Genomic DNA, 57,671 nt, shown 5'->3' with positions numbered 1-57,671 from the left:
AGCAGGAGCGGCTCGAACTTCTGGTCCTGCTCCATCAGCTTCAGCAGAATCATTGCTGCGGCACGGGCGTCGTCCAGTGCATCGTGGTGCTTCAGGCTGATGCCGAAATGCTGGGAGATGACATTAAGTTTATGGGACGGCAGCTCATCGAGCATTTTTTTGCCGAGTAAGTATGTGCATAAATATTGAAAATCAGGGTAGCGGTTCCCCGAAGCATCCAGACAGTAGCGCAAAACGCTCATATCAAATGCCGCATTATGGGCCACGACGATCTCGTCCTGCAATAGCGGCTCCACCGTGCTCCAAAGCTCCTCAAAGGTAGGCTGTCCCTGAACCATGGAGGGGGTGATGCCGTGGATCGCTATGTTCATGCCGTCAAACCGCTGGCGCGGATCAATCAGCCATACATGCTCGGCCGTTATTATACCGTCTCTAACCTGGACAAGTCCCAGGGAGCAGGCACTGGAGCGGTTTGCGTTCGCGGTCTCAAAGTCAATCGCAGTAAAATTCATTGGTAAAGCCCCTTATCTATCATATGTATTCTTAATTCTAAAGTAGTGAGAGAGTAAATACAATCTGCTGAATTTACAAAATCTGGATAGTATGCTATTCCTGAACTATGAATATTTGGAAAATAACAATAGGCTAAGGAGATGAGCGAATGCAGCTGCTAAAAGGCCAAAAAACGGATGTGACCAAGGGCAGGAACCTGAACGAGCTTATATTATCTTTTGGATGGACGGTCCGGAATGCTGAGATGGGGATTGATGCGGCGGCATTTTTGTTATCTGAGCAGGGGAAGTGTGAGCGGGATGAGGATTTTATTTTTTATGGAAACCCGGTATCTCAGGATGGTGCAGTCATCCACGCGGCTACTGGAAATGGCGATAAAGAGAGCATTACCGTCTCGCTGCCCCGTCTCTCACAAAAAGTTGACCGGATCGCGCTGACACTGACCATCTATGAAGGTGAGCAGCTGAACCACCGGATGAAGGATGTGTCCCGCCTATATGTTAGACTGCTGGACCGGCAGAGCGGCGAGGGGCTGCACCGTTTTGATTACGGCTCCGATTTAGCAGGAAACAGCGATAGTGGTAGGCGAGTTATACCGGCATAATGGTGAGTGGAAATTCAGCGCTGTGGGCAGCGGATTTAACGGCGGGCTTGCTGCGCTGTGTGTGAATTATGGGCTGGAAGTGGAATCGACCGGGTCGGCAGAGGTTGCAGCTGCAGCGGAAACGGCTGTTAAAGGGACTAATAATAATACAGCTGCGCCGGACAAGCTGTCTGCACCAGTCTCCGCATCCGCCAGCCTGTCCGCACAAACGCCAGCAGCAGCTTCAAACGATCCATCCTCCCTCCCAGCCATTTACATCAGCTCCATCTAACCCGTCTCTACCATCAATTCTAGCAGTATCAGCATCATCTGCAGCAGCATCGGCACAGGCTTTAACTCCACCTGTTCTGTCTAAGATCGACCTGCGCAAAAAATCGTCCAATTCACCCTCGAAAAGAAGCAGCTGACCGGCGTAACGGCCAGAGTAGGTATTGTCCTGGATATCAGCGGTTCCATGAGGAATCTGTATGCGAGAGGCGTGGTGCAGGAAGTGGTTGAGCGGATTCTCGCTGTGGCCAGCAAATTGATGACAACGGTGTCCTGGATGTGTGGGTGTACGATAATGAGTTCAGCCGGATGGAGTCTGTTACAGAGCGGGATTTCGGCGATTACGTCAAACGGCATATTCTGAATAACCGGTCTATTCATAAGTTTGGATTTAATAATGAGCCTCCCGTCATGGAGGACGTGATCCGCAAATATACGAAGGAAGAGAAGAAGGATATTACTCCGGTCTTTATTATTTTTATCAATGACGGAGGTGTCGTAAGAGCTACGAAAAAAGTCATTAAGAATGCAGCCGTCCAGCCGATTTTCTGGTAGTTTGTAGGGATCGGGAACTCCGATTTCGAAGTGCTGGAGGGGCTGGATAACATGAGCGGCAGGGTCGTGGATAATGCGGATTTTGTGCATCTGGACCGGATTGAGGAGGTTACAGATGAGGAGCTGTACGACCGGCTGCTGAATGAATTCCCGCACTGGCTTAAGGCGGCGAAGGAGAAACGGATTGTACAACCTTAAGACGCTGCAAAAGCAATATATGAAACAGGCCGGCCTCGGGGCCGGCCTGTTTGCATTTCAAACGCATATTGCGTGGAAAGTCGGCCTGGTAAAAGCCGGGAGTTGGCGCGTGGTGTGTGGCAGCTTTAAGCCACACTATGCCTGTTGGGTGGAAAATCGGCCGAGTAAGAGCCCGTGTGAGTTGGCGCGTGGTAGTGTGCGGCCGGTCTAAGCCGCACTATGCCTACTACTTGGCAAGGCTGCTGGAAACAGAAGCCGGATGCAGGCCAGTGGTTCCCGGCCGTAACAAAGCCGGTCAACCCGCAGCGTACACACCACGCAGCAATGCAAACTGCTCAGAACCCGGTCGCAGGTAGCGGCAGCTTAGCGTCATATACAGGGGAGGGCAGCAGATCCAGGCGGTAGCCTTTTACCAGTGTCTCCCCGTTCATAATGTCGGTCTCATAGGCCCGTGTGAAGCCCAGATGCTCATAGAGCTTGATGGCGGAGGCCATCATGTCGGAGGTGTGCAGATGCAGGGATGCCGCGCCCCATTCGCGGGATCTGCGCACGGCTTCACTAATGAGCAGGGTGGCGATTCCACGGCCGCGGGCGGAAGGGGAGACGGCAAGCAGGCGCAGCACGGGAGCATGGATGCCAAGCTCGGGCCTGCCGTAGGCGGCTTCCGACGAGGTGAACAGCAGCATGCTGCCGGCAATCTGCTGATCAGTCTCAGCGACGATCCGTGCAGCAGGTGCATCCCCGTGAACAGAATAAAGAATGGAATTACGGTATTCCAGCCAAAAGGCTTCGGGCAGATAAGCAGAGTATTGGCTGTAGGCATCCAGCAACACCGCCGCAATGGCATCACGGTCGCTATCCAATGCGTCGCGGATAATAATTTCTTTTGACATATTCAATAAACTCTTTCATCCTGCGGATTCGGTCATTTGATTGCTGTCATTATACCTGATAATTCACAGTGATATAAGGGGAATTTAAACTTTCCGATAAATGGATAGAAAAGTTCTATCTGTATTTGTGATTAATTTAATGGAAAACGGGCAGATGCACAGCGCAAATATGTTGACAAAAAAATGAGCCGTATCTAATATATATACAAAATCTATAGGTAAGCATGGTTTTAAATCATTGTTAATTCATCGGAATAGTTAAAAATATGAAGCTTTTCAGGGAGGGCTTGGAGTGAATATTGATAATATTGAGGCCTTTGTCTACATCAACCACTATGGAAGCTTCAATAAAGCGGCCGAGGTGCTGTATATTTCGCAGCCGACGGTAACGGCCCGTATTCAATCGCTGGAGCGGGAGCTGGATTGCCGGGTGTTCGACCGTCTGGGCAAGCAGGTTCATCTTACGGATAAAGGCAAGCAGTTTCTGCCGTATGCCCAGCAGATTCTCCAGGTGTATCAGAGCGGCAAGCATCAGCTTCAGGCCAAAGGCAATATTCCGAATGAACTGCGGATCGGCAGCACCGTATCGGTGTCCAACTATCTGATGCCGCAGCTGCTGCACCGGCTGAAACGGAAATATCCGCATATTACGATCAAGCTGACAACGGCTTCGACCGATCTGCTGATTGATAAGCTGAAGGCCAAGGAAATCGATCTCGCTTTTATCCGCAAAGTGGTTAACCCGGCGATTCAGACGTACCCGTTCTGCGAGGACCCCATTTCGCTGTATGTGGATGCCGGGCACAGGCTGGCCAAAAGCGGACGCGCAACGCTGCAGGATATCCGTTCTGAGACACTGGTATTTTTTGAATGCGGATCACTGGACTGGATGCGGCTGCACCGCGTATTCGAGAGCATGGAGCAGCCGCCGAATATTGAATACCACGTGGATAATCTGGAGACGGCGAAAAAGCTTGTGCTGAAGCAGGCGGGCATCTGCTTTTTGCCGGCGCTGAGCGTGCAGGAGGAAGTGGCGGCGGGAACGCTGATCCGGGTGGATATTGCGGAGACGGAGGGGATCTCCCTGCGGACCAGCCTGATCTCCCTGAACGGGGAAAACGCGGAGTTTATTGAAACGCTGCTGGAGGCAGCCCCGGGTAAGGTGGATAATCGACTAATTGTATAGATGTATTAAAAAACTCTATTAGCGCATGGTCACATGCAGTGATAAAGTTAATTGCATATAATCACAACTAAATCGATAGGGATTATAAAATTAATAAAGCGGAAGAATGGAGGGCTTGCGATGAGTGAGGTTTACCGGCTGGCAGAGCTAAAGGATGCAGAGCAGCTGCTGGAAGTTACATACCGCGCCTATCAGCTAATCCGCGAGCTCGGGCTGCATTGGCCGGCTGCAAACGCCGATCTGGCGCTGATTGAAGACAACATAACCGCCAATGAGTGTTATGTGCTTGAAGTGGATGGAGCGATTGTCGCTACCATTACCCTCTCCAATGAAGAGGAGATCCGCAAGTTCAGCCCGCTGCCTTTTGTAAAATGGTTTGCCACCCACCCGGATTACAGTAACAAGGGCTATGGCGGTAAACTGCTGGACTGGGTAGAGGAGCGGATTATCCTGGGCAAGCTCGGCTCACCTGAGGTTACGCTGGCCACAGCGAAAAAGCATCCCTGGCTGGTTGAAATGTATGAACGGCGGGGATACGAACGCTTCGTCGAGCTTGATCCGCAGAACGGTGACGGCATTATGTATCTGCTGAAAAAGACACTAGCAAATAAACCAAATAAACCAAATAAACCACAATACACTCAAAGGGGATAGAAACATGAAAAAGTCCATTTCGCTCGTATTTGCATCCGTATTAACGCTGGCGATCGCCGGCTGCGGAAATAACAGCAACAATGCAGGCGGCAACAGCGCAGGCAGCACAGGCAACAAGGTAGCTGAAGCAGCTGCACCGGCGGATACAACGGCTAAGGTAACAAAGATCATCGTGGGTACAGGAACCGGCTTCCCGCAGGTATGCTTCCTTGATGAGAACGGCAACCTGACCGGCTTTGATGTGGAGCTGCTCAAGGAAATTGATAACAAGCTACCGGAATACGAATTTGATTTTCAGACAATGGATTTCAGCAACCTGCTGCTGAGCCTGGAAACCAAAAAGATCGACCTGGTTGCCCATGTTATGGAGAAGAACCCGGAGCGGGAGCAGAAGTACTCGTTTAACAAGGAAGCTTATGCCCACTGGAGAAACCGCATTGTCGTGGCTAAGGACAACGATTCGATCCAGACACTGGACGATCTGAAAGGTAAAAAGGTACTGGTCGGCGCGACAAGCGCTCAGGCGCAGATCCTCGAAAATTACAATAAAGAGAACGCGGATGCGATCAATATCGTCTATCAAAGCGGAACGGCAAACGATACAGCCGCACAGATTACTACCGGCCGTGTGGATGCTACACTGGCAGCCGATTTTGTCCTCCCGATCGTTGACCCGCAGAGCCAGCTGAAGGCTACCGGTCCTGAATTGTCCTCCGCAGACATTCTCTATGTGTTCCGCAAGGATGATGCCGATTCCCAGAAGCTGTCGGATGCCATCGACGGTGCCATTAAGGAGCTGAAGACAGACGGCACACTGGGTAAACTGAGCACAGAGTGGCTGGGTGCTGACGTTACAGCGGATTCGGCGCAGTGATGATACCGGTGAACCGGGGAAGGGAGGGAGCGTATGGGCGCGCCGTTTGATATCAGTTATGTGTTTTCTTTTTTACCCAAGCTGTTTGGTACGCTCGGCACCACGCTGCTGATTGTCGGCGGCTCACTGCTGGCAGGGATTATTGTCGGCTTTCTGGTAGCTTTGCCGAGACTTTATAAAATTCCGGTGCTGAAAACCTGTTCCGAAGTCTATATCTCCTTTTTCCGGGGCACGCCAATTCTGATCCAGCTCTTCCTGTTCTATTACGGCCTGCCGGAAATTCTCAAGCTGGTCAATGTGGATATGACGCGGACGCCGGTGCTGGTCTTCGTTATCCTGACCTACGGTCTGCATACCGGGGCTTACATGTCCGAAATGATCAGAGCGGCCGTGCAGGCGGTGGATAAGGGACAGGTGGAAGCGGCTTATGCGGCCGGGATGACGGCATTTCAGGCATTCAGACGGATCGTGCTGCCGCAGGCGCTGGGGATTGCCGTTCCGGTTTTCTCCAACCTGGTGATCGCCCTCCTGAAGGACACGTCGCTGGCCTTTACGCTCGGAGTGATGGAGATGACGGGGAAAGCGCAGACGCTGGGTACCTTGACGCAGCATTTTATTGAAACGTATATTGCACTCGCCCTGATCTATCTGGTGATCAGCTTTACGATTGAGAAGCTGCTGCTTGTGGCGGAACGCCGGCTGCTGCGGCATGAGAAACGGAATACTCCGGAGAGAAAAGCGTTCAAAATCCACAAGAACTGGTCCTACCGCCGCATCATTGCAGAGCTGGGACCGGGTAAAGGAGGCGCCGGATTATGAAGCTGGACCCGTCATTTATCTGGACTGCCTTTCTGCAGATCATGAGTGCTATTCCTACGACCCTCTACATTACTGTCGTATCTGTACTGGTGGGGTTCCTCATTGGGGTAGCGGTGGCTTTGATAAGAATCTACCGGGTTCCGGTGCTCTATCCGCTGGCAGTCGGGTACGTCACCTTTATCCGCGGAACGCCGATGCTGACGCATCTGCTGCTGATATACTTCGGACTTCCTGTGTTGATCGACGGGCTGGCGGCGCATTTCGGCTGGGGCTTCCGGTCGGTGTCGATTCCGATGATCGGCTTTGCCTACATTTCATTCTCGATTACAGCGGGAGCCTACATGTCTGAGGTGGTCCGTTCCGGCCTGCTCGCAGTGGACCGCGGCCAGCTGGAGGCGGCTCATTCCATTGGAATGACTACTCCGCAGGCGCTGCGGCGGATTGTATTCCCCCAGGCGCTGGCGGCGAGCCTGCCCAACCTGTCGAATTCCGTGATTGGGATGCTGCACGGATCAACGCTCGCTTTTACCGTGTCGGTGGTGGATATCAATGCCAAGGCGCAGATTGTGGCTTCGACGAACTGGAAGTTTTTTGAGGCCTATCTGGCGGCGGCGCTGATCTTCTGGGGGCTTACGTTCCTCATTGAGCGCGCGACATCGGTAATTGAAAGACGGATTAATCTGTATAACCGGGGGGGAGTGGCATGATCAGGCTGTCGCAAATTTCAAAATCATTCGGCCGCCATCAGGTGCTGAACAATATAGATTTGACGGTAACCAAAGGGGAGGTAGTGGTCATTCTCGGGCCAAGCGGCTCCGGCAAAACAACGCTTCTGCGCTGTGTGAATTATCTGGAGAAGCCGGGCAGCGGCGAGATTGCTATCGGTGATTTCAAGGTAGACTGCAAGCATGCCCGCAAGCAGGAGATTTATCAGCTCCGGCAAAAGACGGCAATGGTGTTCCAGCAGTACAATCTGTTCCGCCACAAAACCGCGCTGGAGAACGTGATGGAAGGCCTGCTCATAGTCAAAAGGCTGTCGAAGGACGAAGCGCGCAAGCGGAGCATTGCCCTGCTTGAAAAGGTCGGCCTCGGCGGCAAGCTGGACGCTTATCCGAGCCAGCTGTCCGGAGGCCAGCAGCAGCGGGTGGGCATTGCCCGGGCGTTGGCGCTGGAGCCGGAGGTCATTCTGTTCGACGAACCGACGTCTGCGCTGGACCCGGAGCTGGTCGGTGAAGTGCTGGCCGTTATCCGCAAAATTGCCAAGGAAGGCATTACGATGATCGTGGTAACACATGAGATGGGTTTTGCCCGTGATGTGGCGAACCATGTGGTCTTCATGGACGGCGGGGTCATTGTTGAAGAGGGAACCCCAACTGAACTGTTTAACCATCCGCGTGAGGAAAGAACGAAGCAGTTCCTGAAACGGATCACACCTGAACTGAATTATTCCATATAGGAGGCAAAATCATGGCTATTACCATCAGCGTACTGGATCAAAGCCCGATCTATCCGGGAGAAACGGCGGAGGAAGCATTCCGCCATACGGTCAAGCTGGCGCAGCTGTCCGAAAAGCTGGGCTTCCGCCGCTTCTGGGTCTCCGAGCATCATGATTCCGAGCAGGTAGCCGGCTCCTCCCCGGAGGTGCTGATCTCGCATCTGCTCGCCAAGACAGAATCGATCCGGATCGGCTCCGGCGGCATTATGCTGCAGCATTACAGCCCGTACAAGGTGGCTGAGAATTTCAATGTGCTGGCCTCGCTGGCTCCGGGCCGGGTGGATCTTGGGGTAGGACGCGCTCCGGGCGGTCTGCCGCGCAGCACACAGGCGCTGCAGCAGGGAAAGACAGATTCAGCAACCCTGACGGACAAAATCGTTGAGCTGGAGCAGTATGTACATAACCGGCTCGGGGAAGACCATCCGCTGGCCGGGCTGAAAGCAGGCCCGCTGCCTGTTACGGCACCTGAGCTGTATGTGCTCGGTGCAAGTGTAAGCAGTGCAGAGATAGCTGCTGAACTGGGACTGCCTTACGTGTTCTCGCTGTTCATTAACGGCGATCAGGCTGTGGCGCTGGAAGCGATCCGCGCTTACCGCAGCGGGTTCACAGCTGCGGAGGGCAGAGCGCCGCAGGCGATTATTGCCCTCTCGCTGATTGCTGCAGACACCGAGGAGGAGGCGAAGGAGCTGGCGGGTGCGCACAAGTTGATCCGGATTACGCTGGAGAGCGGCAAAACGCTGACGGTGGCTACCCGGGAGCAGGCGGAGGAATTCACCCGCCAGGCTAAGGAAGCTTATACCATCGAGGAGCGGGAGCCTGAGATTACCAAGGGGACGAAGGAATCCGTCCGTGAGCAGCTGCTGGCGCTGTCAGAGGCATCCGGTGTCGATGAGTTTATCGTGACGACGAATGTGCACCCTTTTGACAAGCGGCTCCGTTCGTTCGAGCTGTTGAGCGAGGCATTGGCTGAGGTGGCGGCGAAGGCTTAGGACCAAAGCGGAAGGACGTAAGACTATAATGCGTAAAGCGTGTAAGGCGTTGGGTATAAAGCGGAAAGATTTAAAAGGACAAGGAAATGGCATGAGGAGGGGGCCTGCATATGACAAGCAAAGCTGCAGAGCTGAGCGCGGAAGCGCTTGGAGAACAATTAACCGGAATCCGCCGTCATCTGCACCGGCACCCGGAGCTGTCCAATGAAGAATATGAGACCACCAAATATATTACTTCTCAGCTTACACAGGCCGGGATTAAGATTCTGGATTACGGGCTGGCAACCGGCGTAATCGCAGAGATCGGAAGCGGCAAGCCCGGTCCGGTTATCGCCCTGCGGGCCGATATCGATGCCCTGCCGATTCAAGAGGAGACGGATGCGGAGTATGCATCCCTGTTTCCCGGCAAAATGCACGCCTGCGGGCATGATTTTCATACGGCAGCACTGCTCGGCGCCGCCTATTTGCTGAAGCAGCAGGAGGATCAGCTGCCGGGAACGGTACGTTTGCTGTTCCAGCCTGCAGAGGAGAAGGCCCAAGGCGCGCAGCGGGTGATTGCCAGCGGAGCGCTTCGGGAAGTGCGCGCCGTAATCGGGCTGCATAACAAGCCCGACCTGCCGGTCGGCACGATCGGCATTGCCGGCGGCCCGCTGATGGCCGCCGCGGACGGGTTCGCCGTTGAGGTGAAGGGTAGCGGCTCGCACGCTGCCGTACCTGAAGCGGCTATTGATCCGATTGTAGCAGCGGCACATATTGTGACTGCCCTGCAGTCGGTTGTCAGCCGCAATGTCAGCCCGCTGCACAGCGCGGTTGTCAGCGTAACGCAGATCCACAGCGGCAACTCATGGAATGTAATCCCGGAGAAAGCCGTGCTGGAAGGCACAGTCCGCAACTTTGATGAAGCGGTGCGTGCCAATGTGCTGAAACGCTTTGAGCAAGTGGCGGCCGGAGTAGCTGCTGCCCTTGGTGCGACGGCCAAGGTCCGCTGGATTGAAGGGCCGCCTCCGGTAATCAACGACGAGGCGCTGGCTGCGCTTGGGGTTGAAGCCGCTGAAGCGCTTGGTTATCAGGCTGTGAAGGCGGTGCCTTCTCCGGCGGGTGAGGATTTTGCCTTCTACCAGCGTGAGCTGCCCGGTCTGTTCGTATTCGTCGGCACAAACGGCAGCCGGGAATGGCATCATCCGGCGTTCAATTTGGATGAGCAGGCGCTGCCTGTGGCTGCAAGGTTCCTTGCAGATATTGCTGTGCGTTCCATAGCGTACCACGCTTCCGGCGGAGGTGCATGAATATAGCGGAACATAAGACGTACGATGTCATTGTTGTCGGCGCCGGCTCGATGGGCATGAGCGCCGGCTATGAGCTGGCCCGGCGCGGAGTGAAGGTGCTATTGGTCGATGCATTTAATCCGCCGCACACGGAGGGCAGCCATCACGGGGATACCCGGCTGATCCGCCACGCTTACAGCGGAGATCCTGCTTATATCGGCCTGGCTCTGCGGGCGGATACGCTGTGGCAGGAAGCAGAGCAGCTCAGCGGTTCAGAGCTGCTGGTCCGCTCGGGCGTGCTTAACCTTGCAGACCGCAAGGTGTATTCCTTCGGCGGACGAGTGGCGGAAGCGCAGCAGCGCGGGGTACAGGCGGAGCTGCTGGAGGCCGCAGAAATCCGGCGGCGCTGGCCGGGGCTTACGCTGCCGGAATCCATTACGGCGATGTATGAGCCGGAAGCTGGCTATCTGTACAGCGAGCGCTGTATTTCCGCCTACCGCAAGCTCGCTCTGGCGCACGGGGCGGAGCTGCTGACAGACACGCCGGTGCTGAATGTGACGGCCCGCGGAGGCAGCGTCAAGGTCCATACAGCCGGCGGCGATATTCACGCGGCGGGAGCTATTCTTAGCGCCGGAGCCTGGTTCAGCGGACTGGCGCCGTTTGTGCAGCTGCCGATCAAGGCCGTGCGCAAGGTGGTCGGCTGGTTTGAGAGCAGCACTGATTATGCTGCTGGGCGTTTTCCCGGCTTTACGCTTGGCGCTGAAGTAGGCGGATACTATGGCTTTCCAAGCATAGGCGGAGCAGGCCTCAAGGTCGGCCGGCATGATACCGGGCAGGAATGGAAGCCGGGCGAGCCGCTCAGGCCGTTCGGCAGTGAAGAGAGCGATGAAGGCGACCTCCGCCGTGTTCTTGAGGCCTATATGCCCGGCGCGGCCGGCCGGCTCCTGAAAGGCTCTGTCTGCAAGTATGAGCATACACCGGATGAGAATTTCATCATCGACCGCCATCCGCTGCATGCGAATGTGCTGATCGCCGGCGGCTTTTCGGGACACGGGTTTAAATTTTCCAGTGTAGTTGGAGAGATTCTTGCGGACCTGGCTATCGTTGGTACCACCGGTCATAATATCAGTCCTTTTGCCTTATCACGCTTCGCTACCGCCTGAGTATCCGCAAGGCAGGACTTATCTTGGAGGGGATTACATGAGCAGCACACAACTGAAAGATTACTTGAACACACACCAGCAGCTGGTGCAGGCTACAGACGGATTAACGGAGGAGCAGCTGAAATGGAAGGCGGGTCCGGGGATCTGGAGTGTCACCGAGGTGCTCGCTCATCTGGCGGATCACAGCATTGTGGTGTCGTTCCGCATTCGTGACATTCTTGCAGGCACAACGGAGCAGCTGCCGGCCTTCAATCAGGATGCCTGGGTCAGCGGCCAGTATGCGAATGACGGCAGCGCGGCCGATAATCTCGAACTGTTCCGCAGTCTGCTGCACTATAACAGTTTGTTGCTTAGCCGGCTGGCAGCCGAGGACTGGGAGCTGAGCGGAATTAATTTCAAGGGCAATACGGTCAAAATCAGCGACATCGTCCGCAGCTTCATTGCCCATGTGCAGACCCATCTGGCCCAGATTGAGCGGATTAAGCAGGGAGCGGCGGCTGCGGCGTTGGTGCAGTGAGGGCAGGCTGATGCTTGGAGCACTAAACAAGGTGAGAAGGTAATCTATTGTATTTTCTACAACAGATAACCTTTGGATCTGTCTGGATATTAAATCTGTTGTATTTTGTACAGCAGAATCTCAGTACTAAAGAGTTTTCTGCTTGTTTTCCTGCGATCAATTGTACAGAATACAACAGAACGTAATTTTCGCAGCTTTTATGTGAATTCTGTTGCACGAAATACAATCAACTCACCAGTTCCTCTGATTTACCAAAAGAAGAGGATGCTTCCGAAGAAAGTTTTGCGAAGAAATTCAATGAAGATAATGCTATCAAAACTAAGCGGATGCTTCCGAAGCGAGTTTTGCGAAGAAATTCAATGAAGATAATGCTAACAAAACTAAGCGGATGCTTCCGAAGCGAGTTTTGCGAAGAAATTTCAATGAAGATAATGCTAACAAAACTTTAAGGAGGAACGAACATGACCAAACCAAGACAACTGAAGCTGGGCGCACTGCTGCACGGGGTGGGCGGCAGCACATCGATGTGGCGTCATCCGGACGCCAAGCCGGACGCAAGCGTGAACTTTGAGTTATACAAAGAGTGGGTGAAAAAAGCGGAGGAAGGCAAGCTGGATCTGATCTTCATCGCAGACGGCCTGTATATTAACGAGAAGTCCATTCCGCATTTCCTGAACCGGTTCGAGCCGCTGACTCTTCTGAGTGCATTGGCTGGTGTCAGCACAAACATTGGTCTGGTTGGTACGTTGTCGACCTCCTACAGTGAGCCGTTCACGGTGGCGCGCCAGTTCGGTTCGCTGGATGTCATCAGCGGCGGCAGGGCCGGCTGGAACGTGGTTACTTCCCCGCTGGAGGGCTCTGCTGCCAATTACAGCAAAAAGGAGCATCCGGATCATGCCAAACGCTACCGCATCGCCGAGGAGTATCTGCAGGTGACGCGCGGATTGTGGGATTCCTGGGAGGATGATGCTTTTGTCCGCGATAAGGAAGCCGGTATCTTCTTTGATCCGCAAAAAATGCACACGCTGAACCATCAGGGAGAGTTCTTCTCGGTGAAGGGACCGCTGAACATTGCCCGTTCGAAGCAGGGGCAGCCGGTAGTGTTCCAGGCAGGCTCATCCGAGGTCGGCAAAAACTATGCGTCCAAGGAAGCGGATGCGATCTTCACGGGGCATGACACTCTGGAAGAAGCACAGGCATTCTACAGCGATGTTAAGGTGCGGATTGCTTCGTTTGGCCGCAACCCGGATGAGGTGCTGATCTTCCCGGGCATTGCACCGATTATCGGAGATACTCCGGAGGAAGCAGAGCGTAAATACCAGGAGGTTGCCGGACTCGTAACCATTGAGAATGCGCTGAATTATCTGGGCCGGTTCTTTGAGCATCATGACTTCTCGCAATATCCGCTGGATGAGCCGTTCCCGGATGTCGGCGACCTGGGACGCAACAGCTTCCAGAGCGGCACGGACAAAATTAAGAAGGATGCGAAGGAGCGCGGCCTGACGCTGCGGCAGGTAGCTTTGCAGTCGGCAACTCCGCGCAGCAGCTTCATCGGCACACCGGAGCAGGTGGCCGATCAGGTGCAGCACTGGTTTGAATCCGGCGGCGCTGACGGATTTATGATTGCAGCGGCTGTGCCGAACGGTCTGGAGGAATTCGTGGACCGGGTTGTGCCGATTCTGCAGGAACGCGGACTGTTCCGTACGGAATACGAGAGCGATACTCTGCGCGGCAATCTGGGGATTCCGGTGCCGGAGAACCGTTACACCAAGGCTTCGCAGCCGGCGGGACAGTTCTGATCCGTGACGAAGGGGCTGCGGTGAACAGGAAAACCGATGAACGGGAAATTCCGGATGCTGCTGTAATTCTTGAAGCACCTGATTGGACCCGCATGATGAGTTATGCTGGTAAATTAAAGGAGAAGGTCACGGCGATCCGCCGTGACCTTCATGCTCATCCGGAGCTGCTGTACGATGTTACCCGCACCTCCGGAATGGTCGCCGGACTTCTGGAGGAATGGGGGATTACCGTGCAGCGGTATGTCGGCAGGCATTTCGGGATGGGTGTCGTTGGTACGCTGCAGGGACAGGCGGGCAGCGGACCGGTCATCCTGCTGCGGGCAGATATGGATGCACTCCCGATACAGGAGCAGAATGAGCTGCCCTACAAATCAGTGAATCCCGGCATCATGCATGCCTGCGGTCATGACGCCCATACAGCCATGCTGCTGGGGGCGGCCCGAACGCTGGCTGCCTTCCGGGATCAGCTGACCGGGACAGTGGTGTTCGTCTTTCAGCCTGCCGAGGAGGGCGCGGTGAAGAGCCCGCTTGACGGTAGGCTGCTCTCCGGCGGACGCGATATGATCGAGGCCGGCATTCTGGAGGGAGTTGATTACGCCTATGCGCTGCATGTGATGCCGGAGCTTCCGGCAGGCATGCTGGGCATTCATCCGCATTATGCAATGGCAGCCTCCAGCCATTTCAAGGTGGAGTTCCGCGGCACAGCCGGACACCACAGTGCGCCGCATAAGGCAGCGGATGCGATCCAGATGGCGGCGCAGTTCATAGCCGGCGTTAATGGGCTTATGGCCAATCAGATTGACCCGCAGGAAGCTGCGGTACTGGCCTTCGGCACAGTGAGAGCCGGCACGGCGGTTAATGTGATCGCTGATCACAGCGAGCTGACCGGAACGTTCCGGGCCTTCTCGAAGACGGCGGTGGCTGCAATCACTGAAGGGCTGCGCCGCCATGCCTCAGCGGCTGCAGCAGCTTACGGCGGTGACTACCGCCTGGAGCTTCGCGAGGGCATCGCCGTCGTTAACGACGCTGCGGCAGTAGAGCGGCTGCTTCGGGCAGCGCGTGGAGTGCTGGGTGAAGAGCAGGCTATACTGCTGAGCCAGCCCAGCCTCGCCGGGGAGGATTTCGGCTGGTATCTTGACCGGGTGCCGGGCGCGTTTGCCTTCATCGGCTGCGGCAATGCAATAGAGGGCATTACGCATGCGATCCATCAGCCACAGTTTAATATTGACGAAGACATGCTGATCTCCGGTGTGCAGCTATGGGTACGGCTTATAATGGAACATAAATGAATGGTTTCAGGTATAAATAAAGGAGATTCCGGGAGCCGGGCAGCGGCTGCCAGGGTCTCCTTTATTTGATTGAACAAAGCAGGGAGCGTGATAAAGGGAGACAGCAGAGTAGGAAAGTGATGACAGAACGAGCGCCTACGGTAATAGACTAGACATAGTAGAAAGAGAGAGTGTGTGTCTAACGGACTGAGCAGGCGTTATTTGCGAAATTGCGTGCGCCTTGGAAACGTAACGGACTCCAGTGACCTTAACAAGTACAAAATGCTGCAAATTGTAGGCGAAATGGCCAGATAGCGTCATCTGAGTCCGTTAGCCAGCTGAAAGCCGGGAGTTTCGCAAAATAAAGTCTTTTGAGTCCGTTACAGTCGGGTGTTGATGTTCTTATTAGTTTCGTAACGCTCTTCAATATAGCTGTTGCTTATCTGCCTGCAACGCAAAGCAGCGGTCCTCCGGATACATGGAGGATCGCTGCTGATTGCTTGCGTTATTTGGTTAACCAAGCTTATTTCCCGCTGTCCGACTGCTTGCTGCGCAGGCGGGCCAATTCGGCTTCCACTGCGCCTTGCAGGGCAGGGTCGATGGCGGGAGCGGCAGTCTGTGCATGCTGCCCGGCCTGTGCTTCCCATTCATTGATCTTGTCTTCCATCCGCTCGAAGCCGCGGGAGGCGGCGCCGGCGTTGATTACGTGACCGTACACGGGTGCTACTGTGTGGGAAGCCGCACTGTTTTGCGCGGCCCGTTTACTTGCCTCAGCTTTGCGGGCGCGTTCGGCCAGCTCAGCCCGTTTGGCCTTCAGCCGGGCATGCTCTGCTTTGGCATTCTCCAGATTAACCTCAAGCGCGGCCAGTGCCTGCAGGGTTTCTTCCAGAATAGCTTCGGTCTCCTGTACGCTTTCCAGATAGCTCAGCTTAGCTTCAACTGCTACCCGGGCTGCCGGTTCATTGCCTTCGCTCATTGCCTGAATTGCTGCAGCTTCACTGCTGTCTGCCTGCACCAGATACTCGGCCTTGCGGCGTTCCAGTACGCTTGCGGTAACCTTCAGCTCACGCTGTTTGCTTTCGGCGCTGCTAATTTTGTCATCGAGGTCACGCAGATATTGGCCGGTCAGCAGCACCGGGTCCTCCAACTTGTTCAGTCCTTCGTGAATGGCCGCCTTAGTCAAAGTTGTAATACGGTTAAATATGCTGTTCATGTTCATTTCTCCTTTAAATTTAAATTTGAATGGGATTGTCTGATTTAAACGTTAACCAGTAGCGCTTTTCTGATTAATAGTGGTCAAAGCTGTCTGTAAAGCTGTTGCCGAAAGTCTCTTTTGGAATAATGATGCTGGCGATAATGTAGATGAGAAGGACAGTGCCGAAGCTGAAGAATGCAGCAGCTGCAACCAGCAGTCTCACGAGGGTGGTATCCAGATTAAAGTGGCGGGCCAGCCCTCCGCACAAGCCTGTAAGCATTTTGTCTGTGGTGGAACGGTATAATTTTTTCATTCATAATCTTCCTCTCTTGTTATGGATACACCCGAAGGCTTTTTCTCAATATCCGTTATCTATGTGTTAATTGTACGGTGATTTGAAGCTGCGCAAAACGGACCGGGGACTGTTTTTGAATCCAGACCTAAGACGGGGATGGGGTCCGCAAAAAGACGGGGCTGGAGCTGGCCAGGCTAGCCTTGCCAGCTTTTTTATACGTTTTCGGGGTCCCTGCAAAGTACCTGAGTCAGCATCCATGAGAGGCCTCACTTTGTGGGGGGATTTAACATAAGAAGTCATCCGGTTAAATTCCCGCTTAACATTTCCGGCCTATACTGTGAGTAGCTCTACCTCCCGATCTCAATGAGATGAACTGACTTTCCTGCAAAGACTATGAAGAATAAGGAGGACTGGCCTGTGGGGATTCATAAGTATTTTCGTTCACTGAATGAGCTTGAGCGGATTATCCGCTGCCCGGGTAAATTCAAATTCGAGGAGCATAGCGTAGCCGCCCATTCCTGGAAGGTCGTACAGTACGCCAAAACGCTGGCCGATATCGAAGAAAAAAACGGTGCGGTGATCGACTGGAAAAAGCTTTACGAGATTACTAGCAGCCATGATTATGGCGAGATTTTTATCGGGGATATTAAAACGCCTGTGAAGCATTCTTCGCTGCAGCTGCGGTCGCTAATCCAGCAGGTTGAGGAAGGGATGATCCATAACTTTATTGAGGAGCATATCCCGGAGGAGTTCAAAAGCATCTTCGTCCAGCAGCTGCGTGAAGGAAAGGATGAGTCGCTGGAGGGGCTGATTCTCGAGGTTGCGGATAAAATGGATCAGGTGTATGAGGCGTTTGCGGAGATGCAGCGGGGCAATACGGAGAAGGAATTTGTGGTCATGTACCGCAATGCGCTGATCAAGATCAAGAATATTGACCTTAAATGTGTGGAGTATTTCCTGGCAGAGATCCTGCCCGATATGGTGAACGAGGAGACGCTGTCTCCGGTGGATATCAGAAGAATTACAGAAGAGGCACTGGCTCTGTAGGTGATGAGCGGTACTCTTTTTTTTTTAAATATAAGAATTTATATGTTTTACGCTACTAATAATCCTTATATTTCTCGCAGAAACGGTTACCGCCTTCTCTGAAGGACGGCATGGCCGTTTCTACTTGTTTAGCCAGCTTTTTCTTGTTATAAGAATATAGTGCCGCGGAAGCGTTAAAGGATATATGCATTAAAATGGTTAACAGTATGGACTCTGTCTCCTGTGCGACAAGCCCGAAGAACAGTCCGCCGCTCAGCGCAAACGCCATGAACCGGATGCTTTCGGCATTGAGCTTATAGTACTGCAGGTGGGAGAGCGCGAACAGAACGGCCGTAATAATCACCGCCAGGCTGAGCTGCGGAATCAGGCCGTATCCAAGCTCCAGTCCGGACAAGGCACCAAAGGTTTCATTATGGGCAAGCACAGGCAGCGCCAGCCCCCGGAAGGCAATCTCCTCAAGTATAGGATAGGTGATAATGAAATTAATAGTATTAAAGCGGCCTTGGGGCGAATAGCCGGAGCGTCTGGCTATCAGTCCGCTAATGAGCTGAATGAGAAGACACAGCGGCAGTACGGCAAGAAAATCATGCGGCAGGTTGTAGACATAATTGTCCTTGATGAACAGACTCACGGCAACAAGCAGAGCTCCCCAGTAATAAACGGCGAACTGTATATGATGCTTGCTGAATAGTCCGATGAGCTGTTCAACGATTTTAAATGAAAATGCAATAAGTACAGCGGTGATCAGTGCAGTCAGCATCAGAAGGCCCACGTCCTTTTTACAGAATATTCCTCAGACTACTATAATTTATCTTCCAGATGCAGTCCAGCAATAGGATACAAATATTAAAAGTTGTGTTTATACGTTATGATGAAGGAAGGATAGATTGATTTATACAATAAATATGTAAGCTGTAGTGCGGAGGGTTGTCAGGGCTATCATTGGGTTTCGGTGAATAAACATAGCAGGGAAGCGGCGCTTCCTGACGAATTTTACGGGCAAATGACATTTTCGGAAATGAGGGATGCCAGGTGAGTTTTTTTGATAAGTTCAAGGCAGGTGTGACCGAGGCTGGTAACAAGGCTAAGACAGTCGTTGAGGTAAACCGTCTCAAATTACAAAACAGCGGCAAGCAGAGTGAAATCGACAAGCAGTATCAGATCATGGGCAAACTGCTGTTTGAAGCTACTCTCCAGGGTTCGCCGTTGCAGGCAGATGCATATGCGGTTAACATGAGCCGTATCCTTGCGCTGAAAGCCGAAATTGAAGCCAACCAGGAGCAGATCTCCGCACTCGGCGATGTGAAAATATGCAAGGGCTGCAGCAGCACTGTGCCGGCGGACGCGCGGTTTTGTCCGAACTGCGGGCATACGTTTGAGGCCCCGCGGGAGCCGTAACACTGTAATATATAGCATATGGTTTAAAAAATATGAACAGCTCAAGCTTATGGCTTGGGCTGTTTCTTTTGAAGCTGCCGGATCTATGCTTGAGTGTGATCAATTAGGCATCGGTGTTAACAGGTTCTATATTATATTGTTCCTGTGGGTGAAATTTGCAATTCAGAGCAGAGTTGCTAATAACGATAGCAGAGGATGAAGCGAGTGAACACAACAGCCGCCTTTTCAGCATCAATCGAAGCCTATCTGCAATACACCCGGATGCCCTGGGGGAGATTGTTCTACCTGACAGCGTGGGACCAGATTGACTCGTTCTTGACCGGTGAAGCCCAGTCTATACTGGACATCGGCAGCGGCTTTGGCATTTCAAGCAATGAATATAGCAGGAGAGGCCATCTGGTTACCGGGGTGGAGCCGACGCAGGAGATGGTTGCCATCGCAGCAAAGGATGGGCCGGATGTCCGCTACATTAATGATTCATTTGAGCAGGTAGCCGGCGGACTGGGAACGTTCGGGTGGAGCTTTTGCCATAATATTCTTGAATATACGAAAGATCCGCAGCGGTTTCTCGGGCTGATTGCCGGTTGCCAGCGGACTGGCGGATACCTGTCGCTGATTGCCCATAATCCGGCAGCCAAGGTAATGAAAAAGGCCATTCTGAACAAGGAACCGGACAGTGCACTGGCCGCCATCGGCAATAGTCAGGAGTACAGCGGACTGATTCAGACTGATTATACTGTGTATTCTTACGAACAGCTGACGAATTGGCTAAGCAGTGCAGGCTATGAGATTGCAGGGCATTTTGGGATACATAATCTGTACGGATATATTACTGATAATGAAGTGAAGCAGGATAAGGACTGGCATAACCGGATGGTGCAGCTGGAGCTGACAGTCGGCAGGCAGAGCCCGTACCGGGAGATCGCTATTTTTACACATATTATTGCCAGGAAGATTTAGGAGGGGCAGGCTTGAAAATAGGGAACATCATTCTATTAAACGGAGTCTCAAGTTCCGGCAAAACAACACTTGCCCAAGAAATCGTTAAAAAGCTGCCGGATTTTTTCCGTTACAGCCTGGATGATTTCGATCTTGTGATTGAGCATATGGAAGACCGGCAGAATAGCCGGCTGATACCGGTGGCTACCGAGTATTTCTATCACCGGACGGTTGCGATGTTTGCAGATAAAGGGGTTAATCTCGTGCTGGATCATGTGATTCATGATGAATTCACCAGAGCGGATTTTGCGGAAAGCCTGGCCGGGTATCCGGTGCTGCGGGTCGGTGTCCATTGTCCGCCGGAAGAGCTTGCGCGCAGAGAACGGGAACGGGGAGACCGGCGGATCGGGCAGGCGCTGGAGCAGCTGGCGTTCGTCCATAAGGATGAAGTGTATGATGTTGAGGTGGATACTTTTGCTGAGAGCACGGATTCTTGTGTGGCGCAAGAATTATTCAGGCAATGCAAGCAACCGGCTATTGACTGTGCCCTTGGGGAACGCATTAAGCTTTAGTCAGAGGTGAGAACAATGGGTTACACAATCGGGCAGTTTGCTGGAATGCTTCAGGTATCCAAAAAAACGCTAAGGTACTACAGGGACATCGGACTTCTGGAGCCGGCGGGCATTGATCCTGAAAATGGTTATGCCTTCTATGAAGACGGGCAGCGTGAGCGGATGAAGCAAATCCAGTACCTTCGGAGGCTCCGCTTTTCCCTTGAAGACATTCGTATGCTTTTGGATGCTGAGCCCCGGTTGTGGACCCGGTCTGTTCAGGCGCGCCTGACAGCAGTACGATCGGAGGGACGCCTCCTATCCGTCATCGAGCAGGAACTTCTCGCTCTCCAAACAAGAATAAGCAACGGAAGGGAGCTGTTTAAGCCGATGGACATTTCAACAGCATACAAAGTGGATGTATTTGAACAGAAGGACCCGCTCTATATTATTGGCTGTGCTGCAAAGGTGCCCTACAACAATTATGAGGAAAAGCAGCGGATTATTGATCAGCTGATCAGCAATTTCTATGGTAACGACGTGACCGAAAGGATACCGCATCAGGCGGTGCCTTCCACATGCTTTGGACTGGTATGTGAATGCGAACAGGATATGAGCTCAGGAACCTACATGATGGGCATGCAGGTTACAGGCTTGAATGAAATCCCAGGAGACATGCGGAGCTTTACCCTTCCTGCCGGATTGTACGCGCGGGTGGCCTTTCAGGCCGTTGACAAGGAAACCCTCACCAATTCTGCATTGGAAGGTGCATATGACCATCTTTACAGCAAATGGCTGCCGGAATCGGAATATACTATGGCGGATATACTGGCTGCTGAGCTCTATGCGGATGAACATATGGAAGTGCCGGTTTCACCCGGAATGGAGCTTTGGCAATTGGTAAAGCGTAAGTAAAGAAGGATTAGACAACGAAAAAGATACCTGCGGGGATATGCCCTGAGGTATCTTTTTTGTACTGTTGATGAATGCACCGGCAAAAGTCTACTTCCGCCCCAATTTCCGGGCCAAAAAGATAATCAGCAGCAGTGACACAGCAATGATCACAATGTTGAACCCGGTCCGGCCCTGGAACCAGCTGGTCTGCGGGGTATCCGCTGCAGGTGCCTGACGGAGCTCTGCCGCCCCTAGTCCGGCCAGCATTTTGCCTTCACCGGCAATGTAATCCTTGAAGTTTACAATATCATATTGCGGCGCAGCGGCTTCCGCATTGCCGTAGAGCAGGCGCAGCGGCTGATCGCCTTCAGCGGCAAAAACAAGCCGGTCCAGCAGATATTCCAGCTTAAGCCCCTCAACCGGCAGCGGAGCATCGTCCTGGTTATAAATGACGATCCGCAGCTGGGGGGCAGACGAAGCGTTGGCCGGGATAATGGTTGTCGAGGCAATTTCAGTATCTTTAAAGTCCAGCCGGTATAATTCCCCGCCGCCTGTTGCAGCCAGCAGGCGGCCTTCACCGTCATAAAGCTCGAACCGGCGGGTAAAGCTGCCGCTGCCGCCGACCTCCAGCTGCAGCCCGGAAATGTTCAGCCTGCCCGGATTCCGGATGGTCATTTCCGTCTGCCGGTCCTTTTGCTGAATGTCGTAAACCGCATCCTGCTGCTGCTTGAAATGATCTGTATGCGCCACCCTGGTGCTTCGCAGCAGGGTGAGGGTTGGGAAATGCAGATTCTCTGCGTTGTTCTCGGCAATCAGCCGGTAATAGCCGTATTTATAGCTCGCGCCCAGCTCAATGCTGCTCTGCACACGTCCGTTCACATTATACAGATCCCCGTCCGCTACAGTCTCCCAGGCCACTCCGTCATAGCTGCCGAGCAGCTGTGTGTGGAGCAGGAAGTTTACGGCCGGCAACCCGAACTCCAGCCGGTTGCCCAGAATGTCAACATTCTCTGCCAGGGGGGTTATCTTGTAATCGAACAGGGTGTTGGCACCTTTTTTGGCGCTGTGAACCAGTGTTGAGGTGTAGGTGGTGACCTGTTCCTCCGTGAATTCTTCGCTGCTCTCCTTATAAAAAGGAATAAAGGTACCGGTATTGTCCACGATCCGCAGGTCGCGCAGATCATCCGCTGCGCCTGCATATACCTCTGGATCAAGATACAGCTCCGCGTAGGGAGTCTGTCCCGGAAGCACAATGACCTTGGAGTACTTCCATTCAGGATGCGCATCAGCCCCGCCGGTAACCCCGCCAGCCGAGGCAGACGGATGCTGCCCGGGGAAAAGCGCAAACGGGCTGAGCACGCCCAGCAGCAGGAGCGCGGCGCTACTCCTCCGCAGCAGCCTGTTCTGTCTGCGCATAAGCTTCCTCCATTCTGGCCGATACCCGCTGATACAGATAAGAGATGCCCAGCAGACATAGGCCGAAGCTGAAATAGGCGATGATTTTGCTGCCGGTGCCGAGCAGTGTCAGATCATAGAGCAGCAGCTTGCCGGTAGCCAGCAGCGTCAGGCCCAGCCCGAAGCGCCGGATATACACATACCGGCGGCGGAAGCCGAACATGATGAACAGCACCGCCAGCAGCAGATAAGAGATGCTGTACACGAGTCCGCCGTCCGTCTGCCGCAGCTGTACGCCGAGAAAGGCGGTAACAACAGCCAGCAGATAGACACCCATAATGACCGGATACAGCTCGTCGTTGTTGTATTCCCGTCTGAGCAGCACCTTCAGGAGCCGTCCCCCATTCAGCCAGACGAACACATTGAACAGCAGGAGCAGCCCGAAAGCAATGTAATCGGCAGATGTATTGTCCTTGAAATCAGCCTGAAGGGTATGCTGGCCGAAGGTGAGTCCCACTGCGATAACATAACCAACCGCATAGAGGAAATAAACCATATAACCGATCACGTTATCGTACAGTACTTTGATCCGCGGCAGCACATAGGCGAGTCCCAGCGTCAGCAGTGCCGCCAGCAGCAGCCTGTAGAACGAAGCCCGGGGGAAATCCTCCGGCACATACAGATCGTAGAGATGCATGGCTTCGTATATGAGATAGGCATACAGATTCGTCACAGCAGCATATTTGAACCAGATTCCGATTTGCATATCGACAGGAGTGCTGGACAGGACAACCTCACGGTCGGTATGCCGGATCGCATAGAGAAGGGAAACGATCAGCAGTCCAGCCGTGATAAAGGTGTATTTTAGCGCAAAATATGAATTGTCGTAGAGAATCAGCGGAGCGGCGGACGACGCCTGCACCAGCACATCGACGAAGAAGAATATGCCCAGCGACAGCAGCAGAATGCCCCAGCCGGTCCGTTCAACAGCCCTGACGCGCTGCAAATGGCCGTATACCGTCAGCACAACCGCTTCAATCAGCCAGCCGATCGACCACCACACGGTACCGAACTGGAACGGAATCATCAGGACGGCGAAGGTGAGCGCAGTGGAATAGAAGAGCACCATGCTCTCTTTTTCCTGGGCCATCCGCTTCTCCAGCAGTTGCCCGAGACCGAGATACATCAGGCAGAAGGCCAGGGCAAGAGCCCCTTTGTATGCACCTAGACCGGCATTAATGAACAGCACGTACAGAACGAGACAGCTGGTCAACGTGTTGCAGGCAAGCAGCGCGAAGTCCCACCAGGACAGCTTGGTCCGGAACTTGAACGGATACCACAGCGTCATGCCCAGATACATGGCGAAGGTCAGGACGGAATAGAACATGCTGATGCCGTGACTGTCGGACAAGATAATCAGCAGCAGCATCGAAGGCGTGTTGAACAAAAAGCTGATGTAATTGACCACAACCCACCGCTTGCGCAGCGAGATCATCAGGATCAGGAGGTTCAGCAGGAACAGATAACCCATGGCTACGTAAACGGCAGTGCCCTCCAGACCAAACGCGCCTATATAGGAAAAGAGCGGAAGATAGCCCCCGACGAGCCCCAGCGAGCAGATCGTTCTGGACTCATAGCGGAGCGACAGCAGCACAGCCGTAAGCGTAATAAGCACGGACAGGCCCAGCCCGGTATAAATGCCGATAATCTCCAGCAGAAAATAGCTGTAAAACACAGAGCCGTACAGCACGGAAATCCCGCCGCCGAGCAATCCGAGCGCAAAGGTACCCCGGCCTCTGCGGAACAGCCATTCCCCGCCGCCAAGCATCAGCGCGCCCAGCAGGAAAAAAGCGCTGCCCTTCATATAGCCGCTGAACCAGTTGGAGTAGGTGTATTTGAAGCCTGCACCGACCGCCAGAATCAACAGCAGGATACCCAGCCAGTTAATCCAGTTCAGCCCGATCTTCATCTCAATCCGGTTCTGCCGGCGCCGCCGCTGAATGGTTTCTTCGCTGATTCCCTCTGCAGCGAAGTCGTCCAGGCGGCTGTCCATTTCTGCCGCCAGCGGCTGCTCTGCCGCCCGCAGGGCTTCCCGCTGGCGGTGAATGCCCTCGCTCAGCCTGACGGACAGCTCATCCAGCATTCTGCGGATCTCCTCGCTGTCGCCGCTGAGCAGACGGTCTGCCTTCCGGTACATTTCGGTGATCCGCTGCCGGGTCCGAGCCTCGAATGCGGTCAGCCGGTTATGCTGGCCGGCGCTCTGCGCAGCGAAATAAGTGTGCAGCTTCTGCCGGGACAGCTTGAGGATGCCCAGCTTCTCATCCAGAATCTGCTCAGCGAGCGCCGTGCGCAGCTCGGCATTCTCCTGCTTCAGCCTGGCCTGCTGTGCCTCAGCCTCGGCCAGCGCCTGCTCTACAGCCGCCGCTTTTCGTTTGAGCAGCTCATTTTCGTTAACCAGATCGCTGCCCTCATAGGCTTTGACCAGGCCCTGGTATTCGGCGGCAAGTGCATCCTGCTGTTCTTTTATGGACCTCAGACGCTCTTTAAAGTGCTCCATAAGCTCCCCCAATGTCTTTAGTAAATGATCCCAATAATGTGCCACTTGTTAATGTTTCCATTTTACTATAGGTCATGCGGCAAAATCTTCCTTTTTTACGGGTGCCGGAGATTTGGTTACTGTTCAATTACCGTTCATTACCCTTTATCTGCATAGTTGACATGAAACGCTGGGGCAGATCTATATCGTTGATTCTGAACGGAGATGAGTGGACATTACAGCCCGCGGTACCCATAAGGGGGAGACGGTCAGAAGGCTGCAGGAGATGCTCGGGGTTACGAAGGAAGAGACCATGTCCTTTGGCGACGGGGAAAATGATATCGAGCTGATGGCTGCGGCCAAATACAGCTTCGCCATGAGTAACGCCTGCGAGAATACGAAGCAATCCGCCAGCTTCATTACGAAGTCGAATGAGGAGAACGGCGTACTGCTGACCATCCGCAAAATGATGGAGCTGCAGAACGGGATGGCGGTGTAGTGCGCTTTTAGCGAGAGATAAATGGTGCTGTTCTGCAGTCAAAAGCCAGAAAAAACCGCAAGTCTCCGAGGATGGAGAGCTTGCGGTTTATTTTAATACATAGGAGATTTAACGTTGCAGGCTCTGTCCGTCAGTAGCAATAACATCCTTGTACCAGTAGAAGGATTTCTTGCGGTAACGCTCCAGGGTACCTGTGTTGTCGTCGTGGCGGTCCACATAAATGAAGCCGTAACGCTTGCTGAGCTCTGCCGTCGATGCGCTGACCAGGTCGATACAGCCCCATGCAGTGTAACCCATAATCTCAACGCCGTCCTCCAGCGCCTCGCCTACCTGAACCAGGTGGTCGTTCAAATATTTGATCCGGTAGTCGTCGTTAACGGTCGGTACGCCGTCTTCGCCTGTAACCAGCACATCCTTCGCGCCAAGTCCGTTTTCCACGATGAACAGCGGCTTCTGGTAGCGGTCGTAGAACATATTCAGCACATAGCGCAGGCCCTGCGGGTCAATCTGCCAGCCCCATTCGCTTGCTTCGAGGTATGGATTGGCAACGCCGCTGAACAGGTTGCCCTCAGTCTGGTTGCGGCTGTTGTCGTCACCTGTTTCACAGATACTTACATAGTAGCTGAAGGAGATAAAGTCTACCGTATGCTTCAGGATTTCTGCGTCTTCAGGCTCCATATGAATCTCGATGCCATTTTCACGGAAGTAGCGTTTCATATAGCCCGGGTATACGCCGCGCGCATGCACATCGCCGAAGAAGTAGTTCATATGCTCGGACTTCATTGCTGCGATCACATCGTCCGGGTTCGGAGTCAGCGGGTAAGTTGGCATACTGAGAATCATGCAGCCGATTTGAGCTTCAGGGTCGATTTCATGTCCGACTTTGACAGCCGTTGCGCTGGCTACCAGCTCATGATGGATGGCCTGATACAGATCCTGCTTGCTTAATTGGTCCTTAGGAGTATAAATCCCGCCGCTCATGAACGGCTCATGCAGAATGGAGTTGATCTCGTTAAAAGTCAGCCAGTACTTCACTTTGCCCTTGTAGCGTGTGAACAGTGTTCTGGCATAACGCTCGTAGAATCCGACCAGATCACGGTTAACCCAGCCGTTATATTGCTTGGACAGGTGCAGCGGTGTCTCGTAGTGGGAGATAGTCACCAGCGGCTCAATTCCGTATTTATGGCATTCGTCGAACAGGTCGTCGTAGAATTGCAGGCCTTTTTCGTTAGGTTCCAGCTCGTCCCCGTTCGGGAAGATGCGCGTCCAGGCAATGGAGGTACGGAACACCTTGAAGCCCATTTCGGCAAACAGCTTGATGTCTTCCTTGTAACGGTGGTAGAAGTCGATGCCGACCAGCTTCATATTATCTTCGGTAGGTACTTCGGTGATCGGGCCTTTGATGCCTTGTGGAGCCACGTCCTGGGTGGACAGGCCTTTGCCGTCTTCATTATATGCGCCTTCCAGCTGATTGGCTGCTACTGCGCCGCCCCAGAGGAAGTTTTCAGGAAATTTTACAGTCATTGAAATCCCGCCTTTTATAGTTGTAGTAAGAGTTATGGTAAGCTATTAATATGTCCTATAACTGCATGCTAAATGTTGAAACGCGTTACATGTCAAGAACTTTTTTGTGAATATAAGGAGAGAGCTATGTCGAATCTTGAGCAAATCGCCAAGCTGTCGGGATTTTCCAAAGCCACCATATCGAGAGTGCTGAACCAGTCCCGCCATGTAAGCCAGCCGACCCGTGACAAGATTCTCGCGATTATGGAGGAGCTGGACTATGTGCCCAACGGCAATGCCATCTCCCTGTCCAAGGGGCAGACGATGCAGATCGGGCTGGTGACGGAAGGCATCAATGAGGTGATGCTGCCGTTCCTGAACAGCTTTGTGGAGACGGCCAGCCAGTACGGCTATCAGACCATTATCTATACCTCAAGCGGTGATCCGAAAAAAGAGCTGCAGGCGTTCGAGGATATGCGCAGAAAAAGAGTGGATGCACTCGTCATCAGCACCTGCGTCAACGATCTTGCGCTGCTGGGCAGCTACTGCAAATACGGGCCGATTGTCTCCTGGCAGCGGATGGAGCTTCCGCAGATTGCATCGGTGGCGATGAACCAGTATGACGGGTATATGCTGGGTCTTGAGCATGTGATCGGGCGGGGGTGTACGCGCATCGCCAATGCTTACGGCAGGCCGAGCAGCATTAATACGCTGGGACGGATTAAGGCTTATGAGGATGCCGCCCGTAAGCACGGATTAACGGAGCTGCCGCAGTGGTCCCGCACCGGCATTCATTCCATCCGGCAAGGGGAAGAGCTGGTCCGGGAGATGCTGGCGGTGGAAGATCCGCTGCAGCGGCCGGATGCCATTCTCTGCGCCAACGATTTGGTAGCCGCAGGCATCGTAAGCGAGGCGCGCCGGCAGCAGCTGCGGGTGCCGGAGGATCTGGCTGTCGTTGGCTTCGACAATACAGAGCTTGCCCATACGCTGGGCATTACATCCATTTATAATCCGATCGCCGACCAGGCGAAAAATGCCTTCCACCTGCTGCTTGCGAAGCTCGGCGGTGCGGGCGAGCCGCAGCAGAAGCTGCAGTATTGCCTGGTGCAGCGGGCGACTACGTAAGGGAAACTGAGAAGGCTGCAGCGCTTTCTGGCGCTGCGGGTGATTAAAGGAGAGGGGGCTGTCGTCTGAAGAGGCGGGCGACCTGAGTGAGGGAGATAGGAGAGAGAGCTATCCGGCTGGTCATGGAGATGACTGGCTGAGGAGCTCTTTTTTTGTATAGGAATATGAAGGTGTGTAACTGGAGGAGTAACTGGTGGAAATCTGCAGGAGGCGGGTAATGGAGGGCTCGGCTGCTTGGCTGCTTAATTAAGTGGAAATTCGTCACCTAATTCCGGGCAAACTGCCGGGCAGAGGAGATTAGTGGGAAAAACGTCACTTAATTCTGCTGTTTTGGCGCTGAAGGAGGGATTTGGGCTAAATGAAGTGTCGATTATCCAACTAATGGATGGAAAAGTTGGCGATTGGCGGAATTAGGTGACGAAAATCCAACTAAATGCTTGGCAGGGGCGGTTTCGGCGGCATGTTGAGCAGGAGTGTTCCGGGTCTGGAAGGTTCGTTCCATTTCTGAGAGATTCGTTCCAGTTCTGACAGATGCGTTCCAGGTCTGGCAGAGGTCGGAGTGGTGTTGCAGTTCTGGTTGAGCGCTATGTGCTGCGATGTGATGTGATGTGATGCGTCTCGTCGTGTATTCCAGACCCTACTAAAACGCGCCGCGGGGTTCCTCACCGGTAGCTTGACGGCGTATTGTTCCTGAATTGTTTGAATACCCTGTTGAAGGTGCGGACATTTGTAAACCCGCAATCCAGGGCGATGTCGATAATGGGCTTGTCGCTGCTGAGCAGCATTTCTTCGGCTTTGTTGACCCGGATGTGATTCAGGTAGGAGATGTAGCTCATGCCGGTGGTGCTTTTGAAGAACCTTGAGAAATAGAACAGGCTCATCTCAGCCTGCCGGGCCGCATCCTCCAGCGTAATGACCTCCGCATAATTATCTTCCAGATAATCGAGCACGTTCTGCATCACCTTCCTGCTGCTCATCCGCCGCATGTCCTTTTTCTGATCGGCGGGCTCACAGGGGAGATGGCGCAGCAGCAGTCCGCAGAGCTCATTCAGCTGGCCGGTAATGACCTGCTCGTAATGAGGCAGCTTATGATTAAGTTCATGTTCTAGCTTAAGCATAAGTCTGGGGATATCTGCCCTCCCTGAGGCTTCAATGTCTGCCTGATCCTGGCCGCCAGTGCAAATAAAAGGGTCAGTCAGCCGCACATCCTTCGGCCAGCCGCCGGGGCTAGCGATCAGCTGCGGGTTAAAGATAATCAGCTGAATGACCGATTCCCGGCCAGTGCTGTCGTAATAATGAATGTCTCCGCTGCTGCAAAAAGCCATATCCCCCTTATAAAGCACACGGCTCTCCAGATTAATGCCCATCCGGATGGACCCCTCACGTACATATACAAACTCCAGATCCGTATGCCAATGAGCCAGGAAATTGATGTTGCTCACCTGCCAGGAGCTTAACGGCAAATGGGAAGAATACATGCGGTTTTCGTGAAAAGCCTTCATACATTGCTCCTTTCGAAGCAGGCACGCGGATAGGTGCTGCGGGTAGGTTTTATTAGATAATAGCAAAAAATGACCATACAGACAATGAAAATGACGAGCCGTCCGAGAGCGCTTGCATTACAATGGAATGGAGCAAGAGAACAGTAGAAATTGAATTATTTATACAACCATAACTCGGACTGTAAAGGAGCATATAGAGATGGCAAAAAAAGCACTGATTGTAAGAGGCGGCTGGGACGGGCATGAGCCGGTGCAGGTATCGGAGATTTTCGGCGGATTGCTGGAAGCTGAGGGATTCGAGGTGGAAATTTCCGACACGCTGGACAGCTTCAAGGATGAGGAAAAGCTGCTCGGCCTCAGTCTGATCGTCCCGATCTGGACCATGGGCGAGATCAGTAACGAGCAGCTGCAGCCTGTGCTGAAGGCAGTAGCCGCAGGCGTAGGACTGGCGGGCTGTCACGGCGGGATGTGTGACTCGTTCCGTAACAGTGTAGAATGGCAATTTATGACCGGATCGCAATGGGTAGCCCATCCGTTTAATGACGGGGTGGACTATGTGGTGAATATGGTGCAATCGAGCTCCAGCCCGCTTATCGAGGGAATCAAGGATTTCCAAGTGAAGTCCGAGCAGTATTACCTGCATGTTGATCCGTGCATTAACGTGCTGGCAACCACAACGTTTCCAGTCAGCGAAGGCCCGCATTCCGCCAATGGCGTAATTACCGTGCCAGTTGTGTACACGAAGAAATGGGGCGAAGGCCGCGTATTCTATAACTCCCTGGGCCATCACGCGGATATCTTCGACATTCCGGAAGCGAAGGAGCTCATGCGCAGAGGGTTTGTGTGGGCAGCGAGATAGCTGCGGAAAACCAACTATATAAATTGAACTAGAAAACTATATTAAGGAGAAAGTGGCGGAGGGGAATTTTGGAACTGTAGGAGCGGTAGCGACCGCCTGAAAGCTTTTCGCAGAAAAGCTCACTTCGGAAGCATAAGCAGTCTGCGGATTTCCACCGCGAACAGCGGGTCAAATCAAGAAATCTGCAGACAACAGCGGCCGGAAGTCCAAACATTCTCTGGAGTCACGACTAATCTGAAATAGAAAACAACAAGTTTAATTTATATTAAACTTAACAATGAACAGGTGGGATTGCTTTGGATAAAGTAAAAGTCGGGATTGTAGGCTGTGGGAATATCAGCGGGATTTATTTTGAGAATCTGACCAAACTGTTCGTCAATACAGAGGTTTATGCCTGCGCTGATGTATTTAAGGAACGGGCAGAGGAAGCTGCCGAGAAATACGGTGTGCCGCATGTATGGTCCACGGAGGAGCTGCTCGCTTCACCGGACATTCAGATTGTGGTCAATCTGACTACGCCGAAAGGACATTTTGACGTATGCAAGCAGGCGCTGCTGTCCGGCAAGCATGTCTATGTCGAGAAGCCGCTGTCGCTGGAGCTTGCGCACGGTCAGGAGCTGGTGGAGCTGGCTGCGGAAAAAGGGCTGATGCTCGGCTGCGCCCCGGACACCTTCCTGGGCGCGGGTATCCAGACCTGCCGCAAGCTGATTGACGACGGATTTATCGGTGAACCTGTGGCCGCTTCCGCATTCATGGTCTGCCACGGGCATGAAAGCTGGCATCCGGACCCGGAATTTTATTACCAGGCAGGCGGCGGGCCGATGTTCGATATGGGGCCTTATTATCTCACGGCACTCGTATCGCTCATGGGCCCGGCTGCAACGGTGGCGGGCATGACGAAGACTTCCTTTGCGCAGCGGACCATTACCAGCGAGAAGAAATTCGGCAAGCAGATTGATGTCGAGGTGCCGACACATGTTGCCGGTACAGTGCAGTTTGCCAGCGGCGCCGTAGCCACTATGATCACAAGCTTCGACGTCTGGGACAGCACGCTGCCCCGCATCGAAATCTATGGCACCCGGGGAACGCTGATTGTTCCCGATCCGAATACCTTCGGCGGACCGGTTCTGCTTAAGCCGGCAGGCGGCACCGGCTTCATGGAAATTCCGCTGGTGCATAATTACGCGGTCAACAGCCGGGGAATCGGCGTAGCCGACATGGCGGACTGCATTACGAGCGGCAACCGTCCGCGGGCGGGCGGTGAGCTGGCCAACCACGTGCTGGAGATCATGCACGCCTTCCACACCAGCTCGGATACGAAGCGCTACGTAGAACTCGCCACCAGCTGCGAGCAGCCAAGACCGCTGCCGCTCGGTCTGATCAAGGGTTACATCAGCTAGATGCTATAAGCTATTGAAGATCTACTCTGCAGCTCCTTTGGGGGCTGCAGGCAGATCTTTTTTGACGGAGGCGGGGGTTGGAGCAGGCGCCCTCTGCCGGTTAATGTGCTGTACCGCATGGGATAGACGGGACGCGTCACTTGATTCCCCCGCCGGCGTGGCGGGAAATTGGGCGGGAACGAGGCGCTAGTTACCTAAGGCTGCGGTTAATGGAGTGGTGAGCGGCCGGTTTGCAGAGCAATAGAGGGAAAAATCCCACTAATGTAGCAGTGAGTGGCCGGTTTGCAGAGCAATAGAGGGAAAAATCCCACTAATGGAGCTGTGAGCGGCCGGTATGCGAGGCAATAGAGGGAAAAATCCCACTAATGGAGCTGTGTGTGGCTGTTTTGCAGAGCAAGAGAGGGAAAAATCCCGCTAATGTAGCAGTGAGTGGCCGGTTTGCAGAGCAATAGAGGGATAAATCCCACTAATGTAGCAGTGAGCGGCCGGTTTGCAGAGCAATAGAGGGAAAAATCCCACTAATGGAGCTGTGAGCGGCCGGTATGCGAGGCAATAGAGGGAAAAATCCCACTAATGGAGCTGTGTGTGGCTGTTTTGCGGAGCAATAGAGGGAAAAATCCCACTAATGGAGCTATGAGAGGCCGGTTTGCAGAGCAATAGAGGGATAAATCCCACTAATGTAGCAGTGAGAGGCCGGTATGCGAGGCAATAAAGGGAAAAATCCACTAAAGGAGCTGTAAGCGACGGGTTTGCAAACTTTTTTAGCGCATCAGTCCATTATCCATAATTTTTGGTGGTAAGTTCTTTAGTTTCTGTATAGGACAGGGAAACCGATGAGAGTAAAATGAAGGGGGCTTGAAGTAATTTCGCTGCAAGTGCTGGCAACAATGTGATGTGATATTCCGCCGGTTCACGCAAATAGCAATAATTAGCTCCAGAATAATCCCGACCGGGAGCAATGAAACCGGGGTTACCTTAAGTTGGCAGTACGGACAATCCCTAATAAAAGTATCTCCTGGCATAAAGTCAAACTATAATCCTAAAGGAGTCAATAATCATGAGCAGCGTCAAACCTAACCAACCGCTAGTAACTCATATTTTTACCGCTGATCCGTCCGCCCATGTGTTTGAAAATAAAATCTACATCTATCCGTCACACGACCTCGATCACGACGGCCCGGATAATGATAACGGCGACCAGTATAAAATGGAGGATTACCATGTACTGTCGCTGGACAACTTCGATTCTCCTGCTGTGGACCATGGCGAAGCGCTTCACCTGAAGGATGTGCCATGGGCCTCGGCCCAGATGTGGGCACCGGATGCGGCGTATAAGAACAACCAGTATTACCTGTACTTTCCGGCGCGCGATAAGGACGGAATCTTCAGAATTGGCGTAGCCACCTCGCCGAATCCGGCGGGACCGTTCAAGGCTGAGCCGGACTATATTAAGGGCAGCTACAGTATTGACCCTGCTGTGCTGGTGGACGAGGATGATCAGGCCTATATTTACTTCGGCGGACTCTGGGGAGGCCAGCTCGAGAAGTGGCAGACCGGCACCTTCCAGCCGGAGCAGACCGAAGGGCCGCCAGCAGACCAGCCGGCAATCGGGCCGCGCGTAGCCAAGCTAAGCGAGGATATGCTCTCTTTTGCAGGGGAGCCGCAGGAGATTTCGATCATCGACGAGGACGGCAATCCGATTACTGCCGGTGACGAGGAACGGAGATATTTTGAAGGACCATGGGTTCACAAATATAACGGCTATTACTACCTGTCCTACTCAACAGGCTCGACGCATAAGCTGGTGTACGGAATCAGCCGCAGCCCGCTTGGACCGTTTACGTTTAAAGGCACCATTCTTACCCCGGTCATCGGCTGGACTACGCACCATTCCATCGTACAATTTGAGGATAAATGGTACCTGTTCTATCACGACAGCTCCTTGTCGGAAGGTGTGAACCACAAGCGCTGCGTGAAATATACGGAGCTGAAATATAACGAGGAAGGAACTATTCAGACGATCGATCCTTACCCGGCCGGAGAATAACAGTTAACCCTTATAGCGCCAAAATAAAGCACAAGAACCAGTGTCTTAGAGGGTCTTGTGCTTTTTGCCCGGAAAAGGGGGGAGCCGGTGGATAAGAGGAAGCTGTTTACTGCGGCTTCATTCCAGGACGGGATGAGTCTGTGAGCCGGATGTCCGGATCCTCCTAATTGATGACTTGAAACTTAAGGTTTCAAGCCGCCGCCGACCGTTACAATAAATACACTATAACAAGTAATTGGACAGGAGTGCAGCCGATGCAATACAGCAACCCCGTAATCCCCGGGTTCCATCCCGATCCCAGCATATGCCGGGTTAATGACGACTATTATTTGGTTACCAGTACCTTTGAATATTTTCCGGGGGTACCGATTTTTCATAGTAAGGACCTGGTTCATTGGCGGCAGATCGGCCATTGCCTGACCACTCCTGAGCAGCTGCCGCTGGGAAATGCGTGGAGCTCGGGCGGTATTTATGCCCCGACAATCCGTTACCATGACGGCTGGTTTTATATGGTTACTACCAACGTCAGCGGGACCGGCAATTTCTACGTCAAAACAAGGAATCCGGAAGGGCCGTGGTCAGCCCCTATTCCGGTCAAGCAGGGCGGCATCGACCCTTCCCTCCTGTTCGATAATGACGGCCGCGTATACTTCCAGTCTTCGTGTAACGGGACTGAAGGACATGCCATCTACCAGTGTGAGATCGATATCGAAACCGGAGCCATGCTGACAGAGAGCCGGTTTATCTGGAGAGGCACCGGGGGCGCACACCCGGAAGCCCCGCATCTGTACAAGATCGACGGCTGGTATTATCTCATGATCGCCGAAGGCGGCACAGAATACGGGCATATGGAGACGATTGCGAGAAGCCGGCAGCCCTACGGGCCGTTTGAGCCCTGTCCGCACAACCCGGTGCTGACTAACCGGAGTATGGACAGCAGCATCCAGGCTGCCGGACACGCCGATCTGATCGAGGCGCAAGACGGCAGCTGGTGGGCGGTATGCCTTGGCATCAGGCCGGTTGCCTACCCGAAGGCTCATCATCTGGGCCGCGAAGTTTATCTGGCCCCTGTCACCTGGACAGAAGAGGGCTGGCCGGTATTCGGCCGCGATACACATATCGATCCGCAGATGGAAGCGCCGGAGCTGCCTCAGACACCTTGGCCGGAATCGCCTGTCAGAGATGATTTCAACGAGAAACAGCTGGGCTTCGACTGGACCTTTTTGCGCAATCCCCTGGAAGGCAGCTGGTCTCTGGAGGAGCGGCCAGGTAGTCTTGTGCTGCACGGGCATAAGACCGGCCTGAGTAATGCCGGGACCCCGGCTTTTGTCGGCCGCAGACTAAGCCACTTCTCCTGCAGCATTGCAGCGGCGATGGAGTATGAGCCGCAGCATGAGGGGGAGGAAGCCGGATTAACGGTCTTCATGAACGAAAAGCATCATTATGATCTCGCCGTAACACTAGTAGAGGGCCGCAAAAAGGCAGTTTTCCGTAAGACAATCGGCTCCCTGCAGACAGAACAAACCTGGGATTGTCCGGAAGGTTCCGTTGAACTGAAGGTCCAGGCTTTTCCTAAGAAAATAGTTGCCTCCCTGCAGACAGCACAAGGCAGCACTATAGACCTTGGCTGGGGTGAGACGCATCTGCTCAGTACAGAGGTTGCCGGAGGCTTTACCGGCGTATTTATTGCAATGTATGCTGCTGGTTCTGCAGAGGGGAAATCCGCCCCGGCAGCTTTTGACTGGTTTGATTATGAGCCGCTAGCAGAATTATTTTAAACTATTCAAATTGTAACTGGAGCGAATCACAAACGGGTGTATACCCAATCTTTTGATAGATGCTATTAGACGTAGGATTTGCCAAGTCTGTATATAAGACGCACTTGGTAAATCCTTTTTCCAATGCTAGCTGGCTTATTTGCGCCACAATTGAAGTAGCGTAACCCTTGCTGCGCTCATATGGAGGAGTATATACAAAGGCCACACCAATAGCTGTCTGCATTACCCTTGTGTATCCCGCCATAGAAACGGGGATGCCGTTGTCCTCTAAAATATAGAGTTTTTTCGATTCTATCCGGTAAAGGTATGGGGCTGCCTCTTGCGGGATGGACATTTCTGTCTTACCATAAATCGCCGCTGCATTAAATGCTTCCGCCCAGTATGGGAAAAAATGAATATCCTTATTATCGAGCAATCGAACGATACCAGGCTTTTGAATGCCCGGGTTTACTGCCGTGAGTTCGTATATACGCTGGTTCATTACTGTTTTAAACGTTATTCCATTGCTCAGGGTATATTCCTTGGCAAAATATTCTGCCAGCGTTTTTTCGGTGGTCACACCTGGAATATCACGGTCTTTCAGCCCATCGATCAGACAGCTTACAGCTTCCGGATTAATGTTGTTGTCTGTTGCATAAAGCGTAATATTGTGCGGCGGCGTCATTATGGCGGTAAGCTGTATGCCCTTGTCATCCGAAATCGTTGCCATAAGCCAGTTTACAGGGTCACGCCAGTCTGTTTTATCTTCTCCTGCATGCCCCATGATGATATTGCCAAGAGGAATCAGATTTTGCGCTTCATGACGCATCAGCACATCATAGGTATCCTTGTAAAACTCATGCACATCCGTATACAACTTGAATTGCATTCCAATACACCCTTTCTTCGGCTCAGCGCTTATCCGGAGTTGCTCTGCGTTACAGAAGTCCAAATATTCTCTGGAGTCACGGCGAAGCCCAACTAGATAAACATCAGTTCGACTTAATTCCCCCTATAAGCCTTCGGCGACATGCCGTAGGCTTTTTTGAACTGGCGGGTCAGATAATTGCTGTCATTGAAGCCGCACATATAGGAAATCTCCGTGATGGAATGCCTGCTCCCGCGGAGCAGGGTACAGGCCAGCTCCAGCCGCAGGCGCTGGATGTAGGCGATGGGGGTCGTCTGATAGTACGCACGGAAGATACGGTTCAGATGCCTGACCGAAATCCGCGACTGCGCGGCGATATCCTCCAGTGAAATCTGCTCACAATAATGATCCTCGATGTAGGAGATGGCGCTGGCCAGATGCATCAGGCTGTTATCCGTTCCGGCCTCCTGATTCTCATAGTGCCTGGACAGATAAACTACCAGCTCCATGAACCGTGAGGCTAGCATCGTCTGGTAGCCCTGCTGCTTCTCCTCGTATTCTTTAATCATCGCTGCGATGAAGGCGGAGACATGCTCGAGGCTGGCGATCGGCAGATTCAGCTTGCTTTTGAACCCGTTGATACTGCGGTAAAACGGCTCCAGCACAAACAGCGCCTGATAGCCGTTCAGGGTTCTGAGGTCCGGCCCTGCGGATTTAAGCATCTCGGCTTTATACATAATGTTGCAGATTTTAAAATCGTACGGGGCCATATAAGCATGCGGAGTACCGCCGCTGATGACAAAGACATTGCCTTTTTTAATGAAAGATTCCTCATCATTGACGACATGGGTGGCATGGCCGTTCAGCACAATGACCAGCTCGGAGAAGTCCGCATGCTTATGGAGCGACATGTCCTCCGCATGACCGCCGTACTGGATAAAAAACGGAAATTGCTCATCTGTAGTGAACCAGTTCAGATAGACATTACTCACAGGCGGTACCTCCCGGAAAATGGGCGTTCGTGTCTATATAATGCTATTTTATGACCTGAAAATCAAGGTATCCGGCCAAAGGCGCAGAGTAAAATGAGAGCATCACCAAGAGCAGCACTGATAGGCGATGAGGTTTGCAACCGCATTCAAGAAGCTTGTGCATCAGATTAGAGCTAAAGGGGGATTTATCAGAATGAATCATAAGGTATCGAAAAAGCTCGGAGCAGCACTGCTGGCAGGCTTGATGCTGGTATCGGCCGGCTGCAGCAAATCCGGGAACAACGCCGCAGACAATACGAACGGGAACAGTGGAAATGATACGGAGCCGGTGACCTTTACGTTTTTTGGAGCGGATGCCAGCCCGAACTGGAATAACATGCAGGACGATGTGGGCAAAGAAATTATAGCGAAGACCGGTGTTACCTTGCAGGCAGAATTCGATGTGGGCGGCGGAGGCGGACAGGACCGGATTGCCATGATGGCCGCAAGCGGCGAGTACCCGGATATTATTTTCGCTAAGGGGGAAATAGGCAAGCTGGTAGATGCGGAAGCTCTTATTGATCTGACTGATCTGATAGATAAGTACGCGCCCAATATTAAAAAGGTCATGGAAGGCAACATGAACCGCATGAAATACAGCAAGGACAACGAAGCGATTTACTCGATTCCGACGAATGTCGGCGTAGGTGAACAGAAATTTGATGCGACCAACGGCTTCCAGATTCAGCACCGGGTACTCAAGGAACTGGGGTATCCGGAAGTGAGAACGGTCAAGGATTTTGAGAATGTGCTCAAGGAATATTATGCCAAGCATCCGACGACTGACGGCCAGCCGACAATCCCGATGACACTGAATGCCGACGGCTGGAAGATCATGATTACCGTAACCAACCAGGGGGATATCACGACTGGCGGGGCCAATGACGGAGAGTATTATGTGAACCCGGAGACATATGAGACGATGCTGCACTATAAAAAACCGGAGGAAAAGGAGTATTTCCGCTGGCTGAACCACATGTACAATGAGGGGCTGCTCGACAAGGACTCTTTTGTGCAAAAGGATGACCAGTACAAAGCGAAAATCTCCAGCGGCCGCGTGCTCGGTCTCAGCTCGGTGGAGTGGGAGTACCAGGATGCGGAGAATGCCCTGAAGTCTGCCGGCAAAGACGAGTATACGTACGCGCATTTCCCGGTTACGCTGAGTGAGGAATATAAGGATCATGCGATGCAGGCTGTGGGCGTAGACGGCTACGGCATCAGTATCACAACTGCATGTAAAGATCCGGTCCGCGCGATCAAGTTCATCGACTGGATGTCCTCGGAGGAAGGCCAGGTGCTGAGAAACTGGGGCATCGAAGGCAAAACCTATAATGTGGAGAACGGAAAACGGGTGATGCCTGCTGAAATTCTCGATCAGAAGGTTAATGATGCGGGGAATTTCGCCAAAAATACAGGCGTTGGCTTGTACTCTATTTTTGGAGTCCGTTATGGAGACGGTGTGAAGGATTCTACGGATAATTACTATACCACCAACTTCCCGGAACAGATTCTGGCCGAATATTCGGATGCGGAGAAGGAGTCCTTGGCCGCGTATAATGCAACCACCTGGAAGGACCTGTTCCCTGCCGAAGACGAATTCCCGGTAAAAGAGTGGGGTGCACTCTACAATATGCCTGTACCGACGGACGGAGACTATCAGGTAATCTACCAGAAGACACAGGACATTGTCCAAAAACGGATTCCGGAGGCTATTCTCTCCAGTCCGGATAAATTCGATAAAATCTATGATGATTTCATTGCCGAGCTGAACAAGGCTGGTGCCGAGAAGATGGAGCAGGAATATACAGAGCTGGTTAAGGCGAGAGTATCGCTGTTTACCGGCAAGGATGTTAAATAGGGTAAGGTAAAAAAGGGCTCTGCCGGTTTATCGGCAGGGCCCTTGTCTGTTGTCGGGTATCTGTGCTACTAAAGGGGAACCGTCTAGCAGTAAATGCTCAGCCCTTCGGGATGCTGCGGTAGCGGGAGGGCGAGAAGCCGGACATTTTTTTGAACAGTCTGGAAAAATAGTAGGGGTCGCTGATCCCGACAGCCGAGCTGACCTCCTTGATGCTAAGCTCCGTAAGGTCGAGCAGCTGCCCGGCCCGCTGGATCTTGAGCCGCAGAAAGTACTCAATCGGGGGAACCCCTGTCTCCAGATTGAACAGGTGAATCAGGTGCTGCTGGGACAGGCCGACATGCCGGGCCAGCTCCGTAAGCCGGATGGATTCTTCCATGTGCTGGTTCATGTATTTTATCGCCTGCTCCAGATAATGCTCCCGTTTCTTCTCCTGCGCCGACTTGCTGGTGTTAAGCCCGATGCCGGACAGCAGCTGCCGGGTAGTCTGGGCGACATGAACATGCGAGGTCAGCGAATACGTCCGTTCGGCCAGCAGCTCATAGGCAGGCTGGAACCATTCGGTGAATCTTGCAATTCCGCTGGGGGAAAGGGCAAGCGGCCCGGCAGACAGGCCGAACAGGCTGACCAGCCGGGCGGCATGGTTTCCTTTGAAGTGGAACCAGTAGATGCTCCAGGGATTCCCGGCTCCGGCCCCGTAGCGGTGGGGGGTATCCGGCGGAATAATAACCAGTTCACCCTCCCGTACAGTCATCTGTTCCCCGGACCTGAGTTCAACCCATCCCTCACCCGATTCACAAAATATAAAGATATGCGCCGGCGCCCCCTCAGGGCGTTCCCGGAAATGGTATTCCGCATTTGGAAAATAGCCGATATCCGTTACATAGAGCTCGGAAGTCAGCGCTTCCAGCTCCAGCTCCTTCATCCAATAATCAGGGAGAACGTAGAGCTTCTCCTCTGTGAAGCCTTCACGCTTGTGCATCATGCGATCGGCCATTGGTGAACCTCCTTACTTTTCCTTAAATATAATTATTTGTATGTTTCACGTTATAAATGATCCTTATATTTCTCGCAGAAACGGATACCGTCCTGTTTAGGACGGCGTAGCCGTTTCTACTTGCCGAATATGAATATAATCCATCACTTCCCGCATTTCGTCAATTGGAACCTTCGCTGCCGGGGGCTAAAGTAGAACTATAAAAGCAAGGGAGGCTAATGCAGACATGAATCAAACAATAAATGCTCACACGTCCGGAGAAAGTCCGGCAGCGGCTGAACAGGTGCAGGTATGGGAATCAGAGGTGATAATTCCTACGTATGAGGCGGGAAAGGCAGACCCCAATCCGATGTTCCTGGAGAAACGGGTGTATCAGGGAAGCACCGGCCGCGTGTATCCTCATCCCGTAATTGAGTCCATCTCGGATGTGAAGGCCGATAAAAACTACAAGCTGGTTATTCTCGAAAATGAATATGTGCGGATCGAGATTATGCCGGAAATCGGCGGCCGGATCTACCGTGCGTTAGATAAAACCAACAACTATGATTTCGTCTATTACAACCGGGTGATCAAGCCTGCGCTGGTGGGTCTGGCCGGCCCATGGATTTCCGGAGGCATTGAATTCAACTGGCCGCAGCATCACCGTCCGAACACCTTCGGTCCGGTAGAATACCGGTTCGGGCAGTCGGAGGATGGAAGCGCCTCCGTCTGGGTAAGTGAAATTGACCGGATGTACGGCACCAAGGTGACGGCGGAGTTCAAGCTGTATCCCGGCAAAGCCTACCTGGAGATTAACGCCCAGCTGTATAACCGGACTCCTGAGCCGCAGACGTTCCTGTGGTGGGCTAACCCGGCGGTGGCGGTCAACGACCATACACAGTCTGTATTCCCTCCGGACGTTACCGCCGTGTTCGACCATGGTAAACGGGACGTATCCCGCTTCCCGATCGCTACCGGAACTTATTATAAACAGGACTATTCCGAAGGCGTCGATATTTCCCGCTATAAGAACATTCCGGTTCCGACCTCTTATATGGCCTACAAATCAGACTATAATTTCGTGGGCGGCTATGACCATGGTGTCCAGGCCGGCCTGCTGCATGTAGCGAATCATCATATCTCGCCCGGCAAAAAGCAGTGGACCTGGGGCAACGGCGAGTTCGGCCAGGCCTGGGACCGCCAGCTGACCGATGAGGACGGCCCGTATATTGAGCTTATGACCGGTGTGTATACAGACAACCAGCCTGACTTCACCTGGCTGCAGCCTTATGAGGAGAAGACGTTCACGCAATATTTTATGCCGTACAAAAATATCGGCGTTGTTAAAAATGCTTCGATCGAAGCAGCAGTTAATCTGGAGGTGGACGCTGCATCCGGCCGGGCTGAGGTTCAGGCGTATGCAACCTCGCTGCTGGAACAGGCCACTATTGTGCTGAAGGGAGCAAACCGGACGTATATCGATCGTACGGTGCAGCTGTCCCCGAAGGATGAGGATGCTTATAAAGAAAGTGTAACGCTGGAAGCAGGTGAGCAGGAGCATGATCTGAAGCTGTCTGTCAGAGCTGCTGACGGCAGGCTGCTGATTGCTTATCAGCCGAAGCGCCCTGACATTGAGCAGATCCCGGATGCCGCCAAGCCGCTCGCTGAGCCCCATGAGCTGCGCTCCACCGAGGAGCTATACCTGGCGGGCCTGCATCTGGAGCAGTACCGGCATGCCACCTTTGAGCCGGAGGATTATTACCTGGAAGGCTTAAAGCGCGATAAAGGCGATATCCGCCTGAATGTGGCTTACGGAACGCTGTTGCTGCGCCGTGGCCTGTACAGTGAGAGCGAAGCGTATTTCCGTACAGCGATTGAACGGCTGACCTGGAGAAATCCGAACCCTTACGACAGTGAAGCTTATTACCAGCTGGGAGTGGCCCTGCGCGGCCAGAACCGGTTAGATGAAGCCTTTAACGCATTCCACAAAGCGGTCTGGTCTGCTGCCTGGCAGGATGCCGGCTACTTCTCGCTTGCCCAGATCGCAAGCTGCAAGGGTGAATATGCCGAAGCGCTTGATCTGGCTGAGCGCTCGCTGGTCCGCAATTCACGCAACTACAAGGCCCGTGATCTGAAAGCGGCTATGCTGCGCAAGCTTGGCCGGTATGAGCAGGCACTTGCTTTTGCACAGGAAACTGCTGCGCTGGATGTTGCTGACTTCGGCGCCTATAATGAGCAGGCCCTGGCACTTGCTGCACTTGGTGATGCAGGCGCTGCTGAAGACGCTTTGGCAGGACTGAAGCTGCTGATGCGCGATGACGCACATAACTATCTGAATCTGATTGCCGATTACATGGGCTGCGGTCTGCTGGAGGAAGCTATAGCAGTCGGCTTGCGAATGGTTCCGGCTGAAGGAACGGTGTATCCGATGGTGCATTATGCTCTGGGTGAGCTGTATGCACTTGCCGGCCGCTCTGATCTGGCTGAGGCGCAGCGCCGTGCCGGACAGTCTGCCGACCCGACCTACTGCTTCCCGAACACCCTGTTCGAGCTGGGTCTCCTGGAAAGCGCCATCCGGGCCAACCCGGAGGATGACAAGGCTCACTATTATCTCGGCAACTTCTATTATGATAAAAAACGTCCGGAAGAAGCGATTGCCGGCTGGGAGCGTTCGCGTGAGCTGCGCGGGGACTTTGCAACCGTACACCGCAATCTCGGTCTTGCTTATTACAACAAACAGGGGAATCCGCAGGCAGCCATGGAATCGCTGGAGCGGGCCTACACCTGTGCTCCGGAAGATGTGCGGATTCTGTTCGAGCTGGATCAGCTGCGCAAGAAGCTGGCTGTACCTGCGCAGGAGCGGCTGGATATTCTTGAATCTAAGCGCAGCCAGGTAGAGCAGCGGGATGATCTTTTTGTAGAATATGTTACGCTCCTTAACAATCTGGAGCGTTACGATGAGGCTCTGGCAGCACTGGGCTCCCGTAATTTCCACCCTTGGGAAGGCGGAGAAGGCAAGGTAACGGGGCAATACAAATTCGCCCATACTGAGCTTGGTAAGCAATTGCTTAAGGAAGGCTGCCAGGAGGAAGCGCTGGCCCACCTTCAGCAGGCACTGGTTTATCCGCTGAATCTAGGCGAAGGGAAGCTTGAAGGGGCGCAGGAAAATAATATCTACTATTATATAGGGCTGGCTTATGAAGGTCTGCAAAAGCAGCAGGAAGCTAAGGAGAGCTACATGACCGCTTCACAGGGGCTGGAGGAGCCGACAAGCGCGATGTTCTATAACGACCAGCCGCCGGAAATGATTTTCTATCAGGGACTGGCCTGGAGTAAGCTTGGCAATGAGAAGGAAGCGAAGCGGCGGTTCAACAAGCTGATCGATTACGCGGAGAAGCATATTTTTGACGAGATCAAAATCGACTACTTTGCGGTATCCCTGCCGGACTTCCTGGTGTTTGAGGATGATCTGAACCGCCGGAATGTGATTCACTGCCGGTATATGCGCGGACTGGGACTGCTTGGACTCGGCCGGGCGCAAGAAGCGGCGGCAGAGCTTGATACGGCACTGGAAATGGAGCCTAACCATCAGGGGGCTATTATCCACCGCCGGTTGTGCGGTGAAGCAGCGGAGTAATCCGGGCGGTTTGAAGCACCAGATCTCATATGAAGGGTTGCGGTACCTTTGATTAACAGCGGGCGATATAGAGCAAAACTGGATTCGGGCTGGAAGTTCCAGCACGATCCTCAGAACCAGGGTGAACGGGAGGGCTGGCAGGCTAAAGGCCTGCCGTTCCCTTCGGCAGTTACAGTTCCCCATACCTGGAATGTGCAGGAAGGCCTCGAAGAATACCGCGGTGCAGGCTGGTATGAACAGCTGCTGGAGGCTCCGGAGGAATGGACAGGCCGCCGGGTCCGGCTTTTCTTCGAGGGAGCCTACAGGGATACGGATATCTGGATTAACGGCACATTGGCCGGGAGCCATTATAATTCCGGCTATACGCCGTTTGAGGCGGACATTACACCGTATATTCTTGCCGGAGGTAACAACAGACTGGTGATCAGAGTCGATAACCGGAACAGTGATACGGCTCTGCCCGTGAGCAACAACTTTGACTGGGCGGATGACGGCGGGCTGATCCGGCCGGTAACGCTGGTAGTTACGGGCAATACGGCCGTAGGGCAGTTGCGGGTAGAGCCTAAGGTCAGCTTCAACAGCGAAGGCAAGCATACCGGCAGTACAGTAGCTGCTGAGATTAAGCTGTGTGAGCCGCCAGCTGCAGCCGTCCAGTCGGAGATTGCGGTTTACCGGAATGAAGCCCGGATCTGGCAGGGGACGGAGGAGATTGCGGCCGGGTCCTTGACCTGGAGCTTTGCTGAGATCGGGCTGTATGAAGTGCAGCTATGGCATTTTGACCATCCGCATCTGTATGAGCTTGAGGTTGTGCTGACTGCCGGCGGAGAGATTCAGGACCGGGTTGTCCGCTCCTTTGGCTTCCGCGAGATTGTGGTGGAGGGTCATCAGCTGCTGCTTAACCGGGAACCGGTGCGGCTGATGGGCGTGGAGTGGATGCCAGGGTCGCACCCGGATGTCGGGATGGCCGAGAAGCTGGAAGATCTTACGGCCATGCTCGTCAGACTTAAAGAAGCCAACTGCATTATCACCCGCTTCCACTGGCAGCAGGGCAATGAGCTGCTGGACTGGTGTGACCGTAACGGCCTCCTGGTCCAGGAGGAGATTCCGCACTGGCAGCAGCCGGCTGAACCGGGGAAAGACACATTGCTGCTTGCTTTGAGTCAAGCGAAGGAAATGATCGCAAGCTACTCTCACCATCCGTGTATCTTCGCCTGGGGAATGGGCAACGAGCTGGACGGCCAATCTGCGGTAACTAACCAGTATATGGAGCAGCTTAAGCAGGAGCTTCTGCAGCTTGATTCAACCCGGTTGGTTAACTATGTAAGCAATACGCTGCAGATTCAGCCGGCGTCCGATGCTACGGGTGCAGGGGATATGCTGATGTGGAACGACTATATCGGCACCTGGCATGGCGATCTGGATGAGGATGCGGTCATCCGTCAGATCATCGCGGATCATCCGGACAAGCCGCTTGTTGTTGCGGAATATGGATTGTGCGAACCTGCCTTTGATGGCGGGGATGCCAGAAGAACAAGTATTTTGCGGGAAAAAACAGCGATTTTCCGGCGTTATCCGGCGTTTGCGGCGCTGATCTATTTCAGCCTGAACGATTACCGTACACAGATGGGTGAGGAAGGAGAGGGCCGGCTGCGGCAAAGAGTCCATGGTTCTGTGGATCTGTACAACCGGGTGAAGCCGTCCTATGCCGCCCTGCGTGAAGAATCTTCCCCGCTCGTGCTTGCAGGAGAGCCGGTATGGAAGGACGGCAGGCTTGAGCTGACGCTGGAGTGCCGCGATGACATTCCGAGCTATGCGGTGAGAGGCTACAGCTTGACGGTTACTTTACCGGGCGGTGAGGTGATCTTGCAGCAGCTTCCTGATCTGGCGCCTGGAGAGGTGCAGACAGTGCATGTGGAGCTGCCTTATGGTGCTGGCAGTGCAGGCCAAGCTAAGGACAGTGCTGGCAGTGCAGGAGAAGCTAAGGACGGTGCTGTCCGTACTGCAGTGTTGTCCATACTCCGGCCTACGGGCTTCAGTGTGCTGGAGCTAAAGCAGCTGGGCAGACTGGAATTGTAGTGTTACTATGAGTAATCGGGATTTATGGATAGGAAAGTTTAAAGCCCATGAGAAGGGTTGTTTAACCTTCTCATAGGCTTTTTCGTTGCCGGCGAAATCTAAGCCGAATGAGAGGCAAAAATGCCCTTGAATCCGGCTTCGGTGGCGCAATCGGCCAAATGAAGGGCAAAAATGCCCTGGGATCCGGCCTCGGTGGCGCAATCGGCCGCTTATTGCTCACCGGTGTCCAGTCCAATAAACGTTCCGTTCATTACTCCTCGGCCACAAGCTCCTCCGCCACAGTAACAGTACTTCCCGATTCAATAGCCTCATCAACCGCAAACGCAAGCCTCACATCCGTCAGGGCATCCGCCAGCGAATACGAGGATTCACCCGTCTGCAAATAGTCAGCCATATTCAGCAGCGCCTGTCCGATCCCGATCTCTTCATCCGAAAGCGGGGCAGCGGTAAAAGGGTTAGGGAACAGGTTATGCTGTCCTGCCCGCAGTTCACGCAGACCGAGGCTGTCGAGACTGCCCTCCTGTCCGCCCTGAACCCGCATAATATTCAGATACTCTGTCTCTTCCACTCCCAGCCGGCGGATAATCTCATTATCGCGGATTTCCCCGTGCGACCCGCGGATCAGGACGCGGTTTGAACGCAGCGGCGAGAAATACTGTGAGCGGGTGAAGTCGAGCACGGCGCTTTGGCCGGTGGGGAAGACCATGACGGCAATATCCTGCTGCTCTGTCTTTACGCTGTCCTCTGCTGCACGCCCCCGGTAGGAGAAGTCCATAATCGGGAGCTCGACCCGGCGGTCGGTAATCTCACAGGCCGTGCCTGTGACGGAGAGCCACCTGCGGATCAGGCTGATGCCGTGATACCCGTGTGCCACCGAGACCTGGACATGGCCGATCTGCCCCAGCCCGCCTGCCTTGATATAGGCGGTTCGTGCCTGATGATGCGGCAGCAGCGGATATTGCTCGGCCACCTGGATCAGCGGGCTGCTCACAGCAAGAGGGCGCAGCAGCTCATATTCAGCCGGAGTAGAGGCGGTAGGCGTTTCGGCCAGCACAGGTATGTTCAGAGCCGCCAGCTCCAGAAGCAGCGGCGCAGCCGCTGTTTTGGACACCGCCAGCACCACAAAATCACTCTCAGCCGCAAGACGCTCTACCGAACTGTAAACAGTAAGGTTATATTTCGCGATCAGCTGCTGATATTTTTCCGGATTACGGATCAGCACCCCGCTTACCTGAAACTGCTGCGGCAGGAGGTTGGCGAGTCTGAGATACATCTCCGCCCGCCAGCCGCTGCCGATAATGCCGAACCGGATAGGCTTATTGACCATTATAGTTCACCATTCCCCTTAGAGAAAAATTAGTAGAAGCGTGCCGACGATAAAGCAGTAGTACGAAAAGTAAATCAGATTGCCCTTGGCCATAATACCAATAAACCAGCGCATGGCAAAATAGGTGGCCACCAGCGTTGTAAGGAAAGCAATGACGTAGGGGATGGCCAGCTGCGCCCGGTTCGGATCGTTCGCGATATCAGATGCCCCCATAATCAGGCCGCCGATGCTGATCGGAATATACAGCATGAACGAAAATTTCAGCGCCGTTTCCTGCTTCATGCCGACCGCAATGGAGGCAATCACCGTCGAGCCGGAGCGGCTGATGCCGGGAATCAGTGCTACCGCCTGGGCCAGACCGACTATCAGCGCATCTCTGACCGTAAGGTTGCCGTCCCTCTTTTGTCCCCGGAGATTGCGGATCAGCCACAGGGCGACCCCTGTAACCAGCAAGCTGATGGAGACGGTATGTACGGAAGTGAAAATCCGCTCGATCGTGTCTTTGAACAGCACTGCAGCAACAGCTGCGGGGATCGTACCGATGATAATGTAAAGACAGAACATGAAGTCGGCCTTATACTCTGCACGGCGTGTCTGCAGGAAACGGTAACCGCCCGTGATTAACGACTTGATATCATTACGGAAAATAAACATGATCGCAATTAGTGAAGCAGTGTTGGTCAGTATTTCAAACGACAACCCGTTCTGCTCCATGCCAAGCAGACGCTGCGCGATAATCAGGTGTCCGCTCGAAGAGACAGGGATCGGCTCTGTTCCTCCCTGAACGAGCCCAAGCAGCAGATATTTTAGCCAGGTTACTATGTTTTCCATTTGTTCCTCCTGATTGATGAAATATATACCTCTTAAGCCTGTCTGCTTCTGAACCGCTTCAAAAGCACGTAAAATCCGAAGGCCAGAATAAAAACAGCCGCCGTCGGAATGATATAGGGCTTGATCACCTCGTCTACATGCTCCCATTGTGAGCCGAGCTTATAGCCCAGATAAACGTACAGTGAAGTGACAGGAAGCATCGCCAGAAAGGTAAATACACTGAATTTTAACACATTCATTTTGGCCATACCGCAAGGTACGGAGATGAGCGTTCTGACCCCAGGTATAAACCGCCCGTAAAACGCAACGCCGCTGCCGTATTTTTCAAAAAAAACGGTCGGATGCCACTAAATGATGAGGGCGGATAAAGATATACTTGCCATATTTCTCAATAAAGGGTCTCCCGCCAAACCGGCCGATCGCATACAGCGTTAACGGACCGAAGGTGCCTCCAAGTGTACCCGCCAGTATCGTTAGAACCAGCTTCATGTCCTCCAGATAAACCCAGTAACCCGCTAGCGGAAGCACGAGCTCGGCAGGGACAAACTCAAAGGACAGGGCAATGACAATACCGGCGTACGACAAATCTTTGAAGAACAGGATGAACTCTGTAATCCATTGCGTCATGTTATTTCCTCCAGGCGACTGATCATTTTTTTAGGGAAAAATCGTTTGATTTAATCTCTTCTAAAATAAAGAGTAACAATTGCCAGTAGGAGTTGTCAAAAATCCCGGCTTATTTGAACAAAATATAAAAGAATGAATGAAGCAATGTCCATGCAAAGTTCTACATTTTTCGTGTAATTGTCAGGACTGGACACGTGATTATGTGTTATCATAACAACAAGTGAACATGAGGTATAGTAAAAAATAGGATATAATTACAAAACAGAATTTATAGACATACATATCCCCTGCAATCCGTTACTCTCCGTAATTTATAAGATTATCAGCAGAGAAGCCCATTGCATGCGGGGCTTCTCTATTTGATTTGATAACGTTTACATAGTTAATAGGGGGACATGCAATGAAGAAAACACCGATGATGCTACAGCTGGCAGTGATTCTATTCTGCATCATGGCCATACCGACAGCCATCCTGACGTGGTATAGCGGGGCACAGATTATAGAGAACTCAGAAGCGGCCATCGGGGAATCATCGTTAGCCGGGCTGAATGCCAACCGCAAGCTGAATGAGAATGCCCTGGCCAATCTGGCCCAGGATACGGCACGTCTGGCCGCAGCTAATGTATTTGAACCGATCCGCGGCTTTGAAACCTATAACGAAGTGAACGCCAGCTTCACTAATTATACGAAGGCCAAGTCTGTAATGAATGAGCTGCTGAACCTGAACCGCCGTGTAGACGGGGTGAGTTCCTCCTACTTTTATCTGGCGGATTCTGATTATGTCATCTCTACTGATAACGCTATCACAACACTGGAACGTTACGAGCCGATGGACTGGACAACGGAAGCCCTTGAAGAACAGAGAGGAATAAGCGGGGTATGGGTCCCGCGCATGCTTGCTTCGGGTGAACATGTTGTGTCCTATGTCTATCCGCTCAACCGTCTGTCCTCTCCGACAAGCGGACTGATTGTTGTCAATATGAAGGAGAGCCAGATCGGTAAATATCTGAATACAACAGAGGTAGAGGGCGGCAGCTCCCTGCTGCTGGGAGCAGACGGAAAAGTGATCTCACACAGTAACAAGTCGCTGCTGCTTACCGATGGCTTTGAGCTGCCTTTTGTACAGGAGATCCTGAATCAGGCTTCCAGTGAAGGCTATGCATTCCGCGAGCTGGACGGCAACCGGATGGTCTATGCATGGAGCCGCTCGGCATTATCCGGGTGGTGGAATGTAAGCTGGAGTTCGATGGATAAGCTGATGGCAGAATCGCGTGAGATGCAGGGAAATATTATTTTGCTTACCGGAGCCATTATTGTGCTGGGAACCGTCCTGGCTGTCGTTCTCGCAACCTGGCTGTCAAGGCCGCTCAGACAGCTGGTGCGGACTATACGCTCCAAAAGCGATCTGGAGGTTGCCGACAGGAATGAGCTTGCTTTCCTGGATATGGCTTTTAAGCGGATGCAGGAGGAGGAAGAGGGACTGTTCCGGCTGCTGCAGGAGCGCGAAGAGGATACCCGCAGCTTTGCGGTTCACCGGCTTTTGCGCGGAGAGATACCGCCGCGGCTTACGGAGGTATTTCCGGAGGCCTGTTACAGAGTGGTTGTAGTCTCGATGGACCGTTACAGAGTGTATGTCGGCAATACCAATGTGGAGACCCGCAGCTACCACCGCTATCTGCTCAATACAAAATACGAGAGTCTGTTTCCTGAGGGGGTTGTGGCCCACTCGGTCTACCATACCGACGGCAGTATTGTTGTTGTGCTTAACTTTGCCCAGGAGGAGCATGGCTGCAGCAACGATTCGATCCGGCAGGCGCTGGAGACCATCCGGGATGAATCGCTTGAACTGCTTACGCATACCGTCACCATTGCAGTCAGCGGTGTGGCGGATGCACCTGAAATGGTGGCCGAGCGGCTGTTCGAAGCGATGGAATTAATTAAGCAGCGGATCATCAAGGGTGCCGGAAGCATTATGTACTGGCAGGAGGAAGATGAGCACAGCCGCAAATATATTGATTCTGAAAATAGTGAGCGGCGGATTCTCAACTTTCTGGATGCCGGAGATCTGGAGGGGATTTTCAAGGAGCTGGAGAATATCCGCGGTCTGATTAGCGCCGAACAGCATATCTCCTATGATAATATTATGTTTATTTATCACCAGCTGATCGGTGCGACGATCAAGCATCTGCGTGAGAATCATATCAGCACCGGAAGAACGGTTATGGGCAAAGGCGATATTTACAGTGTGCTTGCTGCGATGGATACACTGGATGAGCTGGAGGAGTATCTGCATGCATTTTTCCGGGAGATTGTCCAGAACCTGGACCGCGGCCGGGCAGAGACCAATCACGGGGAACGGGTCATCCAATACCTGAAGGATCATTACAAGGAAGAAATTGTCCTGAAGGATATGAGCACTGAATTCGGAATCAGCTACTCTTACATGCGCAAGATCGTATATGAGCTGACCGGAAAAAGCATGATCGATTATCTGAATCAGCTGCGGATCGATAAAGCCAAGGAGCTGCTGCTCGATACGGATCTGACGATTAAGCAGGTTGCCGCAGAGGTCGGCTACTATAATGTCCAGAGCTTCAACCGGTTTTTCCGCAAGTATGAGGGTATGCCGCCAAGCAGCTACAAAACGGCCAAGAGCAAGAGCTCCTAGGAGACGGCTCCTGGCCGTTTTCCATAGGGAACAAATGTTAATGAAAACGTTTTTAGCTATCAAAAATGATTATTCACCTTCAAGAAAGCCCTTTAAAACCGCGATTCTATCAGTTTTGATGGAGAGCAGCATTACTCATTGTTTTCAAAAGCGGACAATCGGGCTAGCATAGATCTCGAGGCCGGTTAGGCAACTGGCACAGAGATGAAATGGTGTAGGAGGTGAGATTTTGAAAGTTGCAAACGCTTCAAAGACAAATCAAAATGCTCTACTAAGAAAGAATGAGCGCTTCGGGTTCCTCAAGCGTGACTGGCAGCTATATCTGCTGGTAGCGATTCCGCTGGCTTTTGTAATCGTATTCAAATACTTCCCTATGGCCGGGCTTGTAATCGCTTTTAAGGATTATAAGATCGCAAGAGGCTTCTGGGGCAGTGAGTGGGTAGGCTTCCAGATATTCCAGGATATTTTCTCCAAGCCTGATTTCACAAAAGCGATCCGTAATACGCTGCTGCTCAACATTCTTGATCTCATATTCAGCTTCACAATGCCGATTATTCTGGCCCTGATGCTGAATGAAGTCAAAAGTGTCAAGTTCAAACGCGTTAACCAGACCCTGCTGTATCTGCCTCACTTCCTGTCCTGGGTTATTATCGGGGCCATTGCGTATCAGCTGCTCAGCGAAGGTAACGGGGTCGTCAACAATCTATTTGAACTGATGGGCGTTAACCGGATACCATTCCTTCAAGAGGATACGAACTGGCTGGTCAGCTATCTTGCCATCGGGGTATGGCAGAGCATGGGCTGGGGGACGATCATTTACCTGGCGGCAATCAGCGGGATCAACCCGGAAATGTATGAAGCGGCAACGGTCGATGGGGCCGGACGCTGGAGAAAGGTATGGAATATTACCATTCCCTCCATCCGTGCAACCATAGTAACGCTGCTCATCATGAGCTTGGGTAAGGTGATGGAAGGCTCGTTCGAGCGTATCTGGTCTCTGCAGAACAGGGCCACCACAGAGTTCACAACGACCATTCCGGTGCTGGTGTATCGTTGGGGGATCGAATCCGGTAACTTCAGCCGGGCGACAGCGGTTGGATTATTCCAGTCCGTAATCGGAATCATTCTTGTCATTACGGCTGACCGCATTGCCAAAAAACTCGGCGAAGACGGCATTTTATAGAAAGGAGAGAACCCGATGAGCGCATCAACCGGCAACCCTGCCGCACCAAGCAAAGGTCGTTTTGATATCTGGGATATTCTAATTAAGCTTACTATTATTGTAGCCTCACTAGCCTGTTTGTTACCGTTCCTGCATGTGGTATCGAAGTCCATGAGCGCTGACTCTTATGTCATTGCCAATCAGGTATTTCTGTGGCCGAAGGGCTTCACTCTGGAGGCATACAGCAAAATTTTTGCGGATGCGAGTATCCTCCGCTCCTTGTACATTTCGGTTATCGTAACCGTAATGTTCACCGTGCTGGGGATGATCCTGACCATCTGCGCAGCTTATCCGCTGTCCAGAGCCCAATTTAAAGGCAGCCGGGTTATCACTTTCATCTTCCTGTTCACCATGTATTTCAGTGGAGGGATTATCCCGGATTACATGAACATTAACAATCTGGGTCTGATGGATACGATCTGGTCACTGGTTCTGCCGCTATCCTTTAGTGCTTTTAACCTGCTGATTATGAAAACATCACTGACAAGCAGTATTCCGGTGAGTCTGGAAGAATCTGCGCGGATCGACGGCGCCGGACATTTCCGGATTCTCTGGAGCATTGTGATTCCGCTCTCCAAGCCAATTATCGCTACTCTGTCGCTCTTCTACGCGGTTGGCCGCTGGAACGCCTATCAGGACGCCCTGTTCTATATCAAGCATGCCACTGATCTGCGGCCGCTGCAGCTCAAGCTGTACTATCTGGTCATCCAGGCCAGCGAGAGCTTCCAGCTGGAAGCCACTACAGTAACACTCAGTAATCCGGAAGTTCTTAAAGCGTCGGTCGTAGTCTTTGCTACTTTACCTATTCTCTGCGTCTATCCGTTTGTCCAGAAATACTTCGTTCAAGGTACGATGCTTGGCGCAGTCAAAGAGTAGCTGTGAAATCCGCAAGCAGCAGTTATACATTCCGAAAATTCAAAATGGGGGTATTACAATGAACAAAAAGGGTTTTGTATCCTTAATGATGGCATCCGTCATGACAGCCGGCATGCTGGCCGGTTGCTCCGGAAACAACAACAGTGCAGGAAGCAGCAATGCGCCTGCGAATAACCTGGCTGAAGGCGAATTCGCTGATTATTCTCAGGGCTTTAAGGAAAAGGTAACCATCGATATCCCGGTCTATGAACGTGCATTCGAAGGCTGGAACGTAACAGACAATTACTATACCCGCTGGGTTCAGTCCGAGTTCGGTGATAAGAACAACATCGAGGTCAACTTTATTCCAATCACCCGCAGCAGTGAAGTAACGGATTACGAGCAGCTGCTGGCGTCCCACAAGGCTCCGGACATTATTTTCCACTACGATATGCCGCAGGCGCTGACTTATTACGGCGAGGATGTTTTGCAGCCGCTTAATTATGAAGAAATAGAAAATTATGCCCCTACTTACTGGGCCAATATGGGTGAAACCATTCAGCAGTACGGCACAGTGGACGATCAGAACATCTTCTTCTTCGCGGCCCGTCCGGAAGCAGACAACTTCGTCAACATGATCCGTAAGGACTGGGTGGAGAAGGTTGGCATGAAGGTGGAAGACCTGACTTCCCTCGAGAAGTACAATGAAATGCTGGTAAAATGGAAAGAAGCAGGACTGGGTGTAACTGCCGGCAACCTGCTCCAGAACAACTTTAACTACAACTATGCCTTCCGTGAATGGCCGATTGATCAAGAATACCGTGCGCTGTACTCTGACCTCAGTGTAGCTGACTTCACAACCGCAGATACTGAACGTTTCCTGCGCAATATGAACTATCAGTACAACAACGGCCTGATCGATAAGGAATTCTATCTCCGCAGCGACGATAACAAGGTAAAAGCTGAATTTGTTGCCGGCAAAACAGGTACTTATGCAACCTATCTGACCAACAACGCTGACGTTTTCGCAGCTACTTTGGCTAACAATCCGGAAGCAGAATTTGCGGTAATCCCTACTTATGCAATGGTACCAGAAGGCAATAAGCCTCAGCAGCGTGCCTACTGGCCGTTCGGCTTCATTATGGGGATCAACTATGAAACCTCTGCTGAAGAACGCGCTGCAGTGTGGATGTACCTGGAATGGCTGAGCCAGCCGGAGAACCTGTTCAAGTTCCAGAATGGTGTGGAAGGCGAGAACTATACGCTTGACGCAGAAGGTATTGCCGTGAAGAACCCTGATTACAAGGGCGAATCCGTCTTGGCACAGAACAACAACAAAGACTACTGGGCACTCGTAACTGAAATTGCGCAATATCCGGATGCCGAGAAGACACTGAAATCCAACATGCGTAACTGGTCACCAGCCGGTTATGAGTATCTGGCTGAAGATATGGTGAAATACTATAACGAAGCTGCTGAATTCCGCACACCGGATGCCATGTTCACCACTGTTCTTGAAAAAGTGAACGAGTACAAGGCTGACCTGAATTCCCTGTTCCAGGATCTGTACGTGAAGACTGTACTGGCTCCTGAAGCTGAATTCGACGCAGTCTATGCTGAAGCCAAAGAAGCGTACCTGAAAGCAGGCTACCAGGAGATTCTTGACGAGAAGCAGGCTGCGATCGACGCTGGCAAGTTCCGTTAAGATTACAGTTTAGGACTAACTGAATAGAGATATTTATGAAAATCCCCGGCGGATCTCCACAGTAGTGGAGGTCTGGCGGGGGTTTTGGATATAAGTCCACAGCCCGTACCTATTTCTCCCGTACAGGCACTTCTGGGCACTAACCCACATACAATAAAAGGACCATGAACCCGTAGTTCTCATCATAGACCGGTTTCATTGTACATGTGCGGGAGGTGTCGCCAAGTTGCCAGGGATCATAAGTACAATCGCGCTGCTGATTAAAGAGTTAACGCTGCTGGTGTCGTATGTAAGAAACAACGCTTTTCCACAACCACTCTCCGAGCAGGATGAAAGCAAATACTTAGGCATGATGGCTGAGGGAGACGCCAAGGCTAGAAATCTGTTAATTGAACATAACCTGCGGCTTGTTGCCCATATAGTCAAAAAATTCGACAACACAGGCGAAGACATGGAGGACCTCATCTCCATCGGTACGATTGGGTTGATTAAGGCGATTGAGAGCTACCGTCCGAACAAGGGTACAAAGCTCGCCACTTTCGCGGCCCGATGTATAGAGAATGAGATATTGATGCACCTGCGTTCGCTGAAAAAGACCCGGAAAGACGTGTCTCTCCATGATCCGATTGGGACGGACAAAGAGGGGAACGAGATTACGTTGATTGATATTCTCGGGTCGGAGACGGATGATGTAATTAAAGAAGTGGATCTGAAGATTGAGAAGAGCAAGATTTACCGCAATCTTGATATATTGGACGACCGGGAGAAGGAAGTTGTGGTCGGGCGGTTTGGGCTGGACACCGGCGGGGAGGAGCGGACGCAGCGGGAGATTGCGAAGGATCTGGGGATCTCGCGGAGTTATGTGTCGCGGATAGAGAAAAGGGCGCTCATGAAGCTTTATCATGAGTTTTATAAGGCGAAGCGGTGAGAGGAACGTAGTAATTCTCTGAAAAAAACAATGATTAAAAAGCGACTTGTCTGCGGATGAGTTGCTTTTTTGTTTAGTATGCATAACGTATGTTGCGTCTTTAGGAACAATATTTTGGGATTATCATTTCCAGTTCAGAGGGGAATGAACAATATGGATATGATGTAAAAGGTAACCGGACGGTACAGTTGTCAACCGGGTAAAGTCCGTGAAGAACTGGAAGTTATCAATTTCAAAGGCGAAGCGCACAAAATCTCCTTCAACTCCAAATATATGCTTGATGTACTGAAGGTTGTAGAAAGCGAACAGCTCGTATAGCGTTTACAGGGATGACGAGCCCGACTATTTTGAAACCGCTGGATGAAAGCAAAAGTACAACAATGAGAACGTAGGGCTGCTGTATTGGGAGGATTGGTAGAGGGAGCAATAAATGGTGCTGCTGATTCCTCGCTTAATAAAGATATTATAGCTCTAGGTGGCCTTATTGGAGGAACAGCAGGTAGTGTTACTGAACAATTAATATCAATGGTAAATTGGATGTAACAGAAGCAATAAAAGAAGGAGTTGTTGGAGCAGCCACAGCCGGTCTTGATGATGGAATATCGGCTATTCTGGATGTTTTTGAAACATGGCAGGATTAATTCGGTAAAGAATGATGTGGGAGGGTTTGAAATCTGACTGATAGGAAAGGAGAACACCTCGGTGCCTAATTACTTGTTGATTGCAGGATTAATAATTTTGTTAATCAGTAGTATCAAAGTTTTAACAAGGCCATTAGGTAAAAATTTCTTGGGAAAAGAGCCCACTAAAACTGATATTACAATGTCAAAGTACTTTGCAGTGGGAACAATTTTAATAATTGTATTATATGTATTGTATATTATATTTAGCTAAAATTATTATTAAGTAATTAATGGATTGGCACAGACCACCTCATACGGGTACAACAAGCTTCGGAAGCTAACCAGTAGGGTCTGTCAATAATTTTGTGTAAACTCTTTTAAGCACAGATTCCCCCGAGGGGGAAGTCGCGAATCTAACGCAAGTGTTGACCGACCCGATCC

At 52.5% G+C, this 57,671-nt stretch carries 44 protein-coding genes and 5 pseudogenes (1 of these 49 running past the window's edge); 34 read left to right on the top strand and 15 right to left on the bottom strand.

Annotated elements, in window-relative coordinates; translation table 11 throughout:
- Nucleotides 1–512, bottom strand: partial view of a 3'-5' exonuclease gene (locus tag M2108_RS20600; protein WP_277471362.1) — the 5' portion only. Its footprint begins 151 nt before the window's first position; the window shows 512 of its 663 coding nt (coding positions 1–512); its start codon is at nt 510–512; its stop codon lies beyond the left edge, outside the window.
- Nucleotides 513–661: 149 nt separating this feature from the next.
- Here M2108_RS20600 and M2108_RS31640 point away from each other — a divergent pair.
- Nucleotides 662–1,388, top strand: a pseudogene (locus M2108_RS31640) (TerD family protein).
- A 76-nt stretch (nt 1,389–1,464) separates the two neighbouring features.
- A pseudogene (locus M2108_RS20585) lies at nt 1,465–2,137 on the top strand (vWA domain-containing protein).
- 335 nt (nt 2,138–2,472) lie between these two features.
- On the opposite strand, the gene M2108_RS20580 reads toward M2108_RS20585, so the two are convergent.
- Nucleotides 2,473–3,036: a GNAT family N-acetyltransferase gene (locus tag M2108_RS20580; protein WP_277471359.1), complete on the bottom strand. Its 564-nt coding sequence runs from the start codon at nt 3,034–3,036 to the stop codon at nt 2,473–2,475.
- A 286-nt stretch (nt 3,037–3,322) separates the two neighbouring features.
- Between M2108_RS20580 and M2108_RS20575 the strand changes: the two genes are divergently transcribed.
- From M2108_RS20575 to M2108_RS20520, 12 genes are all read left to right on the top strand, one after another.
- A complete protein-coding gene (locus M2108_RS20575) occupies nt 3,323–4,216 on the top strand; it encodes a LysR family transcriptional regulator (RefSeq protein WP_277471358.1) in 894 nt (297 codons plus the stop codon).
- Between the two features lie 120 nt (nt 4,217–4,336).
- Complete coding sequence (locus M2108_RS20570; RefSeq protein ID WP_277471357.1) at nt 4,337–4,870, top strand: GNAT family N-acetyltransferase; 534 nt, start codon at nt 4,337–4,339, stop codon at nt 4,868–4,870.
- A gap of 4 nt (nt 4,871–4,874) precedes the next feature.
- Complete coding sequence (locus M2108_RS20565) at nt 4,875–5,744, top strand: transporter substrate-binding domain-containing protein (RefSeq protein WP_277471356.1); 870 nt, start codon at nt 4,875–4,877, stop codon at nt 5,742–5,744.
- Nucleotides 5,745–5,777: 33 nt separating this feature from the next.
- A complete protein-coding gene (locus tag M2108_RS20560) occupies nt 5,778–6,563 on the top strand; it encodes an amino acid ABC transporter permease (protein WP_277471355.1) in 786 nt (261 codons plus the stop codon).
- A complete protein-coding gene (locus tag M2108_RS20555) occupies nt 6,560–7,270 on the top strand; it encodes an amino acid ABC transporter permease (protein ID WP_277471354.1) in 711 nt (236 codons plus the stop codon). The genes M2108_RS20560 and M2108_RS20555 overlap by 4 nt, the downstream gene beginning before the upstream one ends.
- On the top strand, nt 7,267–8,019 hold the full coding sequence (locus M2108_RS20550; RefSeq protein ID WP_277471353.1) for an amino acid ABC transporter ATP-binding protein: 753 nt from the start codon (nt 7,267–7,269) through the stop codon (nt 8,017–8,019). The genes M2108_RS20555 and M2108_RS20550 overlap by 4 nt, the downstream gene beginning before the upstream one ends.
- A gap of 11 nt (nt 8,020–8,030) precedes the next feature.
- Nucleotides 8,031–9,047, top strand: a complete 1,017-nt coding sequence (locus M2108_RS20545) for an LLM class flavin-dependent oxidoreductase (RefSeq protein WP_277471352.1) — start codon at nt 8,031–8,033, stop codon at nt 9,045–9,047.
- A 110-nt stretch (nt 9,048–9,157) separates the two neighbouring features.
- Entirely contained in the window at nt 9,158–10,333 is a 1,176-nt protein-coding gene (locus M2108_RS20540) for an amidohydrolase (RefSeq protein WP_277471351.1), read from the top strand.
- Nucleotides 10,330–11,475, top strand: coding sequence for an N-methyl-L-tryptophan oxidase (solA, locus tag M2108_RS20535; RefSeq protein WP_277471350.1), 1,146 nt, complete (start codon nt 10,330–10,332; stop codon nt 11,473–11,475). Before M2108_RS20540 ends, solA begins: the two co-directional genes overlap by 4 nt.
- A gap of 37 nt (nt 11,476–11,512) precedes the next feature.
- A complete protein-coding gene (locus M2108_RS20530; protein ID WP_277471349.1) occupies nt 11,513–11,992 on the top strand; it encodes a DinB family protein in 480 nt (159 codons plus the stop codon).
- Nucleotides 11,993–12,453: 461 nt separating this feature from the next.
- Nucleotides 12,454–13,791: an LLM class flavin-dependent oxidoreductase gene (locus M2108_RS20525; protein ID WP_277471348.1), complete on the top strand. Its 1,338-nt coding sequence runs from the start codon at nt 12,454–12,456 to the stop codon at nt 13,789–13,791.
- Nucleotides 13,792–13,811: 20 nt separating this feature from the next.
- Entirely contained in the window at nt 13,812–15,080 is a 1,269-nt protein-coding gene (locus M2108_RS20520; protein WP_277471347.1) for a M20 metallopeptidase family protein, read from the top strand.
- A 502-nt stretch (nt 15,081–15,582) separates the two neighbouring features.
- On the opposite strand, the gene M2108_RS20515 is transcribed toward M2108_RS20520, so the two are convergent.
- Nucleotides 15,583–16,272 (bottom strand): PspA/IM30 family protein, encoded by a 690-nt coding sequence (locus M2108_RS20515; protein WP_277471346.1) that lies wholly within the window; start codon nt 16,270–16,272, stop codon nt 15,583–15,585.
- A 73-nt stretch (nt 16,273–16,345) separates the two neighbouring features.
- Nucleotides 16,346–16,567, bottom strand: coding sequence for a PspC domain-containing protein (locus M2108_RS20510; RefSeq protein WP_277471345.1), 222 nt, complete (start codon nt 16,565–16,567; stop codon nt 16,346–16,348).
- A gap of 399 nt (nt 16,568–16,966) precedes the next feature.
- On the opposite strand from M2108_RS20510, the gene M2108_RS20505 reads away from it, so the two are divergent.
- Entirely contained in the window at nt 16,967–17,596 is a 630-nt protein-coding gene (locus M2108_RS20505) for a YfbR-like 5'-deoxynucleotidase (RefSeq protein WP_039870832.1), read from the top strand.
- Nucleotides 17,597–17,651: 55 nt separating this feature from the next.
- Here M2108_RS20505 and M2108_RS20500 read toward each other — a convergent pair whose 3' ends face one another.
- Nucleotides 17,652–18,356 (bottom strand): CPBP family intramembrane glutamic endopeptidase, encoded by a 705-nt coding sequence (locus M2108_RS20500; RefSeq protein ID WP_277471344.1) that lies wholly within the window; start codon nt 18,354–18,356, stop codon nt 17,652–17,654.
- 272 nt (nt 18,357–18,628) lie between these two features.
- On the opposite strand from M2108_RS20500, the gene M2108_RS20495 reads away from it, so the two are divergent.
- The 4 genes from M2108_RS20495 to M2108_RS20480 all read left to right on the top strand — a co-directional run bounded on the left by M2108_RS20495 (nt 18,629) and on the right by M2108_RS20480 (nt 21,399).
- On the top strand, nt 18,629–18,994 hold the full coding sequence (locus M2108_RS20495) for a zinc ribbon domain-containing protein (protein ID WP_277471343.1): 366 nt from the start codon (nt 18,629–18,631) through the stop codon (nt 18,992–18,994).
- A gap of 204 nt (nt 18,995–19,198) precedes the next feature.
- Nucleotides 19,199–19,954 (top strand): methyltransferase domain-containing protein, encoded by a 756-nt coding sequence (locus tag M2108_RS20490; RefSeq protein ID WP_277506412.1) that lies wholly within the window; start codon nt 19,199–19,201, stop codon nt 19,952–19,954.
- A gap of 11 nt (nt 19,955–19,965) precedes the next feature.
- Nucleotides 19,966–20,505, top strand: a complete 540-nt coding sequence (locus tag M2108_RS20485; protein WP_277471341.1) for a phosphotransferase-like protein — start codon at nt 19,966–19,968, stop codon at nt 20,503–20,505.
- 15 nt (nt 20,506–20,520) lie between these two features.
- On the top strand, nt 20,521–21,399 hold the full coding sequence (locus tag M2108_RS20480) for a MerR family transcriptional regulator (RefSeq protein ID WP_277471340.1): 879 nt from the start codon (nt 20,521–20,523) through the stop codon (nt 21,397–21,399).
- Nucleotides 21,400–21,486: 87 nt separating this feature from the next.
- Here M2108_RS20480 and M2108_RS20475 read toward each other — a convergent pair whose 3' ends face one another.
- Together M2108_RS20475 and M2108_RS20470 are read right to left on the bottom strand one after the other, a co-directional pair.
- Entirely contained in the window at nt 21,487–22,794 is a 1,308-nt protein-coding gene (locus M2108_RS20475) for a DUF3999 family protein (protein ID WP_277471339.1), read from the bottom strand.
- Complete coding sequence (locus M2108_RS20470; protein WP_277471338.1) at nt 22,760–25,330, bottom strand: DUF2339 domain-containing protein; 2,571 nt, start codon at nt 25,328–25,330, stop codon at nt 22,760–22,762. The genes M2108_RS20475 and M2108_RS20470 overlap by 35 nt, the downstream gene beginning before the upstream one ends.
- A 169-nt stretch (nt 25,331–25,499) precedes the next feature.
- On the opposite strand from M2108_RS20470, the pseudogene M2108_RS20465 reads away from it, so the two are divergent.
- Nucleotides 25,500–25,808 (top strand): annotated as a pseudogene (locus M2108_RS20465) (HAD family hydrolase); the annotation flags it as partial.
- Between the two features lie 108 nt (nt 25,809–25,916).
- Here M2108_RS20465 and M2108_RS20460 read toward each other — a convergent pair.
- Entirely contained in the window at nt 25,917–27,332 is a 1,416-nt protein-coding gene (locus tag M2108_RS20460) for a glycoside hydrolase family 1 protein (RefSeq protein ID WP_277471337.1), read from the bottom strand.
- Nucleotides 27,333–27,458: 126 nt separating this feature from the next.
- Here M2108_RS20460 and M2108_RS20455 point away from each other — a divergent pair, with 126 nt between their 5' ends.
- Nucleotides 27,459–28,436, top strand: a complete 978-nt coding sequence (locus M2108_RS20455; RefSeq protein WP_277471336.1) for a LacI family DNA-binding transcriptional regulator — start codon at nt 27,459–27,461, stop codon at nt 28,434–28,436.
- A 662-nt stretch (nt 28,437–29,098) separates the two neighbouring features.
- On the opposite strand, the gene M2108_RS20450 is transcribed toward M2108_RS20455, so the two are convergent.
- Entirely contained in the window at nt 29,099–29,938 is an 840-nt protein-coding gene (locus tag M2108_RS20450; RefSeq protein ID WP_277471335.1) for a helix-turn-helix transcriptional regulator, read from the bottom strand.
- A gap of 199 nt (nt 29,939–30,137) precedes the next feature.
- Here M2108_RS20450 and M2108_RS20445 point away from each other — a divergent pair, with 199 nt between their 5' ends.
- From M2108_RS20445 to M2108_RS20430, 4 genes are all read left to right on the top strand, one after another.
- Nucleotides 30,138–30,797 carry a ThuA domain-containing protein gene (locus M2108_RS20445; RefSeq protein ID WP_277471334.1) on the top strand — a complete coding sequence of 220 codons (660 nt, stop codon included), beginning with the start codon at nt 30,138–30,140 and terminating at the stop codon, nt 30,795–30,797.
- A gap of 296 nt (nt 30,798–31,093) precedes the next feature.
- A complete protein-coding gene (locus M2108_RS20440; RefSeq protein ID WP_277471333.1) occupies nt 31,094–32,197 on the top strand; it encodes a Gfo/Idh/MocA family protein in 1,104 nt (367 codons plus the stop codon).
- A 1,057-nt stretch (nt 32,198–33,254) separates the two neighbouring features.
- The gene (locus tag M2108_RS20435) at nt 33,255–34,244 is read left to right on the top strand and encodes a glycoside hydrolase family 43 protein (protein ID WP_277473121.1); all 990 of its coding nucleotides are present in this window, start codon (nt 33,255–33,257) and stop codon (nt 34,242–34,244) included.
- A gap of 254 nt (nt 34,245–34,498) precedes the next feature.
- Complete coding sequence (locus M2108_RS20430; protein ID WP_277473120.1) at nt 34,499–36,022, top strand: glycoside hydrolase family 43 protein; 1,524 nt, start codon at nt 34,499–34,501, stop codon at nt 36,020–36,022.
- Nucleotide 36,023: 1 nt separating this feature from the next.
- Here M2108_RS20430 and M2108_RS20425 read toward each other — a convergent pair whose 3' ends face one another.
- Nucleotides 36,024–36,890 (bottom strand): GNAT family N-acetyltransferase, encoded by an 867-nt coding sequence (locus M2108_RS20425; protein WP_277473119.1) that lies wholly within the window; start codon nt 36,888–36,890, stop codon nt 36,024–36,026.
- A 113-nt stretch (nt 36,891–37,003) separates the two neighbouring features.
- Nucleotides 37,004–37,861: an AraC family transcriptional regulator gene (locus M2108_RS20420; protein ID WP_277473118.1), complete on the bottom strand. Its 858-nt coding sequence runs from the start codon at nt 37,859–37,861 to the stop codon at nt 37,004–37,006.
- 193 nt (nt 37,862–38,054) lie between these two features.
- On the opposite strand from M2108_RS20420, the gene M2108_RS20415 reads away from it, so the two are divergent.
- A complete protein-coding gene (locus M2108_RS20415; RefSeq protein ID WP_277473117.1) occupies nt 38,055–39,758 on the top strand; it encodes an ABC transporter substrate-binding protein in 1,704 nt (567 codons plus the stop codon).
- Nucleotides 39,759–39,855: 97 nt separating this feature from the next.
- Here the strand turns inward: M2108_RS20415 and M2108_RS20410 are convergent, their stop codons facing one another.
- Entirely contained in the window at nt 39,856–40,752 is an 897-nt protein-coding gene (locus M2108_RS20410; RefSeq protein ID WP_277473116.1) for an AraC family transcriptional regulator, read from the bottom strand.
- Nucleotides 40,753–40,978: 226 nt separating this feature from the next.
- Between M2108_RS20410 and M2108_RS20405 the strand changes: the two genes are divergently transcribed.
- A complete protein-coding gene (locus M2108_RS20405) occupies nt 40,979–44,368 on the top strand; it encodes a tetratricopeptide repeat protein (RefSeq protein WP_277473115.1) in 3,390 nt (1,129 codons plus the stop codon).
- Nucleotides 44,369–44,416: 48 nt separating this feature from the next.
- The gene (locus M2108_RS20400) at nt 44,417–46,444 is read left to right on the top strand and encodes a glycoside hydrolase family 2 protein (protein ID WP_277473114.1); all 2,028 of its coding nucleotides are present in this window, start codon (nt 44,417–44,419) and stop codon (nt 46,442–46,444) included.
- Nucleotides 46,445–46,694: 250 nt separating this feature from the next.
- Here the strand turns inward: M2108_RS20400 and M2108_RS20395 are convergent, their stop codons facing one another.
- The 3 genes and pseudogenes from M2108_RS20395 to M2108_RS20385 form a co-directional block, all read right to left on the bottom strand.
- A complete protein-coding gene (locus tag M2108_RS20395) occupies nt 46,695–47,771 on the bottom strand; it encodes a Gfo/Idh/MocA family protein (RefSeq protein ID WP_280777163.1) in 1,077 nt (358 codons plus the stop codon).
- A gap of 18 nt (nt 47,772–47,789) precedes the next feature.
- Complete coding sequence (locus M2108_RS20390; RefSeq protein WP_277473112.1) at nt 47,790–48,602, bottom strand: undecaprenyl-diphosphate phosphatase; 813 nt, start codon at nt 48,600–48,602, stop codon at nt 47,790–47,792.
- A gap of 32 nt (nt 48,603–48,634) precedes the next feature.
- Nucleotides 48,635–49,229 (bottom strand): annotated as a pseudogene (locus tag M2108_RS20385) (DedA family protein).
- A gap of 400 nt (nt 49,230–49,629) precedes the next feature.
- On the opposite strand from M2108_RS20385, the gene M2108_RS20380 reads away from it, so the two are divergent.
- From M2108_RS20380 to M2108_RS20355, 6 genes and pseudogenes are all read left to right on the top strand, one after another.
- Entirely contained in the window at nt 49,630–51,897 is a 2,268-nt protein-coding gene (locus M2108_RS20380; protein WP_277473111.1) for a helix-turn-helix domain-containing protein, read from the top strand.
- Between the two features lie 229 nt (nt 51,898–52,126).
- A complete protein-coding gene (locus M2108_RS20375) occupies nt 52,127–53,080 on the top strand; it encodes an ABC transporter permease (RefSeq protein ID WP_277473110.1) in 954 nt (317 codons plus the stop codon).
- A 15-nt stretch (nt 53,081–53,095) separates the two neighbouring features.
- Nucleotides 53,096–53,995, top strand: a complete 900-nt coding sequence (locus tag M2108_RS20370) for a carbohydrate ABC transporter permease (RefSeq protein ID WP_277473109.1) — start codon at nt 53,096–53,098, stop codon at nt 53,993–53,995.
- A 58-nt stretch (nt 53,996–54,053) separates the two neighbouring features.
- The gene (locus M2108_RS20365; RefSeq protein ID WP_277473108.1) at nt 54,054–55,679 is read left to right on the top strand and encodes a type 2 periplasmic-binding domain-containing protein; all 1,626 of its coding nucleotides are present in this window, start codon (nt 54,054–54,056) and stop codon (nt 55,677–55,679) included.
- 226 nt (nt 55,680–55,905) lie between these two features.
- The gene (gene sigK / locus M2108_RS20360; protein ID WP_277473107.1) at nt 55,906–56,607 is read left to right on the top strand and encodes an RNA polymerase sporulation sigma factor SigK; all 702 of its coding nucleotides are present in this window, start codon (nt 55,906–55,908) and stop codon (nt 56,605–56,607) included.
- Between the two features lie 186 nt (nt 56,608–56,793).
- Nucleotides 56,794–56,999: pseudogene (locus tag M2108_RS20355) on the top strand (DNA polymerase III subunit beta); the annotation flags it as partial.
- Between the last annotated feature and the right edge of the window lie 672 nt (nt 57,000–57,671).

The sequence above is a fragment of the Paenibacillus sp. PastM-3 genome, from assembly GCF_029893965.1.
GTDB lineage: Bacteria > Bacillota > Bacilli > Paenibacillales > Paenibacillaceae > Paenibacillus_AQ.
The sequence above is the reverse complement of the archived record's forward strand: the minus strand, read 5'-3'. Positions and strand labels throughout refer to the sequence as shown.

Bases quoted from the DNA above. Each gene is read 5' to 3' on its own strand.
- M2108_RS20500 (WP_277471344.1), bottom strand. From the start codon at position 18,356: ATGCTGACTGCACTGATCACCGCTGTACTTATTGCATTTTCATTTAAA.
- M2108_RS20435 (WP_277473121.1), top strand. From the start codon at position 33,255: ATGAGCAGCGTCAAACCTAACCAACCGCTAGTAACTCATATTTTTACC.
- M2108_RS20470 (WP_277471338.1), bottom strand. From the start codon at position 25,330: ATGGAGCACTTTAAAGAGCGTCTGAGGTCCATAAAAGAACAGCAGGAT.
- M2108_RS20430 (WP_277473120.1), top strand. From the start codon at position 34,499: ATGCAATACAGCAACCCCGTAATCCCCGGGTTCCATCCCGATCCCAGC.
- M2108_RS20395 (WP_280777163.1), bottom strand. From the start codon at position 47,771: ATGGTCAATAAGCCTATCCGGTTCGGCATTATCGGCAGCGGCTGGCGG.
- M2108_RS20530 (WP_277471349.1), top strand. From the start codon at position 11,513: ATGAGCAGCACACAACTGAAAGATTACTTGAACACACACCAGCAGCTG.
- M2108_RS20565 (WP_277471356.1), top strand. From the start codon at position 4,875: ATGAAAAAGTCCATTTCGCTCGTATTTGCATCCGTATTAACGCTGGCG.
- M2108_RS20525 (WP_277471348.1), top strand. From the start codon at position 12,454: ATGACCAAACCAAGACAACTGAAGCTGGGCGCACTGCTGCACGGGGTG.
- M2108_RS20380 (WP_277473111.1), top strand. From the start codon at position 49,630: ATGAAGAAAACACCGATGATGCTACAGCTGGCAGTGATTCTATTCTGC.
- M2108_RS20405 (WP_277473115.1), top strand. From the start codon at position 40,979: ATGAATCAAACAATAAATGCTCACACGTCCGGAGAAAGTCCGGCAGCG.
- M2108_RS20545 (WP_277471352.1), top strand. From the start codon at position 8,031: ATGGCTATTACCATCAGCGTACTGGATCAAAGCCCGATCTATCCGGGA.
- M2108_RS20415 (WP_277473117.1), top strand. From the start codon at position 38,055: ATGAATCATAAGGTATCGAAAAAGCTCGGAGCAGCACTGCTGGCAGGC.
- M2108_RS20515 (WP_277471346.1), bottom strand. From the start codon at position 16,272: ATGAACAGCATATTTAACCGTATTACAACTTTGACTAAGGCGGCCATT.
- M2108_RS20450 (WP_277471335.1), bottom strand. From the start codon at position 29,938: ATGAAGGCTTTTCACGAAAACCGCATGTATTCTTCCCATTTGCCGTTA.
- M2108_RS20540 (WP_277471351.1), top strand. From the start codon at position 9,158: ATGACAAGCAAAGCTGCAGAGCTGAGCGCGGAAGCGCTTGGAGAACAA.
- M2108_RS20365 (WP_277473108.1), top strand. From the start codon at position 54,054: ATGAACAAAAAGGGTTTTGTATCCTTAATGATGGCATCCGTCATGACA.
- M2108_RS20570 (WP_277471357.1), top strand. From the start codon at position 4,337: ATGAGTGAGGTTTACCGGCTGGCAGAGCTAAAGGATGCAGAGCAGCTG.
- M2108_RS20550 (WP_277471353.1), top strand. From the start codon at position 7,267: ATGATCAGGCTGTCGCAAATTTCAAAATCATTCGGCCGCCATCAGGTG.
- M2108_RS20370 (WP_277473109.1), top strand. From the start codon at position 53,096: ATGAGCGCATCAACCGGCAACCCTGCCGCACCAAGCAAAGGTCGTTTT.
- M2108_RS20480 (WP_277471340.1), top strand. From the start codon at position 20,521: ATGGGTTACACAATCGGGCAGTTTGCTGGAATGCTTCAGGTATCCAAA.
- M2108_RS20560 (WP_277471355.1), top strand. From the start codon at position 5,778: ATGGGCGCGCCGTTTGATATCAGTTATGTGTTTTCTTTTTTACCCAAG.
- M2108_RS20455 (WP_277471336.1), top strand. From the start codon at position 27,459: ATGTCGAATCTTGAGCAAATCGCCAAGCTGTCGGGATTTTCCAAAGCC.
- M2108_RS20475 (WP_277471339.1), bottom strand. From the start codon at position 22,794: ATGCGCAGACAGAACAGGCTGCTGCGGAGGAGTAGCGCCGCGCTCCTG.
- M2108_RS20390 (WP_277473112.1), bottom strand. From the start codon at position 48,602: ATGGAAAACATAGTAACCTGGCTAAAATATCTGCTGCTTGGGCTCGTT.
- M2108_RS20410 (WP_277473116.1), bottom strand. From the start codon at position 40,752: ATGGCCGATCGCATGATGCACAAGCGTGAAGGCTTCACAGAGGAGAAG.
- M2108_RS20425 (WP_277473119.1), bottom strand. From the start codon at position 36,890: ATGCAATTCAAGTTGTATACGGATGTGCATGAGTTTTACAAGGATACC.
- M2108_RS20510 (WP_277471345.1), bottom strand. From the start codon at position 16,567: ATGAAAAAATTATACCGTTCCACCACAGACAAAATGCTTACAGGCTTG.
- M2108_RS20555 (WP_277471354.1), top strand. From the start codon at position 6,560: ATGAAGCTGGACCCGTCATTTATCTGGACTGCCTTTCTGCAGATCATG.
- M2108_RS20460 (WP_277471337.1), bottom strand. From the start codon at position 27,332: ATGACTGTAAAATTTCCTGAAAACTTCCTCTGGGGCGGCGCAGTAGCA.
- M2108_RS20445 (WP_277471334.1), top strand. From the start codon at position 30,138: ATGGCAAAAAAAGCACTGATTGTAAGAGGCGGCTGGGACGGGCATGAG.
- solA (WP_277471350.1), top strand. From the start codon at position 10,330: ATGAATATAGCGGAACATAAGACGTACGATGTCATTGTTGTCGGCGCC.